Genomic DNA, 57224 nt, shown 5'->3' on the forward strand with positions numbered 1-57224 from the left:
GAATCACCGTCGGATTTGGATACGAAGAAAAGAAGATGAAGTTTGGTTAGCATCCCATACGAATAAGAATTGGTATGGATTAAAACGCGAACTCGAAACGATTACAGAACAATCGGATATCGAGATGCCTGAGGATCAATCGGAACAAAAATAGCACTTCTATTATGAAGGGAGGCATGATGAGATGGCACAACTTAGCAGTAACTTGCTTTATATTTCATTCTTTATCTATTTTGCAGCAAGTCTCGTTTTCGCCATTTCACTGCTTGGAAAGAAATGGAGAAAGTCAGATGAAGTAACCCATGCAAAAAAATGGGGACGTGGAGGGTTTATCCTTTCAGGCATCGGCTTTCTATTCCAACTTGGATATTTTATTACAAGGTGGATTGCGGCAGGTCATGCACCTGTCAGTAATTTGTTTGAATTCACCACCTTTTTTGGAATGGCGATGGTTTTTGCATTCCTACTGATTTATGCCATTTATAAAAGTAACGTCATCGGTGTGTTTGCGATGCCGGTTGCACTTATCGTTATTGCTTATGCGAGTGTATTCCCATCAGAGATTCAGCCGCTGATTCCAGCTTTGCAAAGTAATTGGCTCAAGATTCATGTTACGACAGCAGCTCTTGGAGAAGGGATTCTTGCAATTAGTTTTGCAGCAGGTCTCGTTTATCTAGTAAAGAAAGTAAATCAAGAAAAAGCGAGTAAATCGACATTCTGGCTTGAAGCTGTTATGTATACGTTGATCAGTACGATTGCTTTCGTAATTATTTCTCTTAGTTTCGAAGCTGCAGGGTATTCATCTACATATGAATTCGTAGATATTAATGAGCAACAAACAACTGTTGAATACACGATTCCTGCACTAATTGGCCCTAAGGATGCCACATATGTTAGCGGGAATGAATTTGGTCCTGTTGTTGATGCGCCATCTTGGATGAAGGGTGAAAAAGCAGCTCATAAACTAAATACATTAGTATTGTCTATGTTAGGTGGTCTCGTGTTGTATTGGATCATCCGTTTACTATTGAGAAAACGAATAGGTGCAGCATTGCAACCCGCTTTCAAAAATGTAAATGAAGAGCTTGTGGACGAAATTCAATATCGTGCTGTTGCGATAGGATTTCCGGTCTTCACGCTAGGAGCTCTCATATTCGCAATGATTTGGGCACAGGCAGCATGGACGCGTTTCTGGGGATGGGATCCAAAAGAAGTATGGGCTCTCATTACCTGGCTGTTTTATGCAGCCTATCTACATTTAAGACTATCGAGAGGCTGGCAGGGAGAAAAATCAGCTTGGCTAGCAGTAGTAGGGTTTATCATCATTATGCTAAATCTTGTTGTTGTTAACCTGGTGATCTCAGGTCTTCATTCTTATGCATAAACTGAAAACCTTCACGGAATGTGAAGGTTTTCTTTCATTAAAAAAGGAATAATGGTAACGATGAGTATACATACAATGATGTGCTGGAGAAGTGTATGCGGTTTCTTGATTGGTGGTATCAGGAGTTGTGAGCGTGGTAAAATAAGGGACAGTAGTACAAGTAGGAGGGAATCTTCTTGGAAAAAGACGCAAAAATATTAGTTGTAGATGATGAAGATCGCATTAGAAAATTGTTACGAATGTACTTAGAGAGAGAAAATTATGAAATTGAAGAAGCAGAGAACGGTGAAGCTGCTTTAGAAATAGCTACAGAAGATGATTTTGACCTTATTCTGTTAGATCTTATGCTACCAGGCATAGATGGGATAGAGGTGTGTGAACAACTTCGCGAACAAAAGGCTACGCCTGTCATAATGCTTACTGCAAAAGGTGAAGAAGCGAATCGTGTTCAAGGATTTGAAGTAGGGGCCGATGATTATATTACGAAACCTTTTAGTCCAAGGGAAGTTGTGTTACGAGTGAAGGCATTGTTAAGAAGGTCTTCAACAACCAAATTTCTACAAACAGAAACAACGACAAAAAATGTCATCGTTTTTCCTTATTTAACAATCGACCATGATGCACACCGCGTGCTTGCTGAGGACCAAATTATTAACCTCACACCAAAAGAATATGAACTCTTATATTATCTTGCAAAAGCACCTGACAAGGTTTTTTCACGAGAAGACCTTTTAAAAGATGTATGGAATTATGAATTCTTTGGAGATCTTAGAACTGTCGATACACACGTTAAGCGTTTGAGAGAGAAATTAAACAAAGTTTCGCCGAATGCAGCTGGAATGATCTCCACTGTATGGGGAGTAGGCTATAAATTTGAGGCTTCAAAAGAGTAATGATTTGGAGAAGTGTTGTAGGGAAGCTCTGGTTAACCATTATTCTTCTCGTTGCCTTCGTTCTTTTCATCTTAACTACACTTTTGCTCCAGTTTTTTGAAGATTTTCATGTGGAGAAAGAAGCGGAAGAGATGGAGAGGCTCGCCACGAAAGTAGCTTCCGTAATAGAAAAGTACGATGATCGAGATCAAGCTTTTGATACTGCTTGGGAAATTACTGATTTTTACCCAACAGGGGTCATGGTGATCGAGAATGTGGAGGATCCTTCTACGATTCAGTATTCTCCTAATAGCCATGGACTACCTAAGTTTCCCTTGAGTGTGTTCAAAGGTGATGAGAATCTAAAAGAAGTGTTTACTAGCCAACGAACCGTAGTGAAACAGGGGGAAGTGGCGGCCGACACTGCTTCGAGAAATGACTTGTTGATCGTTGGTGTTCCAATGCAGGTTGGAGGGGAAAGTGGTGCTGTCTTCCTTTATCAATCGCTTGATGTCATTGCGGAGACAACAAGACAAGCGAGGAATTTAATCTATATATCAGCCGGGATAGCGATTGTGCTAACAACGATATTCGCTTTTTTCTTATCTACTCGAATAACGGCACCTTTAAGGAAGATGAGAGAAGCTGCAACTCAGGTGGCTAAAGGAAAATTCGATACAAAAGTACCGATGGTTACACACGATGAAATCGGGGAACTATCCGTTGCATTTAATCGTATGGGTCGTCAATTAAATAATTATGTAACTGCTTTAAATCAAGAGAAAGAACAACTGTCTAGCATATTGAGCAGTATGGCAGATGGAGTCATTACGTTTGACAAAACTGGCGCAATCCTAAGTAAGAACCCACCAGCAGAAAGATTCTTAAAAGCTTGGTATTATGAGCAAGGGATGCAAGAAGAACCAGGAAAGGAAGTACCTGAAGATATCCATTCGTTATTCAGTTTAGTGGTTATGCAAGAAAGAGAACAGCTCACTGAGGTAGAAATGCAGGGACGAAGCTGGGTGATTGTCATGACGCCACTTTATAATAAATCTGCTATTCGAGGAGCGGTTGCGGTTCTTCGCGATATGACCGAAGAGCGTCGATTGGATAAGCTTAGAAAAGACTTTATTGCAAATGTTTCGCATGAGCTTAGAACGCCTATCGCGATGCTGCAGGGCTACAGTGAGGCAATTGTGGATGATATAGCAAGTAGTGACGAAGAGAAGAAAGAAGTTGCTCAGATTATCTATGATGAATCACTTCGAATGGGTAGGCTTGTAAATGAACTCTTAGACCTTGCTAGAATGGAAGCGGGACATACTGAGCTGTATTATACCGAGATTAATTTATACGATTTTGGTCAAAGGATTCTGAGAAAGTTCTCAGGCCCAGCACGTGATAGAGAGGTAGGATTACGCTATTATGTGTCTGATCATGACCAAAACCTCTCGATAGATGGAGATCGAATCGAGCAGGTATTAACCAATTTACTCGATAATGCAGTGAGACACACACCTAAAGGTGGCGAGGTCAGTTTAATTATTACGGTTTTGAGTAATGGAGTTCAATTTGATGTGAGAGATACGGGTTCAGGTATTCCAGAAGAAGACTTGCCCTTTGTATTTGAAAGATTCTACAAAGCCGATAAAGCCCGTACAAGAGGTCGATCAGGCACCGGCCTCGGACTTGCTATTGCACGTAATATTGTTGAAGCACACCATGGACACATTTCTGTTCATAGCAAAGACGGAGAAGGAACGACGTTTTCTTTCTTTATTCCGTAAGTAATTGTATTCAAGTTAAAAACATAGTCCTCCATAATTGGAGGACTATTCGTTTGTCTAGAAAGCCTTTAGAATCATCTGTCACGGATATGGTGGTGATTTCCACTCCAATCAACATACTAGGGTTTCCCGACAAACTAAAAGTTTGTGGGTTCATTTTATTATAAGCGAATCCAAAGGTATAGCCTCTTCTTTTTTGCTACACAATAGATAAGTAGGAACCGAGTGGACAGGAGGAGAGTGTGTTGAAGAAGTCTATGAAAAAAAGAATGGGATCTTTAGGTTTTTTGTCACTGATTGTACTTGTGTTATCTTTATCAAAACGAGGAAGAAGTCTAACACGTAAGGCAATTAAAAAAGGTGCTAAAGCTGCAAAGCAATATGGTCAGCATTCGAAATCTCTTGAGGAAGGGAGAACTAACTCCAATAACTTAAGTAATCAAGAGAACTACCCATCTTACATTGGCTATGGAAAGAGCAGGGAAGAACAGCATAAAAACGAGCAGGTTCGTAAGGTTAACCCTACTCGTAACAAGAATGCACAACATGTATTTAATGATGAGAAGATGCCTACGAAGATGGCCGAAATTGCTGAAGAATTTGATTTAAATGATAAAAAGTAACAATAATTGAAGCGCTAAACCTAGCGAAACTAGGATTAGCGCTTCTTTGTTTGGTTACCTGCTATCTTGCAAAGCTTTTGTGCGTTACAATAATAGTGAAAATGTCAAACTAGTTCGTTAAAGGGGATGAAGGTGTGTATACTGACTATCATAACCATTTGGAAAAAGGGACGCTTACACTTGATTATTTAACAAAATTCGTAGAAGAAGCGAGAAAGAAGAATATCGACCACTTTGGTATATCAGAGCATGCATATCATTTCCATGAGACGGAAGATATCTTACAAAATCCATGGGTGAATCAACGAAGATGGTATACCATGAAAGAATATGTACGATTATTTGAGGAAGCAAAGAACAAAGGTATGGATGTAAAAATGTCCATAGAAATGGATTATACGCCTGGGAAGCATGCTGAGATGAAGAAATTTATCTCATCTTATCAATTTGATTACGTGATCGGATCAATTCATTGGGTCGACGACTTTGGTATCGACCTTGCTGAATATCGACATCTATGGGATGAGAGAGATGTTGTAGAAACCTATAGAAAATATTTTGATCAAGTGGTTACACTTGCTGAATCAAACTTATTCGATATTGTAGGTCATTTAGACTTAGTAAAGATATTCAAGTATGTACCTGATGATAAGGATTTTCTTCTCGAACAATATGATCGAGCAACAAATGCACTTGCAAATTCGAAGACGTGTGTGGAGATTAGTACTGCTGGATTAAGAAAACCTGTTGGAGAACTTTATCCTGATTATGATTTATTAAAGATGTGCTATGAAAAGGATATCCCGATCGTATTATCTTCGGATGCTCATGTTCCTCGGGATGTTGGCGCTGATTATGACCAGGCGCTTACCTTAGCTAAATCAGTCGGTTATTCACAGCTTATGACCTTTAACAAGGGAGAACGTAAGTCGATCGAGATTTAAAACCCCTTGGTATAAGTCCTTTTCGGTTCCTCGGTCGCTGCTAGAGGTAGCAAGGCCTACTAGATTACACATGAACAAAAGAACAAGAGCCGAGTGCTCTTGTTCTTTTGGTTTACACGCTTTTAATTTGTTCTACTTTAACGATATCTTGAACGCTTCCGATTGTGCTCTCTATGTGGCTAGGGAGCGCCTCATCAAAAGAAAGCATCATAATTGCTTCTCCACCAGCAACTTTTCTTCCAACTTGCATAGTAGCGATATTCACTTCATGCTCTCCTAAGACTTTTCCTACGTTTCCGATCACGCCAGGACGATCATTGTGTTGAATATATAAGAGGTGCCCTTGTGGATGGAAGTCGATATCAAATCCATTTAATTGAGTAATTCTTTCCCCGTATTCTTTGATGAATGTTCCTTGCAAAGAAAATGAACCTTTGTCACCTTCTACAGTTACTGAAATGAGGTTCGAGTAACCTTGGGTTTCAGAAGTGTGTTTTTCACCATAAGTTATGCCGCGTTCTTTCGCAATGGACGGTGCATTCACTTCATTCACAGTAGTATCTAACCTGTACCTTAGGAAAGAAGCCATCATACTTCTAGTTAGGATTGCAGTATCAAGATCAGTCAATGTACCTGCATATGTAACATCAACAATGTTTACTGCGGTCTTCATGCATTGTGAGAGAATGCTTCCCATTTTACGAGTAAGTTCGTAGTATGGTTTAATCTTCTCATATTCTTCGTTTGAGAAGGCAGGTAGGTTGATCGTATTTCGGATAGGTTTGCCATTAAGATATAAGTATACTTCATCGGCAACTTGTGCTGCTACGTTCAATTGAGCTTCTTTTGTAGATGCTCCTAGGTGTGGAGTTACAATAACCTGGTCGTATTGAAGTAGAGGATGGTCATCATTTGGTGGTTCTGATTCAAAAACATCTAGTGCCACACCACCTATATGACCTGAATCAAGAAATGGAATGAGAGAGGCTTCGTCGATAATTCCACCTCTAGCGCAATTGATCAGAAAAACACCTTTTTTGGTTTTGGAAAGAGTTTCCTCATTGATCAATCCACGAGTATTTTCGGTAAGAGGCGTATGGACTGTAATGAAGTCAGAGCGCTCAAGCAATGCATCGATGTCAACTGACTCAACATCTAGTTTTTCGGCACGGTCATTCGTTAAAAATGGGTCAAAAACCATGACATTCATCCCGAAAGCTCTAGCTCTTCTTGATAATTCTGTCCCAATTCTTCCTAAACCAATAATACCTAGCGTTTTACGGTTCAGTTCTGTCCCTACGTATTGTTTTCTCATCCATTTTCCGTTTTTCAAACTAGCAGTACCCTGTGGGATGTTCCTTGCGAGAGAGGCCATCATAGCAAATGTATGCTCGGTCGTTGAGATTGTATTACCATCTGGAGCGTTAACGACAATAACGCCTCGCTTCGTTGCTTCATCTATGTCGATATTATCAATACCTACACCTGCCCTTGCAACTATTTTGAGGTTGGTCATTTTATCGAGAAGGTCAGATGTTACTTTTGTAGCGCTTCTAACTAGTAGCGCCTCGTAACGTGAAAGGTGCTGCTCGAATTCCTCAGTTGAGCCTATATCACAAGTAATAGAATCGTCATTAAGTAACGGTTGCAATCCATCTTCTTGAATAGAATCAGTAACTAGCACATGTGCCAACAATCTCCACTCCTTTTTTCTTTTCTTTTTTTGTTATAATATTTAGAAAAGATAATACATTACTTTTTACCACGAAAGCACTAAAGTGTCAATTTGATACGAAGGAAAAAACAATAAAAAAAATCTCCGATTTAAGAATCGGAGATTGGAGAGGTGTTATTCAAATTTCAATGGGTCACCATCAAAAGAGTCTTCAGAAATCTTAATAGAATCTGTTGGACATCCTTCAAATGCGTCCATCATGTCTTCGTGAAGTACGTCAGGAATTTCAACGATCCCTTCGTTATCATCAAGTGTTACGAAAGCGATACCTTCATCATCATAATCATAAATGTCAGGTGCAGCTGCGCCACATGCCCCACAAGCAATACAGGTATCTTTATCTACAATAGTATACTTAGCCATGTATTAACCTCCTATTCAATACTTCTATATGTCTTTCATCACCACAATATTCATTAAATGAAAGTTTTTGATAACTTTATTGTAAAGGTGATGCCTTGACTTTTCAATAGCTAAATCCTTTACTAACCTTATTAAAAGCTTACCCGATTTGAAAATCACTAAACAGAACAGAAATTTTGATACAATAGAAGTAGAAAGAAGCAGGGTGATACAATGGTACGATACATAGACGGACTCCTTTTATTTGTTTTAAATCAAATGAATGGTGAACGAACAATTTCAGGAGCATTACATTTACTAAAGGGTAAAAAGTCATCTCAAACAATTCAAGATGCTAAATTATTTCGACTGTCTTTTTTATTTGGGATGCAAAGAACATTGGATCGTAGCCATATTGAAGAATCCGTTTCAATTCTTTATAATAATGGCTTTCTAGAGAGAACTTCTCAAGATACTTACAAATTGAATGAGAAAGGAAAAGTAAGTCTTGAAGGTTTTCTAAAACAACATCCTTTTCCAGTATATCTAAACGGATGGAAGTATCATCAAATTACTGAAGATTTCTGGGCTCGTATTAGTTTATTCATGCAGACGCTATCACATTCGGTTAATAGCAATATGAATTTTTATCCAGTCATTCGAGATGAACTAACCCAAGAATGGGTTAGAAAACATTTTCCTGCTAAACCAGAGAAAAGGATGAAGGTTGCTAGAAACCTTTACAAAGAACTTACAAAGGTATTAGGCACTCTCCCTGAACCACATGCCCGTATCTTTGTACTACGCTTAAGTGGCTTTCATAGGACTGGTTTAACGTTACAACAGAGTTGCTCATCTCTTAATATTTCAAATGAAGAAGGATCGATGATGTTTTATGGGGTGATACATGCTTGTATCACACATACGCGAGATGATCCGAAAACATACCCAGTTTTTTCGTCCTTTGTTGAGAATAAGCGGTTACCTGTCCCGTTGACAGCGTCCACGCGCACGACATATTCGCTACTACAAAAGGGTATGACATTTCAACAGATTATGGAAATTAGAAAATTGAAGAAAAGTACGATTGAGGATCATGTTGTAGAAATCGCGATAAACGTTGCGGATTTTTCAATTGATGCCTTCGTTTCAAAAGAATCTCAGAAAGATATATTGAAGGCGAGCAATGAGACGAATAGCCAGAGATTAAAGACAATCCGAGATCATTTGAATGATAAATATGGGTATTTTGAAATTAGGTTAACACTGTGTAAAGAAGGGGTTTAATGAATTTAACAAAGGTCCTATATAAGAAGTTTGGGTATAAGGAATTTAGAATGGGTCAAGAGGAGATTATCCGTGACGTCTTAGAGGAAAAAGACGTGTTTGCTATGCTTCCGACAGGTGCTGGGAAATCGCTTTGTTATCAGCTTCCGGCATATTCAGGACATTATCCAGTCCTAATCGTTTCACCTCTAGTCTCACTTATGGAGGATCAAGTCCAGCAATTGAAAACGAATGGTGAAAAGCGTGTATTGGCACTGAATGGTTTTTTGGATTTCGATAAACGTGAGAACGCCCTTCAAACCTTAGCATCGTACACGTTTATATTCGCTTCACCTGAAATTCTTCAAAATAAAAGAATAAGACAAACTCTGAAGAGTATTCGTTTCTCATTGATGGTTGTGGATGAAGCGCATTGCGTTTCACAATGGGGGCATGACTTTAGAACCGATTATTTAAAGTTAGGTGACGTGAGAGAAGAGCTTGGGAAACCACCGCTTCTGGCGTTAACTGCTACGGCGACGGAAGATGTACGAAGAGATGTCGTTAAACAATTAAAGATGGAGCACCCAGCGTTACATATCAATACAGTGGACCGACCAAATATTGCGATTAAACTAGAAAAACATCATTCACTCGACGCAAAGTTACGTTCTGCTTTACAGTATGGCAAGACGCTTCAAGGACCTGGGATAATTTACTTCTCGAGTAGGTCTCTAGCAGAGCGGGTCAGTAACAAACTCGCTCAGTCTGGCGTGAAAGGTGTTGCGGCTTATCATGCAGGGCTTGATACTGAAACAAGGCTACTTATTCAACAGCAGTTTTTAAACGATGAGATTTCTATTATTTGTAGTACCAATGCTTTTGGAATGGGAATCAATAAAAGCAATGTAAGGTATGTTATCCATTTTCATCCACCATCGAATATTGAGAGCTATCTTCAAGAGATTGGCCGTGCGGGGAGAGATCAAAAACCAGCGATTGCGATCCATCTTTTTACAGAGGAAGATGAGCGTTTACCGATTGCGTTTATTGATACTGAATTACCTGAACGTCAACAAATTCAAGGTGTTTTAGCTGATCTACAAATGAGGATGGGTGAAGTGCTTTCAATTAATTATGAGAAGGAAGGCGTAAAACATAGACTTTCTGAAACAGCTTGGCGGTTCATCGTTTATCAACTACAACTGAACGGTGTTTTGCAAAATAGTTTAATACAGTCATTTCACTTTCATCACCTTTTAGAAAAACTTTCAAATGAAGTTGATAAGTTAAGAAGGCGCAAATTATCAAAATGGATAGGGTTTAAAAATTGGCTCTATGATGATGGATGTAGAAGAAAAGGGCTTTTGCAACGGTTTGATGAAACTATTACTCCGATTGAACAGTGCTGTGATCATTGTGGCCTTGAAGTGGATCAGTATATGAAACAAGAGGAATCAGCTCAAGAAGATATAATAATGGCTTGGGATCATGAATTACAATTAATGTTAAACGTTACTAAGGAGGAGCAGGGTGAAGAATAGACAGGCAGAAGCTGTGAAAACCCTCTCAGATCGAGAATTACTCTTGAATGTATATTTAACTCAAATTGTTTTATTAGTGATATCGTGTGTAGTAGGATTCTTTCTGTTTCAAGAAATTTGGTTTCTTCCTGATATCTTTGAGCTAAAGTGGATAGACATGATCGTATTTGGTGGTGGTGCTTCACTTGTCATCATTTCAATCGATTTAGTGTTGATGAGGGTTCTACCTGAATCTTCATTTGATGATGGAGGAATCAATGAACGGATATTTGGTAAGAGATCTATTTTTCATATTTTTATCCTATCTTTACTGATATCGATCAGTGAAGAGTTAATATTTCGAGGAGTTATACAAACACACTTCGGGTTGGTGGTTGCTAGTTTGTTGTTTGCGATTATTCATGTGAGATACTTGACTAAGCCAGTTTTGTTCAGTCTTGTAGTCGGGATATCCTTTTTGCTAGGGATTGTTTACAAAATAACTGGTAATATAGCAGTGACAATAACTGCACACTTCTTAATTGATTTCATTATGGGGTGTTTGATCAAATTTAAAGCCTCAAAGTGAGTCCATCATGAAAGGTGAGTTCAATGAAAAAAGAAAGTCCTTTGCCATCTAGAAAGGAATATCATAAGCATAAAAGTAAGAAAAAGAAGAGTGAGACAAATAAAAAAAGAGAAGAAACGACACCTTCTCTCACACTCGTGCGCATTTTAGCACTGCTATTTTTATCGATGGTTGCAGTTTTCCTACTGTACTCGATCTATTTCTAATGTAAAATCTAATAGTCGTGAGCATCACTGGTATTATCTTCTGAATCTGGAGCATAAACTAGTTTCAAAAAAGGAGGACAACCATGGATGCTCTAAAGCAGTGGAATCTCCCACAACCACAGTCTGATGTAACGCTCGTATTACTGAATGAACTCGTTGAGCGGAAACTGGAAGAAAAACAGTACAAAGCAAAATCACAGTATTATGGATACGCTTTTATGCTCTTATTAGTTGCTAGTGGAAGTCTCATGGTGTATCAGTTACAAGTGACTACTTCCGTATTATGGGAGGTGTTTTCTTTTTCAAAAGCACCTTTCATAGTTATATTGTTAATGCTTACTGGGTTCGTATATTATCTGTTAAGGAGAGTTACCAAAAAGTTAAAAAAAGCGGAAGATGAGCTTGATTCGCTGCGTCTAGAGGTTATCGATCGTAGTGAGGAATTATGGAAAAATGAATCGCAATGGGAAAAACGGCATGATGTGTTTTCTTACATGAAAGAGAACTATGACATAAATCTGTTTTACAAGTAAACGCTACCGGTGTTCGGGGCATCCAAAGAATAAATACTGTTCGATTTGAAAGCAATTACCATTAATCAGTAATTCGCTTTCGCCAAACATTTCAATCTTGCCAAATGCTACTGTATCATTGATCTTAGGACAGAAAACTTCGACCGGCATTCCTAGTCTACGGTTGAAATCAAGGTCATTGTTTCCCAACAAAGATTGTGTTTTAAGTTTGTTTATCATAGGTCCATCATCTCCGTTAGTTTAATATACGTCCTTTTTAGGGTCTGCTATGATAATATCTTACCTTAAAAAGACTGAATTTTCAAGAAACGATATCGCCCATTTATACGAAATTAAACCCATATTTGCATTATTGTTCTTTAGGGAGGACATTGTATTGATAATATGGTATTAATTATAGGGGGAAGTAACTTTTAGAAGAGGTGATGGACGTGTTTGTAAGAAGTGCAATGAAAACCATAAGAGAGACTGTTTATGTGAAGTATGACACAAGTCTTGAAGAAACCCTTGAAATTCTTAAAGAGCGTCAGATTGATGGAGTTCCAGTTATTCAAGAAGGAAAATATAAAGGGATCGTAACGTTTAACCGAATTTATAGAACCTTCTTTAAAAGTGAAATGACAGATAAAGCTCAGTTTTTAAAGGAAACGAAAGCTGGAGATATTGCTTATCAGAAGGATGTTACAGTTGATAAAGAGGCTGTATTCGAAACAACATTGTTAATAGTAAATGACGCTCCGTTAGTTGCAGTTGTCGATGAGAAAGATGAGTGTATAGGAATTATTACAAGAGCAGATATTCTTGATCAGTTCCAAAGTGCTTTTGGGATGCGTAAAACGGGTGTTAGGATTGCGTTCGCTTCTTCAGAAACGGAAGGTAGAATTGCTAGACTTGCCAAAATCGCAAAAAGTTTCCATGAGAACATCATTTCACTCTCTACATTTGATGAAACGAATCAGAATGTGAGAAGAATTGTTATGAAGATTGAGAAGAAGGAAAACATCGATCAATTCATAGCAAAACTTGAGCAAAATGGTTTTAAGGTTCTAGATATTAAAGAAATGTAGGAATCTAATTTATAAAACCTCCTTCTCTAACATAGATATAGAGGGGGAGGTTTTGCTATGCTGCTATCTTTTTTGCGTTTAATGTTAGCATTTGTTTTACTGTTTTTTGCACAGCAAACGCTTGTTTTAAAAAGTATAACGTTTACAGATTTAATGTTGAATAGTTTACGCTATGGTTTTGGTGCGCTCTGTTTTTTATTTGGGTTCTTAGCAGTTGCGAGTATCATTCGAAACCAACTTGAAACGGTCATCTCAAAAGGAGTCAAAGCAAGAATCGGAGCTATCCTTTTGGAATTTAGTTTATTAACTGCAATCTATTGGGTATTATTTGAAAGGAATGTTTGGTTATCGAGTGCTTCTCTTATCATGGCTGTGATATATGGCATGTTATCCGTGAACATTGAAGCAGCAAGAGCAGCTAAGAAATTTAGGAAGGGCGTTGAAGGATGATCATCGTATTAAGTTGGGGTGCAGCAGCCTTTGTGCTGCTGTTGATTTATATGTGGGTCGAGGCACATTTAAATAGGGTGGTAAAAAAGGAAATATTTATTGAAGGACTACCTGAGGGTTTTCAATCTTTCAATATTTTCTTTATTTCTGATTTACATAATCGTAGGATTTCTAATCGAATCATTAAGGAAATTCGTGATGTAGCTGATATTGTTGTAATAGGCGGAGATGTGATGGAGAAAGGGGTTTCGTTCGATAAGGTGAGCGAGAATATGAAGAAGCTAAGCCAGATTGCCCCATGTTATTTTGTTTGGGGAAATAATGATTATGAAGAAGATCCTGACCGATTAGAACACATTCTCATTAGCAAAAACGTACATGTCTTGAACAATACGGCAGTAACCCTTGAACGTAATGGAGAACAAATAAGTCTTCTTGGTATTGATGATCTCTCTACACATCATTATTCTCTTGATGAAGCCTTAGCAAGCGCGAGAGCAAAGACAAAGATTCTGATAAGTCATAACCCTGATATCAAACGCGAATTAAAAGATGATCACGGAATACAGTTATTACTATCTGGCCATACACACGGTGGTCAAATTAGGATTCTTGGCTTCGGAATTCGTGAAAAAGGTGGAATAAAACAAGTTGGTGAGACGGTTGTTGCCATAAGTAATGGATACGGTACAACAACTCTTCCATTAAGATTGATGGCGCCAGCAGAGTCGCACCTTTTTACATTAAAAAGGAAATAACTTGTACAAAGTTTACACAAACCTCATCCATCCCTTATACTATAGGGGATAATGGAATAGTAGAGGAGAAGAAGACGATGTCAGAAGGTAAATATAATATTAAAGCAGTCTCTAAAAAGCTGGGTATACAACCAGGTACGCTAAGAGCATGGGAGAGACGTTATAATATTATTTCTCCTATAAGAAATGATGCAGGTCATCGCCTCTATTCGGATGAGCATTTATCTGTTTTGAAATGGCTTGTACAGAAAACTGATCAGGGGTTTACGATAAGCCAAGCAGTGGAATTACTTGAGGACGGTAACACTGAGCCTCATTCAGATACGTCAGAGCTAAGCAGGGATCGGTCACACGTGCTGGCGGATGACATATTGGAAGCCTTGCTCTCCTTTGAGGAGAATAAAGCACAAGAGCTATTGAACCAAGCTTTTTCACTCTTTAGTATCGATAAAGTTGTACAAGATATCCTAGGACAGTTACAGGTCAGAATTGGAGAGCTTTGGGAGAATGAGAAGATAACAGTAGCGCACGAACATTTTGCTACGGCATTCCTTCGTTCAAGAATAGGTATGATATTCCACACTCTTCCAATTGATGGTTATCTACCAAAAGTAATGGCGGTTTGTTCAACTGATGAATACCATGAATTAGGTCTTCTCATCTTCACCCTATATCTTAGAAGGAAAGGTTTTGAAGTGATTTATCTAGGACAAAGCATTCCTGAAAAAGATATTGAAGTTGTGTTAGAAGATACCGTTCCCAGTATACTGTTTTTATCTTGTACACTTATGTCAAACCTACCAAAATGTTTGAGCTTGATCGATCGGCTAGATGATCGATTTCCAGAACTAACAATAGGAGTAGGTGGTGGTGCATTGTCGCATTTACACGGAGAGAAGAGACAAGCATATGAACAATTTTTTGTAGGAAAGAATAAAGAGGATTGGGATGGATGGATTAAAGATAAGCTTCATAAACTCTCAACTTAGTATAAGGGGTACAGGACTTGTCTAACATTCCCAAAACGGTGTAAACTATAAGAATATCGTCAGCCAAGAACCATCTATGTAATATCACATATATTATGTTAAAGGATATGCTGGTGACAGACGGTAGGGGGGAATTAGATGCGTCTTGAACGTTTAACATACGATAAAATTAAGATATTTCTCACTTATGACGATTTAAACGAGAGAGGAATTACTAAAGAAGAATTATGGCAGGACGTGCCAAAAGTCCATAAATTATTCAGAGAAATGATTATGGAAGCGGATGATGAACTTGGTTTTAAAGTAGATGGCCCTATCGCAGTTGAAGTGTTCTCATTGCCTGCACAAGGAATGGTCGTTATCGTAACGAAAGGTTCGAAAGAAAACGATTTTGAAGACGACTATAATGATGAGTACATCGAAATGCAGGTAACGCTTGATGAAAGCGATGAAGTATTCTATGAATTTAATACATTCGAAGATGTAATCGGTCTTTCAAAACGCTTGAAGGATGTAGGAATTGAAGGCGGGACTCTCTATTCCTTCCAACAACATTTTTATTTGAAGATGAGCGAAGAGGATTCTGGTGAAGTAGAGTTAAATACTCTCATCGCCTTATTAGCTGAGTTTGGAAATCCTTCTACGATTACGAGTTATCGTGTGGTCGAATACGGAAAAACTTTAATGGACGATACTGCTATAAAACAATTGAATCACTACTTTCAATAAGAATAAGCCTTCCGGTGAAATGAAACGGAAGGCTTTTCTTATGAGCTAGGAAAGAATCGGTACTGTTCTTGCGCCTCTCTCCCAAGCTTTTATGAAATATTCTTTGTTGTTAAACTTTGAGAACCCGTTGTTGTGATGGATGGTAGGGAAAACGCGCTCAACGGATAAATGCTGGGTTTTATGAGCAAGAAGAGCAAGTTGCACTGTTTTCATGTGGTCACCTGTAAATGATTTGATGAGAGTAATATTCTCATCAGGATCGGCGAAAGCAGGATTGCCAGTTTCAGTTGCAAGTGATTGAGGAAACGTTGTGTAATATAACTCTTTCACACTGCTTTCTTTTTCTTGAACAGCTTGTAGAGTAGCTTCTTGAATCGCTGTATGATCACTGTGTCCCGATAAGCCATGAGGCGGAAATGTTACAACTGCATCAGGTTTATAGTGATCGATTAGATTGATAAGCCTGTTTTTTAACGTGCTAGGTGAGAGCTCGCTTAATTTACCATCCTGGTAATCGTCTATAATGAGCTCGTTAATTCCTAAATGAGTAGCAGCTTCTGTTAATTCATCTCTTCGAACACTAGCAAGGTTTTCGCGGGTGCAAATAGGAGGTTCACCACATTTCCCTGCATCTCCTGCTGTTGCACTATAAAGAACGGTTTTGGTATCTTTTTGCTGAGAGAGTTCTACTAATGTGCCACCGCATGTGAATGATTCGTCATCAGGATGTGCAAACGCAAAAAGAATTGTCTTTGGCATATTGGCATTTCCTTTCTTCTTGAAGATAGTGCAAGTATACGGAAGAGATGGAGCGATTTCCAATATATTTGTTTGAGGTCATTAATCTCAGCAACAAATCAAGAAAAAAACGTGATATGATGAGAGAAGTTTTTAATTGTTCCAATTAGATCATTAACGAATATAATGATGTACATAAATGTAGCCCAGGAGGTATTTGAACATGAAAGTAGCAGTACTATATGGTGGAACATCTGCCGAGAGAGAAGTTTCCCTTTCCAGCGGTAAAGGAATTATTGCCGCACTTGAACATAATGGGCATGATGTTGTTGGAATTGACTTTCACCCAGAAAAAATCAGCGAAATCCTTAAATTAGATGTAGATATGGTTTTTATTGGCCTTCATGGTAGGTTCGGAGAAGACGGAAGAATTCAAGGTTTACTCGATATGTTAGAAATCCCGTATGTGGGTTCTGGTGTCCTAGGATCAGCAGTAGCGATGGATAAGGCTAAAAGTAAAAAAGTACTACAAGAAACAAACATTCGACTTGCAAAGGACCTCGTGCTAGAGCGAGGCGACAACTATAATGATCTCGACCTTCCATTTGGTTTCCCAGTTGTAGTGAAACCAAATAGTGAAGGATCTACCATTGGATTAACGATCGCACAAAATGAAGAAGAATTAGTACAAGGAATAGAAGAAGCATTTCGCTTTGATACAAGAGTAATTCTTGAAGAATTCATCTCTGGAACAGAGGTTACAGTTGCAGTTCTTGGTGAAAAAGGAAATGTGCGTTCTTTACCTGTTGTTGAGATCGTTCCCCGAAATGCATACTATGATTATGAATCGAAGTATGCAGAGGGCGGCAGTGAACACATCGTTCCTGCACGAATTTCAAAAGAGTATACAGACATGATTCAAGAAGAGTCCATTCTTGCTCATGAATTACTAGGATGTGAAACATATTCTAGAGTGGATTATATCATTCCTAAAGATGGGTCTAAGCCTGTTTTTCTGGAAGTGAATACACTTCCTGGTATGACACCTACAAGTTTATATCCAGATGCTGCTAAAGAAGTTGGGTATACTTATGAAGAAATGATTGAGGAATTACTTCAACTTGGATTAAAAAAATAAAAAATATGAAGCTTAACCTCACAACACTGTGAGGTTTTCTTTTCGAATAGCAAAAAGGGCCTAACTGGTAAGCGTTTGCAAGTTTGTGAAACAAATTGCATAAAATGTGGACGGAATACCTTCTCATAGGATAACTAAACGTGTATACTATGTTTTGAAAGCAAGACAATAGAGTATTCTATTTACTAATGAGATAGTGAAAAATGAAAAATGTTAAATGTGAATGAGTCTAAGGTCACCTTAATTGGCTCTTTTTATGAAAAACACCACAGTAAGGGCATAGTAATGGGAGGTTAAGAAATGGTCGACAAAAACGAAACAGACAATGGACAAAGCAACAAAAAGAAAAGGGATGTATTAGAGTCGACGCAATCGGTCATTAATGAAGCACTTGATAAGTTAGGCTATCCTAAAGAGGTATATGAACTTCTGAAAGAACCTATGAGGTTGATGACAGTCCGGATTCCGGTGAGAATGGATGACGGATCAATAAAAATCTTTACTGGATATCGTGCTCAGCACAACGACTCTGTTGGTCCTACAAAAGGTGGGGTTCGCTTCCATCCAGATGTAACAGAGACAGAAGTAAAAGCATTATCGGTATGGATGAGTCTTAAAGCTGGAATAGTCGATTTACCGTATGGTGGAGGAAAAGGTGGAATCATCTGTGACCCTCGTGAGATGTCATTTAGAGAGCTTGAGAGACTAAGCCGAGGATACGTTAGGGCAATTAGCCAAATCGTAGGCCCTACTAAAGATATTCCTGCTCCAGACGTGTTTACTAATTCTCAGATTATGGCCTGGATGATGGATGAATATAGCCGGATCCGCGAGTTTGATTCTCCTGGATTTATTACAGGTAAACCGCTTGTTCTCGGTGGATCACATGGTCGAGAGTCTGCAACAGCAAAAGGTGTAACCATCTGTATACGCGAAGCAGCTAAGAAAAAAGGCATCAAGATCGAAGGAGCTCGTGTTGTAATTCAAGGATTTGGTAACGCGGGTAGTTTCCTTGCCAAGTTTATGCATGATGCAGGAGCAAAAATCGTAGGGATTTCGGATGCTTACGGTGCCTTGCATGATCCAGAAGGCCTTGATGTGGATTATTTATTAGATCGTCGTGACAGTTTCGGTACAGTCACAAAGCTATTCAAAGAAACGATCAGTAATAAAGAACTTCTTGAACTTGATTGCGATATTCTTGTTCCGGCAGCAATTGAAAACCAAATTACAGAAGAGAATGCACATCAGATCAAAGCAAGTATCGTAGTAGAAGCTGCGAACGGTCCTACAACAATTGAAGCGACCAAAATACTTACTGAGAGAGGCATCCTTCTTGTGCCAGATGTTCTTGCTAGTTCTGGAGGAGTAACCGTGTCTTACTTCGAATGGGTTCAGAATAATCAGGGCTACTATTGGACGGAAGAAGAAGTAGAAGCGAAGCTTGAAAAGGTTATGGTAAATGCATTCAACTCCATTTATAGAACCTCAGAAACACGTCGTGTCGATATGAGGCTTTCAGCTTATATGGTTGGTGTACGAAAAATGGCTGAAGCATCACGTTTCCGTGGTTGGATTTAAATAGTTGATATTGTGAACGAAATTCCCTATCATTCAGGTAGGGAATTTTTTGTTTGTTATGAGTACAATAAAAATAAATCGTTTTTATATGGATTGTTGCAGGAGTGAGGGAATATGAGAGAAGAAAAGGTTGTTATTATTGGAGCTGGACCTTGTGGCATGTCCGCTGCAATTGAACTTCAAAATCATGGATTCGATCCATTGATTATTGAAAAAGGTAATATTGTAAATGCAATTTATCATTATCCAACGCACCAAACGTTCTTTAGTTCGAGTGAAAAGCTTGAAATAGGCGAAGTGCCGTTTATTATCGAAGAAAGAAAACCTAAACGGAACCAAGCACTAGCTTATTACAGAGATGTAGCGAAAAGAAAAAACCTTCGAATTCACTCGTTCGAAAAGGTAAATAAAATCGTAACGAATGAAGACGGATTTGTTATCGAGTCAGAAAAAATTCACGAGTCTAAAGAAATCACCTATCATGCAACGCATGTTGTTATTGCAACTGGGTATTACGATAGTCCGAACTTCATGGGCATCCCAGGTGAGGACCTTGATAAAGTGATGCATTATTTTAAGGAACCACATCCGTATTTTAATAAAGATATCGTGGTAGTTGGTGGGAAGAACTCAGCTGTTGATGCAGCTTTAGAGCTTGAAAAAGCCGGAGCGCGTACGACGGTACTTTATCGTCAGGGAGAGTACTCAAAAAGTATTAAACCGTGGATTTTACCTGAATTTGAAGCACTTGTAAGAAATGATAAAGTAAAAATGGAGTTTAATGCAGAATTAATTGAAGTTCGAGAAAAAGAAATCGTGTATACGGTGAATGGAGAACAAAAAACAATTCCAAATGATTTTGTTTTCGCTATGACGGGCTACCATCCTGATCATTCATTTTTAACAAAAATCGGAATTGATATCGATGTAGAGTCTGGTAGACCTACATTTGATCCAGAAACAATGGAAACAAATGTAGATAAGTGCTATATTGCGGGTGTAATAGCTGCAGGGAACAATGCGAATGAAATTTTTATTGAAAATGGTCGCCATCACGGAGCGCAAATAGCGAAGGATATCATCTCAAAAGAAAAAAAGCCTATCTAAGCGGTAGGCTTTTTTTACTTTGATTGTTATCTAAGGAAGAGCTGTTGTAATTCTTTTATGTCTTCCGTTGCTTCTAGAGCGACAAGCAGTTTCAATCTTGCTTTTTGTCCGTTCAAACCGTTTGAGAAAACGACTCCCAGCTCTTTAAGGTGCTTTCCACCACCTTCATACCCATACACATCTTGTACGATTCCATTAAAACAGCGGGAAACCATCACAACTGCGATTTCTTTTTGTCTTAACTGTTTAATGCCGTTTATCGTCTCAGGGGGGAGGTTCCCTTGTCCTAGGGCCTCAATTACGATGCCGTTAATGCCAAGCTCACCGGCAGCGTGAAGAAGCTGAGAATCCATCCCTGCATACGCTTTTAACAACATGACCTTTTTACTTAATTTTGAGATGTGATAACGGTCTCGGTTTGTTAACGTATGGTGAAAATGCACACGTTGTTTTGTAACGATTCCGATCGGTCCGTACTGAGGGCTCTGGAATGTAGATACGTTACTCGTGTGAGTTTTAGTGACGTTCTTTGCTGTGTGTATTTCGTCGTTCAGTACAACCAAAACACCTTTCCCTTTCGCTTCTTCGCAACATGCAACTTTCAAAGACGAGATCAAGTTATAAGGACCATCAGACCCAATTTCATTACTTGATCGCATAGCACCTGTCATCACGACCGGTAAATCAGTTTGTAAAATCAAATCGAGTAAGTATGCGGTCTCTTCTAGTGTATCGGTGCCATGTGTGACAACCACACCACTGATATGCTCTTTTTTTATTCTGTTTTCAATTCGTTCTGCAATGTTGAACATAAGCTCTGGGCTCATATGTGGAGAAGGGATGTTTATAAAGTCATCAACAATAATATCGACATCATGGATCAGGTCACTCAACGTTGCGTTAAGAGGGTTTCGTTCACCAGGGCTTACAGCTCCAGATTCTCCATTTTCCTTCATAGCGATCGTCCCGCCAGTATGTAACACAAGTATTTTACTCAAAATCTCACCTCGGCACATTTTTATTTAGTTTCCATAAATAAAGTAACATGGTACGATAAGAAAAGTATAGATATTGTAAGATTGCTTTTTCATCATCTACCTTGTAGAAATGGGGAAAGCCAATGTTAGCGGCTATAACTGCTGGAATTGCTCCAGGTATTGCACTTCTATGTTTTTTTTATTTAAAACACCATCAGTATGAATCTGAGCCCATAAAGCCAGTAGTGAGAAGCTTTGTGTTCGGTGCTATGCTTGTTTTTCCAGTAATGGTTATTCAGCATGGCTTTAAAGTGGAACATTTCTTGCAATCTCCTTTCAGTCAATCTTTTATTATGTCAGGATTGCTTGAGGAGTTTTTAAAGTGGTTTATTTTTTATTTTACTGTGTATATTCACTTAGAATTCAGTGATTTCTATGACGGAATTGTATATGGTGTAGCGATTTCGCTAGGTTTTGCTTCCGTAGAGAATGTCTTCTTCTTGTTCGCATATGGCATTCAAGAAGCATGGTGGCGTGCGCTGTTACCAGTTTCTAGTCACGCATTATTTGGAGTGATAATGGGGTCTTACTTAGGCCGTGGAAAGTTTTCTTTACAAAACAAGGTTGGAAAATGGATCGTGTTATCCCTTCTTATTCCTGTCTTGTTTCACGGTACGTACAATTACCTCGTTCTTCAATTCAATAATAATACGGTTTATATGATGATTCCGTTCATGTTGATATTATGGTCGATTGGTCTCAGAAAAATAAAAGTAGCAGATATAAATCAAGCCAAGCTGATGCAAACGAAAGAAGATGCGAGTATACACTGATTTATGAAGGTGCCTTTTTGGCACCTTTTTTGTTTATCTCGAAAAGAACGTTTGTATAAAATACCTTTCGATACAAAAACTACATACATGAATACACATTGATCAGGAGGTCCAGACGATGAGGAAGGTATTTAACATATTGAAAATCCCTCTGATAATCGGTTTGTTGTGCGTACCGCTTATTACAGTGCTCGATCATAACCAGCAAGTAGACGCGTTTTCAAATCAAGTTATCCAAAAAGGGGCAACAGGTGATGATGTGATTGAGCTTCAGGCGCGGTTGAACTATATCGGTTTTTACAAAGGCAAAATAGATGGTGTATTCGGTTGGGGCACGTATTGGGCAGTTCGAAACTTTCAACATGAATTTGGTTTAACGGTCGATGGACTAGTAGGATCTGAGATGAAAGCGAAGCTGAATAAAGCAACGAAATATGATCCATCTGTAAAGCAAAAGGTTGGTCAAGGGAAAGGCACAGGGAATACGGGTGGTGGCTCATCTTCAGGCGGAGAAGGAGCCTCTAAGGCGACTCAAGGAAAGAACACACCTGCGGGTTATTCACAGAACGATATCAAACTCATCGCTAACGCAGTATATGGAGAAGCTAGGGGAGAGCCATATGAAGGACAAGTTGCAGTGGCTGCTGTTATATTGAACCGTGTTCAGAGCTCTTCTTTTCCTAACACGGTGTCTGGAGTAATCTTTGAACCTCGCGCTTTTACAGCTGTATCAGATGGACAGATTTGGCTAACGCCGAATGACCGAGCAAAAGAGGCTGTCCTAGACGCGGTTAACGGTTGGGATCCTTCTGGGGAAGCGCTGTACTACTTTAATCCTAACACTGCAACATCAGGATGGATATGGAGCCGTCCTCAGATTAAACGAATCGGAAAACATATTTTCTGTGAATAGTGGAGGTGATTGAATCATGATTAGGTCGATCTTAATTGGAGCACTTGCCATTGGCGTTGTTTCGACTAGTTACTGGGGGTACAAGGAACATCAAGAGAAAAATGCCGTATTGATCAATGCCGAGAATAACTATCAGCGAGCATTCCATGAATTGAATTTCCATGTTGATGCACTTGAAGAGAAGATAGGATCCACTCTTGCTATGAGCTCACAAGCGCGTTTGTCACCGGCGCTCGCTGAGGTTTGGAGGTTGACTTCAGAAGCTCAAAATGATGTAGGGCAGCTACCGTTGACGCTAATGCCGTTTAACAAAACAGAAGAATTTCTATCAAATATAGGACAATTCAGTTATCGCGTAGCAATAAGAGATCTTGATGAGAAACCATTATCCAATGATGAATATGACACGCTCAAAAAATTGCATAAACACGCAACTGAAATTAAGGATGAGCTTAGAAAAGTTCAGGCGATGGTGATCAATCATAATTTGCGATGGATGGATGTTGAATTAGCACTAGCCTCTGAAAAGCAAGCTCAAGATAATACGATTATAGATGGTTTCAAGACGGTCGATAAACAAGTAGAAGGATACAGTGATGTGAACTGGGGGCCAGAGGTCACGCAATTGAATGAGAAGAAAGAGAATTTGGAGAAGAATATTGAAGGAAAGAAATTAAGTGAGGAAGAAGCAAAAAAAATCGTGATCGATTACCTAGATATTGAGAGTAATGCGAAGATCGATATTACCTCAACTGGTAAGAAAGCAGGATACCAGGCGTATAGTCTATCGATCGAAAATCCTAAAAACAAATCAAGTGTCAATCTAGATGTAACTAAAAGAGGAGCGCATCCGATCTGGATATTGATGGACCGAAAGATCGGTAAGCAGAAAATTAGTTTAAATGAAGCTGCGGCCAAAGCAGAGAAGTTCTTGCAAGAGCATGACATTACGAATATGGTCATCGTAGATAGCAGTCAATATGATAAGATGGGCGTTTTTACTTTCGTGTATAAACAGGATGATATCAACATATACCCTGATGCCGTTCATATAAAAGTAGCGCTTGACAATGGTGACATCGCTGGCTACGAATCATTAGAGTATTTAACAAACCATCACAGCAGAAAGCTTACAAAACCAGCGATATCGAGGGAAGAGGCATTAGGACAAATTAATGAGAGTGTTCAGATTATGGAGGAAGGCTTAGGTGTCATTCGAAATGATCTTGGTGAGGAAGTATTGTGCTATGAATTTATGGGTACGATTGATAATGAAACGTACAGAATCTTTATTAATGCTGACAACTTACGAGAAGAAAAAGTAGAAAAGATGGATGGTACAGAAACGAATTACGATGCTCTTTAGTGAGGTGATGGAATGAGAAATGTAGAGCGGCTGTTAATCAAGCTAGTTGTGATTCAGTTCGCGTTCCTGCTCATTGCTCAAGCTCTTTTAACTCAAGACAGTTTTCGCATATACTTGAGTAAAACACTCTACTACGAGGGGGTAGTTAACGGTCAGCAGATGCCTGCCAAACGGCAATAGTTAATAGACCGTACCCCCTGATTGTGTTATGATTAATTGGAAAGTTCGAGTACAAAAAAGCAGGATTTCCTGCTTTTTTGTACTTTGTAGAACCTTTTATAATAATGGTGACCAATGAACTATGGGGGAAAGATTACTATGAGAAAAAGCATTAATATTGCAATAGATGGTCCAGCAGGAGCTGGAAAGAGCACAGTTGCGAGAAGAGTAGCAGATAAGCTTTCTTTTCTATATATAGATACAGGAGCAATGTATCGTGCTCTAACTTATAAAGCAATTGAAAACAACGCCAACCTTGAAGATGGACCGGTTTTAAAGCAACTATTAGATAAGACAGAGATCGATCTTCAACTAGGAGAAAAAGATCAACACGTTCTAATCGACAACATCGATGTAACAGAAGATATTCGTTCTTCGGAAGTAACCAACAACGTCTCTTTTGTGGCAAGACAAAGTGAAGTACGTGTAGAGATGGTGAAGCGTCAACAGCTTTTAGCTGAAAAAGGCGGGGTTGTTATGGATGGAAGGGATATTGGCACACATGTGCTTCCTCAAGCAGAGTTGAAGGTTTTCTTAAGCGCATCCGTTGAAGAAAGAGCTGCACGCCGTTATAAAGAACTTATTGATAATGGTATACAAGCAAATTACGAACAAATCAAAGAAGAAATAGCTCTACGCGATAAACGAGATTCAGAACGTGAGGTAGCACCTCTTGTGAAGGCAAATGATGCAGTAGAGATCGATACTACGACAATGACGATTTCTGAAGTAGTCCATCATATCCTACTATTAGCGAAAGAGAGGGCTTGATTCAGTGAGTTTATATGATGTAGGTAGAGGATTGTTTCGAGTTTATTTTAAAATATTTAACAGAGTGACAGTAATTGGTGAAGAGAACATCCCAACAGACAAGGGCATTCTTCTCTGTTCAAATCATATTAACAACCTCGATCCACCTTTAGTAGGAGCGATGTGTTCACGACAGGTTCGTTTCATGGCGAAATCAGAACTATTCAACATTCCAGTGCTAGGTAAATTAATTTATAACGTTGGTGCTTTTCCAGTGAAAAGGGGAATGAGTGATAAACAAGCCCTTAGGAGTGGAATAGGCATATTAAAAAACGGTGAGGTTGTAGGTTTGTTTCCTGAAGGCACAAGAAGCAAGACTGGTCAGCTTGGGGATGGCCTTTCAGGAGCTGGATTCTTCGCACTCCGTCCCGAGGTTAGGGTTGTTCCATGTGCGATTATGGGTTCTTATAAACCGTTTGGCAAATTGAAAATCATTTACGGGAAACCTGTAGATCTATCGCCCCTTAGAGAAGAGCAAGGAGCAGCCAAGAAGGCGACCCAAGCAATCATGCAAGAAATACAGCAGCTTATTGACGCTAACCGTTAACATTCATTATTTTCAAAAAAAACAAATAAATGTTCCAGGATACTTGACAAATTCACTGATTTTAGTGAAAGTTAAAGGAAAGGGTGATTAACTTTTCATAAAATTCTTTCGCTGATAGTAAGTGGAAGGCTTTTATAAATATTATTGAAAAGTTCTATTTCTTTTGGATTGAAGGAGGAGTTTGTCAATGGTTGAAGAGATGAATCAGGAAATGACTGAGTTCAAATCGTTCGAAGTTGGAGATGTGGTAACTGGAAAGATCTCCAAAGTCGAGGAGAAACATGCATCGGTGGATGTGGGTTTTAAAATGGATGGAGTGCTGCCTATCAGCGAACTGTCAAGCCTTCACGTCGAAAAAGTCAGTGACGCACTCTCAGAAGGCGATGAAATAGAAGTGAAAGTAATCAAGGTATCTGAGGATGAGTTAGTGCTTTCTAAGAAAGCAGTAGAAGCTGACAAAGCATGGGACGAGCTCGAAGCAAAGTATCAAAAAAGCGAGGCATTTGAAGTGGAAATAGCTGACGTCGTTAAAGGTGGACTAGTAGTTGACCTTGGAGTACGTGGGTTTATTCCTGCATCTCTTGTTGAGCGCCATTATGTCGAAGACTTTGCTGATTATAAGGGCAAGAGTCTAAGTGTTAAGATTGTGGAATTTGATCCTGAAAAATCAAAAGTTATTCTTTCACATCGCGCTGTGTTAGAACAAGAAGCGGATGTTAAGAAGCAAGAAACTCTAGCTTCTCTTCAAGCAGGGCAGATCGTTGAAGGAACGGTTCAACGCCTGACTGATTTCGGTGCTTTTGTAGACATCGGTGGAGTAGATGGACTCGTACACATCTCTCAGATGGCGCATCACCGAGTTGAAACACCATCTGAAGTTGTAGCAGAAGGACAGAAGGTGAATGTCAAAATCCTTTCAGTCGACAGGGATAACGAACGTATCTCTTTATCTATTAAAGAAACGTTACCTGGACCTTGGGAAGAAATTGAAGGAAAAGTAAAAGCTGGCGATGAAATTGAAGGAACTGTTAAACGTCTTGTAAGCTTCGGTGCTTTTGTTGAAGTGGCACCAGGAGTAGAAGGACTCGTTCACATTTCTGAGATTTCAAACAAACATATCGGCACTCCTCATGAAGCACTATCTGAAGGAGAAACCGTTCGAGTGAAGGTACTTGATGTAAATCTAGACGAGAAACGCATCTCACTTAGTATTAAAGTACTAGAAGCTGAACAAGTATCTAGTCAGGTTGAAGAGTATCAAAAAGATGGAGACGGAAATTCTCCGTTTTCTCTTGGCGATATGATCGGTGATCAACTTAAAAAATATAAATAATGCTTTTATAAAGCTCTCTGCCCTTGGCAGAGAGCTTTTTTTATTTTCTGCTCACTTTTGTCCGTTTCTTTTCCTAGCTTGTTCAGGCCCCTCCATAGTAGAAGACCCTCGGTATTCGATCGACTGATCACGATCAGACTCAACCTGTTTCGATCTCTTTATTTTTTTCTCTTGCCTGTTTGTTCCCATAAAATAATCCCTCCTTTGCTTTATTATGATGAAATAAAACCGGAAACCTTATACATTTTTTAATTAATGGTCTAATCCCTTAGAAAATTTCCCATACTGAGCATAGTAGGGAGTGATCGGTGTGGATGGTGCATTGTTTGTTTGGTTCAGTTGGATCGGTGTTATCATCATAGGATTTTTCATGGAGCCATCTCAAAACAACAAAAAAGTGATTGTTCTCTGTCTAATGATGCTTTGTACAGCAAATGTGGAGATACCCTTGGAACAATTTAAAGTAAATGGAGCGTTAATGTTGTGTTGGCTATTAGGCTATTTTTTACTAATGAAAACGCTGCATATGAACATAGCCTACGCTGCTTTAGTCGTCTTAATGCTAACGGCAGCCTACGCATCAATTGAACTATTCTCGATCTATGATCCTGTTTTTAGCTATTTATACACACCCTGGGCTATAGGTCTAGCGTTGTTTACAATTGTCCATCTTACTGTTAATGGTCCAGGACAAAGGTGTGCTTTATTGATTCTTTCGATCGTTCAAGGAGAAATTATCCTGTCGATTATCTATCAGCAGATGGGAATTCACACCGTGATCGGAAGGTATGTTTCTTTAGATATTATGGCTATTGCTGTAATGGGAACTTTCGTGTGGGAAGGCTTTGTTCAGTTAACTAGCCACTTGGAAAATGTTTTGAAAAAACATCAAGAAAGACGTGGGTATTCATGAATGAATTTACAATTCCAATAGTCTTTAGCGTCGTTATCGGCACTTTGTCTCGTATTTATATGTTTAGGACTGATTACCGTCAGTACCCCACATTCCCCCATGGAATGATAATTCATCTTGCGCTTGGATTTATTGCTGCAGCGCTCGGTGCTTTAGTAGTACCATCGATCATGTCAGAAGAATTCACAGCGGTTACTTTTCTGACCTTAGCGGCTTCTCAATTCAGAGAGGTAAGAAACATGGAGAGGAAAACGCTAACTGAAATGGATACATTAGAACTAGTTCCTCGAGGTGCTTCTTATATTGAAGGAATCGCAGTTACATTTGAAGGACGAAATTATTTAGTTATATTCATTTCATTTGTAACTTCTCTTGCGTATTTGTCTTTAAATATATGGGCTTCTTTCGTTGCAGCCTTCCTTGCATTTTTAGTTGCAAAAAAATATATGACTGGAAGTAAGTTGGGGAAAATCGCTACGATCGAACATTCAAATCTGTCTTTTGAAGGTGCAGGATTATATGTAGACAATATTTATATTATGAACATAGGGATTCCAGAAAGGCAGGAAGAAATATTGAATCATGGTCTTGGGTTTATTATTAGCCCGAAGAATTTCGATGCAAGGATGACGATAGGGAACTTAGGACAACGCCAAGCGATTCTTCATGACCTTGCCATTTCCCTTGGGGTATATCGTGATTCTGGAACGCCGGCATTAGTTCCCTTAATTAAAAGAGATCTCGACGATGGTCGTATAGGAGTATTTATTCTTCCTCAGAACAAAAATGTCGAACTCGCGAAAAAAATCATATCGCAAGTTCCGACTCTTGAAAATGCTATTCGAATGCCGACAGAGACCAAGGAAAAAGGAAGTGATCAGTCGTGATATTAGAGAAAGCAATCCTGGCTGCTATTACCGATTCTGTTAATAAAGTCCCGGTTGGCGGAAATGTGTTCGTTTGTGAGACAAAGTCTGAAATGGACAAAGTAGCTGCAGAGTTGGAGGCGATTTTGGATGGTATTGCGCATAAATTAAGCAATGATGTGTACATTATCGTCAAACATTAGCTATATACTCTGTTGTTCATTGGTTGCTTTTTTGATAAGATATAAAAGCTATCAAGAGACTACACCCTTCTTAGTAAAGGAGGGTTTTTTACAATGAGCTACTGGAAAGTTTGTCCACGACTTTCTAGAGGTAAGCTTTAGATAGATACTTATTTTGAAAGGACGTGTACATATTGGCTAAGCCAGTTGTCGCAATCGTAGGTCGTCCAAACGTTGGGAAATCGACCATATTTAATCGTATAGTAGGAGAAAGAATTTCAATTGTTGAAGATACACCGGGAGTTACAAGAGATCGTATTTATAGTTCGGCAGAATGGCTGAATCGTGATTTTCATATTATTGATACAGGTGGTATCGAAATTGGAGACGCTCCATTTCTTTCTCAAATTCGATACCAGGCAGAAATAGCTATTGATGAAGCTGATGCAATCATCTTTATGGTTAATGGTAGAGATGGAATTTCTAATGCTGATGAAGAAGTAGCGAAAATCCTCTACCGCTCAAAGAAACCAGTCGTCTTAGCTGTTAATAAAATTGATAACCCTGAACAACAAGCTTTGATTCACGACTTTTATTCTCTTGGAGTAGGCGCGCCTTTCCCAATTTCAGGATCGCACGGACTTGGACTAGGAGATTTACTAGATGAAGTATTTAAATCATTCCCTGAAGAAGGCGAAGTTGAATACGACGAGAACACGATAAAATTCTCTGTGATTGGCCGACCGAACGTTGGAAAATCTTCTTTAGTAAATGCAATTCTAGGAGAAGAGAGAGTAATTGTAAGTGATGTAGCGGGTACGACTCGGGATGCGATCGATTCAACCTTCACAAAAGAAGGACAGGATTATGTAATCATCGACACCGCGGGTATGCGTAAACGTGGTAAAATATATGAAAATACAGAAAAATACAGTGTTCTAAGGGCAATGAGAGGTATTGAACGTTCAGACGTTGTTCTTGTTGTTATCGATGGCGAAGAAGGCATTATTGAACAGGACAAGAAAGTAGCGGGGTATGCTCATGAAGCAGGTAAAGCCGTTATCATCGTCGTGAACAAATGGGATGCGGTAGAGAAAGATGATAAGACGATGCGTAATTTTGAGCAAAAAATCCGTGATCATTTCTTATATCTAAGTTATGCACCAATCGTATTCCTTTCTGCAAAAACAAAGCAACGCCTTCACACTTTACTACCTGTTATTAATACCGTTGCAGAAAATCATACGCTACGGGTGAAAACGAACGTCTTAAACGAGTTGATTATGGATTCTGTAGCGATGAATCCAACTCCAACTGATAAGGGTAGAAGACTGAAAATAAACTACGCGACTCAAGTTGCAGTTAAGCCGCCTACCATCGTGTTGTTCGTGAATGACCCTGAAATGCTTCATTTTTCATATAAACGCTTTTTAGAAAACAGAATTCGAGAAACATTTGGCTTCCAGGGAACGCCACTTCGTATTCTTGCAAGAAAGAAGAGCGAATAAGTTTATAAGCGCTAAGCATCTCTTTTGAGGGGGGAATTTGATGGTCGCAATTCTGATTTGCGTTGCTGCTTATCTACTCGGATCTGTTAGCTTCAGCTATTTAATCGCTCGAATTGTGAAAAAGATAGATATTAGAGAACATGGAAGTGGAAATGCGGGTGCAACGAATACTCTTAGAGTTCTAGGAACAGCACCTGCAATCATTGTCCTCGCACTCGATGTCTTGAAAGGAGTTATTGCTGTCTGGTTAGGTTATTGGTTTGCAGCAGAACCTATTGTACCGTTTCTAGCAGGAATCGCTGCTATCATCGGTCATAATTGGCCAGTATTCTTCGGATTTAGAGGAGGAAAAGGAGTAGCGACTACGATCGGTGTGTTCGCTACACTTGCCTTCTTGCCAGCTCTATATGCTGGGATTCTCGCAATTATAGCTATATTCATTACGAGATATGTGTCACTCGGATCTCTTATTTTCGTTGTATTAACACCAGCATTTATTTTCTTATTAGGTGGTAATCCAGCATCGTATGTATTACTCGGGTTTATTGTAGCTATGTTATCGCTTTGGAGACATCGAACGAACGTTAAACGACTTCTATCAGGCACAGAAAGTAAGCTTGGACAAAAAGTAGAGCAGTGAGGAGTGAGATAGAATGGCAACTATTTCAGTAATTGGTGCAGGTAGCTGGGGAACAGCACTTGCTATAGTTCTTGCAGATAACGATCACCACGTCAAGGTATGGTCAAGGCGTGAGGATTTGGCAAAAGAAATAAATCACGATCACACGAATGAAAAATATTTGCCAGGAATAACCTTACCTACATCTTTACAGGCAACCACTTCTCTTTCTGAATGTGTAGAAGGTACAGATGCGATCCTACTCGTTACTCCTACAAAGGCATTAAGAGACGTTCTTCCTGAGCTTAAAGGGTTACTCGTGAATCCGGTATCGATCATCCATGCAAGCAAAGGGATCGAACCTGGATCTCTCATGCGTATTTCAGAAGTTATTGAAGAAGAGATTCCAGAACATCTTAGAAAATCAGTTGTCGTGCTTTCTGGCCCAAGCCATGCAGAAGAGGTCAGCCTCCGTCACCCTACGACGGTTACAGTCTCTTCTAAGGACATTAAAGATGCAGAATATGCTCAAGATCTCTTTATCAATTCGAATTTCAGAGTATATACAAATGATGATATTATTGGCGTCGAACTTGGTGGAGCCTTGAAAAACATCATTGCTTTAGGGGCAGGACTATCCGATGGATTAGGTTATGGAGATAATGCAAAAGCGGCTCTCATTACACGAGGTCTTGCTGAAATTGCCCGCCTTGGTGCAGCTATGGGAGCTAACCCCCTTACGTTCATGGGACTGACAGGCATAGGTGACTTAGTCGTTACATGTACGAGCGCGCACAGTCGTAATTGGCGTGCAGGGAATTTGCTCGGTAAAGGCAACAGTCTCGATGAAGTTCTAGAGAACATGGGGATGGTTGTTGAAGGAGTTCGTACCACAAAGGCAGCATACCATCTTGCTAAGGAACAAAACGTTGAAATGCCGATAACGTCAGTATTATATGAAGTGCTTTTCAATAATAAAGAACCAAAAGATGGTGTTGACCAACTTATGGGGAGATTGCGTACACATGAAACTGAGGACCTGACTTCACTATTAGCTGATAAGTTTGAATTGAATAGAAAACAATAGCACCCAATTTAATTAATTGGTAAAGCACGAAGTTTTTCTCCTTGCATACACTATGTTGAACCTTAATGGTAAGGAGGAAACAGTGTGAGCGATTTGTTTGATAACATTGAAAAGAAAACCAATGTTAAAAAAGAAGACATATTTAAATTGGCTGACTCGGTCCAGGGCGCAGATTTTTCAGATGAAAGAACGGTGCGCAGACTCATAGCTAACGTAGCACGTGTAGCAAATGTGAATGTAACGAAAGAAAAGGAAGACCGAATTGTAAAGGCCATTGTTAATAAAAACATACCTTTGGATTTCGCTTCCATTGCAAAATTATTCAGCCAGAAATAGGAAAAGTATTCGAAATTTAGGCGTTTAAACGATACCGTATGAATGAAACATCATATACTGATACAGAACGATTATTGAGCAGAAGCATACTTCAAATGAAATTCGTATAGTCAAAGCTGAGGAAAATGCCCCTTTCTTCAGCTTTTTATTTGTGGGTACATAAAGAATTCAAACTTTCATCATGCGTCATTAGGACGGACCGTTGAAATTTTGATATAATGATGGGCAGCAGTTAGATTAGACTGGGGGAAATTAAATGTCACCGGGATTAATAAAAATGTGGGTTGCGCTATCATCGATGGGATTGATGTTTATTGCTGTACTCGCAATCATGTTTAGTAGAGCCAAATTAAAGGGTGTAATGAAAGTTATCGTTTCAACCTTCGCTTATTTATGTATGTTCACATCAGGTGTTCTCATGCTTCTCGTCGTATTTACAGGTCCAACAGATTAAGGAATGCTCGAAATAATACTTATAAGGAATGAAAATCATGAAAAAATTTGGACTACAGTTCCTTTTATGGACAGGTGTCTTACTTATTCTTTCTGGTTGTTTGTATCCAGAAAGTAGAAAAGGAGAAAATAGAATACCATACACCGATCAAATCGACTCAGTTCAGACTGCTGTTGATCAATACCAGGAAAATAAATCTGTCTTACCAATCAAAACAAGGGACCAAGATACGCCGATCTATCAAAAATATCCAATCGATTTCAAAAAAATAGTCCCTTCATATTTACAAGAACCGCCTGGGAACTCTTTTGAAAATGGTGGGGTGTTTCAATATGTATTAATCAATGTAGAAGAAGAACCAATGGTTCGAATCTTGGATTTGATTATTGTAGAGGATGTGAAGGACCTACAATTAAGAATCAATGATTATAGAAGAAATCACAAGTACCCTCCTTTCAAAGACATTCTGGCCAAAGATCGGTATTCTATTGATTATGAAAAGCTAGGTATGGATACAGAACCAACAATTAAGAGTCCGTTTACAAACGATGACCTTCCTTTTTTTCTTGATGAAAAAGGAAATGTTCATGTAGATTATCGAAGTGATTTGAACAAAGCCATCACGAATAACCCTGAGCACTCCTATAAAGAAGGAGAGGATATTAGAGATCTATTAGCATTTAATTCCTTCTACGTTCCTGTATCTTCTGTACCGTACACAATTGATAATGGTAAAGCTGTTTTTTTAGTAAAATAGGTATTTTCCCTCCTCTTTAGCAATACATCTAATAAAAAGAGGAGGGACTTTTTTATCTGGAGGATGTATAGAGGGACGAAGGTTTTTCTCGTAAATCAAATGCTTTTACTTTGATTTGTCATATTTGTTGGACAACATCATAGAATGATAGTGTCCAAGTAAGTCTGCGGTCAGTATTGAATTATTCCATCCACAGAGGTGGAATTCAGGAGGCGATCACGTGGAGAGAGTGGATATCTTCAAAGATATCGCAGAGCGTACAGGAGGAGATATATACCTGGGGGTCGTAGGTTCTGTTAGAACAGGTAAATCAACATTCATCAAGAAGTTCATGGAATTAATCGTACTGCCGAATATGGAAAGCGATTCTGATCGTGCTAGAGCACAAGATGAGCTTCCACAAAGCGCTGCAGGACGAACGATTATGACGACTGAACCAAAGTTTGTTCCAAATCATGCGATTCAAATTCATGTTGAGGATGGACTAGATGTTAATGTGCGACTTGTAGACTGTGTTGGATATGCTGTACCAGGTGCGAAAGGGTATGAAGATGAAGATGGCCCAAGAATGATCAATACACCTTGGTACGAAGAGCCGATACCTTTCCAAGAAGCTGCTGAAATCGGTACACGAAAAGTGATACAGGAGCATTCCACTCTCGGTGTAGTGATTACAACAGATGGGTCGATTGGAGAAATTCCTCGACATGACTATCTTGAATCAGAAGAAAGAGTCGTTGAGGAGTTAAAGGAAGTCGGCAAACCGTTTATTATGATTGTGAATTCAGCTCACCCACACCACCCTCAAACGGAAGCGTTAAGGGGAGATCTATCCAATAAGTATGATATCCCAGTTATTTCGCTAAGTGTTGAAAGCATGACTGAGCATGATATCAATACTGTGATGAGAGAAGTACTATATGAGTTCCCAGTGCTCGAAGTAAACGTCAATTTACCAAGCTGGGTGATGGTGCTTCATCAAGATCATTGGCTTAGACAGAACTATGAAGATTCAGTTAGAGAAACGGTTAAGGACATCAAAAGGCTACGAGATGTTGACCGAGTAGTGGGTAACTTTGAAGAATTTGAGTTTATTCAAAATGCTCGCTTAGCAGGGATTGAAATGGGTCAGGGCATCGCAGAAATCGATTTATATGCTCCGGAAGACTTATATGACCAGATTTTAAAAGAAGTTGTAGGAGTCGAAATAAGAGGAAAAGATCATTTGCTGCAATTAATGCAAGAGTTCGCTTTTGCCAAAGCAGAGTATGATCAAGTGTCAGATGCACTCAGAATGGTTAGACAAACTGGATATGGAATTGCAGCCCCATCGATTGAGGATATGAGTCTGGATGAACCAGAAATTATCCGTCAGGGCTTGAGATTCGGAGTGAGATTAAAGGCCGTGGCCCCATCCATCCATATGATAAAAGTGGATGTGGAGTCTGAGTTTGCACCTATAATTGGAACTGAGAAACAAAGTGAAGAACTTGTGAGGTACTTGATGCAAGACTTTGAAGAGGATCCGCTTTCAATCTGGAATTCTGATATTTTCGGAAGATCTTTAAATTCTATCGTAAGAGAAGGCATTCAAGCAAAGCTTGGTCTCATGCCAGAGAACGCGAGATATAAGCTTAAAGAAACCTTAGAGCGAATTATTAATGAAGGTTCAGGCGGATTAATTGCGATCATATTATAAAAGAGCCGACTCCATTAGCTGGAGTCGGTTTTTCGTATTGTTTTTAGAGTGAAGCAAGATTTCACATGGCATAGTGCTCAATCTATATTTCAGCAAAATATTGAGCTAAAGCGTTTACAATTAGTAAAAATAGAGGATAATAGATAAAAATTCCCTTAAAAATCGCTTAAATCGGGACAAACATATTGAATTCTTTCGCGTCTTCGTATAATATAGGGCTTGCAAACGTACTAAACGTGCATTGCTCCGTATAAATATCGGATATTCTGTGAATGAATGTATGTATCCATCTCTCTTGAGAGGAGGTGAACGGAATGAACAAGACAGATCTTATCAATTCTGTTGCAGAATCTGCAGAGCTTTCTAAAAAAGAAGCTACAAAAGCTGTTGATGCAGTTTTTGATAACATTATGCAGTCCTTGCAAGAAGGTGACAAAGTTCAACTAATTGGTTTTGGTAACTTTGAAGTCCGTGAGCGTTCTGCTCGTAAAGGGCGTAACCCTCAAACTGGCGAAGAGATTGAAATCGCTGCAAGCAAGGTACCTGCTTTTAAACCTGGTAAAGCCCTTAAGGATGCAGTTAAGTAAATACATAGGGCAGAAGAAGAGTCGCACCTTATGCGACTCTTCTTTTTTGCTAACTGATCCTCCGTGTGCTAAAATTTTCATATGTATTGTAAGGTCGTGAATGGAGGAGTAAAGACGAATGTTCGAAGTTAATCATGGAAAAATAGAAGAAGCAGTTAAAATGATCCTAGAAGCGGTCGGCGAGGATCCAGAACGCGAAGGTCTAGAAGATACGCCTAAACGTGTAGCACGAATGTATGAAGAAATTTTCCAAGGGCTAAATCAAGATCCGAAAGAGCACTTCCAAACCATTTTTGGAGAAGATCATGAAGAGTTAGTCCTTGTTAAAGATATTCCTTTTTATTCAACATGTGAGCATCACCTCGTTCCTTTCTTTGGTAAAGCTCACGTTGCATATATTCCAAAAGGGGGCAAGGTTACCGGTCTTAGTAAGCTTGCAAGAGCAGTCGAAGCTGTCACAAAGCGCCCACAGCTCCAAGAACGCATTACTTCAACCATTGCTAATACAATGGTCGATACACTTGAACCTCACGGTGTAATGGTTGTGGTGGAAGCTGAACACATGTGTATGACGATGAGAGGTGTGAAGAAACCAGGTTCTTCAACAGTAACTTCTGCAGTCAGAGGAATATTCGAAACTGATACTGCGGCTAGAGCCGAAGTACTTGGCTTAATTAAGGGTTAATCCTGATTTAGGAGGGATATCATGAAATTAGAGAACAATGATTTCTTCGTAATAAAGGCACTTGAGAATGGTGTGAACGTGATTGGACTAACGCGTGGTTCTGATACGAGGTTTCATCATTCTGAGAAGCTAGACAAAGGTGAGGTAATGATTGCTCAGTTCACTGAGCATACTTCTGCCGTGAAAATAAGAGGGAAGGCTGTTATTCAAACCAGTCATGGGGAGATTAACAACGATGAGTAAAGCAGGGTATTAAAGCCTGCTTTTCTTCTTTTATCACCGCTTCAGTTTCGTTTTAGCATAAGCCTTCTTGTGCTATACTAAGTGTAAATACATACTCTACTGGATGATATGTTAGGGGTAAGGGATATGAACAATCCGATGGATCATAAACATAAACAACTAAACATCGTACGGGAAAAATTGCAGTCTCGTTTGGCACATTCCTACTTGCTTCGTTTCATCGATATCCCAGTTATTGATGAAGAGAGGCTGTATTTGTTCCACGAGATGTTAGAGCAGACTTCGCTCGAGAAGGAAAGAAAGCAGGATACGCTGCTGTCGATTATGCTTGTACAAATTGCGCTAGATACACATGAGCGTATCTCACTAGCGGATGTTCAGAATGAAGATGAGCGCAAAAACAGACAGCTAACTGTATTAGCGGGTGACTATTTCAGCAGCATGTATTACCACATACTTTCTAAATGGCAAGACAATGATCTGATTCGAACACTTTCAGGGGCTATTCAAGAAATCAATGAATCAAAAATGTCTTTTTATCATGCTGAAGAGCAATCTGTCGATCACATATTTAGCAACTTGAAAGATATCGAATCCATTCTCATACGAAAAGTCGCAGATCATTTCGACCTCGGTGAGTGGAAGTCGTTCGGTACACAATACTTTTACTTGAATCGATTGCTTTTTGAAAGAAAGCAAGAGCTCATTCAATCTGGTACCAATCTGCTTCACAAAATCGCATTCTCGTTTCTTTCGGTTAAGGAGTCTACATTGACCACCGAACAAACTGCTAAGGCACGATCGGTTCTAGATTCTTATGTGGATCACGCAAAGAAAGACATTGATTTTCTGTTCCAACAGTATTCGGATTTTCATCGTTGGTTTCATAACAGGCATGAATTTTACTGGGGACTGAATGGAGTTCAGGAAAAGAAAATGGCGGAAGAGGGATAAAGAGATGGCTACCACCAAAGAAGAACGAGTTCATCAAGTTTTCCAATCGATTTCAAAACGATACGACGTAATGAATTCGGTTATCAGCTTTCAGCGGCATAAAGCTTGGCGGAAAGATACGATGAAGCGAATGGAAGTAAAAGAAGGAGCAGAAGCACTAGATGTTTGCTGCGGTACCGCAGATTGGACACTTGCAATGGCTGAAGCAGTCGGTGAAAGTGGACGGGCGATCGGATTAGATTTTAGTGAGAACATGCTAGAAGTAGGCAAAGCCAAAGTTAAGAATCAAAACAAATCGAATGTCACTCTTATCCATGGTAATGCGATGGAGCTTCCTTTTGAGGACAATTCTTTTGATTACGTTACGATTGGCTTTGGGTTACGTAATGTACCTGATTACAATCAGGTTATTAAAGAAATGTACAGAGTTGTAAAGCCTGGGGGCCGTGTCGTATGCCTTGAGACTTCACAACCGACCTTACCTGTGTTTCGTCAGGTGTATTATGGTTACTTTAAGTTTGTAATGCCGGTACTTGGGAAAATGTTTGCTAAAAGCTATGATGAATATTCCTGGTTGCAGGAATCGGCTAGTTCATTTCCTGGCGCTGAAGAGTTAAGGAAATTATTTCTTTCAAATGGGTTCGATCGAGTAGATGTAAAACCATACTCAGGTGGAGCGGCTGCCATGCACATGGGCTTTAAACCAGAAAAGGAAATCACACACTAAAGATATTTGTGAAAATCAGTTAGGTGGATCTCATGAAACTAACAACGATATATGCCTCATTAAAAAAAGACTTAACGTTTATTGAATCAGAACTCGAACAAACAGTGAACGCTCACCATCCGGTTTTAAGAGATGCATCTAACCACCTTCTTAAAGCGGGAGGGAAGAGGATTCGTCCAGTTTTTGTGTTGCTATCTGGAAAGTTCGGAGATTATGATTTATTAAAGATGAAAAATGTTGCTGTTGCTCTAGAGCTTATTCATATGGCATCTCTCGTTCATGATGATGTAATCGATGATGCTGAAATGAGAAGAGGAGCAAAAACCATTAAGGCTCAATGGGACAATCGTGTAGCGATGTATACGGGAGATTATATATTTGCACGAGCATTAGAGTTGGTGACGGAGCTTGAAGATTCAGAAGCGAACAGTATCTTATCCAACGCGATCTTAGAAATGTGTATCGGTGAAATTGAACAAATTAAAGACCAGTTTAATTGGAATCAGAATGTAAGAGATTACTTCCGAAGAATTAAGAGGAAGACGGCATTATTGATCTCAATTTCCTGTGAACTTGGCGCCGTTGCAGCTGGTGCTTCTAAATCAGAGCAGTGGTATTTAAAGCAGTTTGGCTATTATGTTGGAATGGCCTATCAGATTACCGATGATATTCTAGATTACACAGGAACAGTTAAAGAGTTAGGGAAACCTGCTGGGGGTGACCTCCTACAGGGGAATATTACGTTGCCGGTCTTATATGCGATGAACAAGGGGAACTACAAGAGTGATATCATGAACGTATTCTCAGAAGATAAGCCAGTTTCTCAAGAGGAAGTGAACCAGGTTCTATCGATTGTTAAGTCTTCTGGAGGGATAGAATTTGCTCGTGAGATAAGCGATCGCTACCTTCAAAAGGCGTTTCATGCTCTTGAACATTTACCATCTACTTCATCAAGAACCTCACTTAAACAAATCGCAGAATACATAGGAAAGAGAAAACATTAAAAAGTAATGTTGTTATTTTTTCGAAAATTTGATAGAATTTGGAGGGCAGAAAACGCTTTCTGCCCAATACATATAACTTGTTGAAAGTGAGGAGATTTACATGGAGAAAACGTTTTTGATGGTAAAGCCTGATGGCGTACAAAGAAACCTCATCGGTGAAATCGTTTCCCGTTTTGAGAAGAAGGGTTTTAATTTGGTAGGAGCTAAATTGATGACGGTTTCAAAAGATCTCGCAGAAAACCATTATGGTGAACATAAAGAGCGTCCTTTCTTTGGCGAACTTGTTGACTTCATTACTTCTGGTCCAGTTTTCGCAATGGTATGGGAAGGCGAGAATGTCATCTCGACTGCTCGTACAATGATGGGAGCAACAAATCCTAAGGATGCAGCTCCAGGAACAATCCGCGGAGACTACGGTGTACAGGTTAGCATGAACGTAATCCATGGTTCAGATTCTCCAGAAAGCGCTGAGCGTGAAGTATCATTATTCTTCAATGAAAATGAAGTGAATGAGTATTCAAAAACCATTTCTAAATGGGTTTGATTTTTTCAGTAATATGAAAGCGCTTATATATAACCGACCGGACACATGTCCGGTCGGTTATTTTTATAGAGTTGGGGAGCGAACCCCGAGCTCATCTTCTAACACCTTCGCAATACGAAGCAAGATTGTATCATTAAATTTATTTGCAGAAGCTTGTAGTCCAACAGGCATCCCTTTCGCTGTAAATCCTCCTGGAATAGATGCTGCTGGATGTCCTGTGCAATTATAGAGTTGTGTCATCATCCAGTCTGAGATAGGAGAGGAGGCTTTTCCATTAATCCATTCAGGACCTTCTATGTCGTGATTGAAAGCGGCAACCCCAAGAACTGGAGACAATAAGCAATCGAATTCACTGTAGATGTGCTGTAACTTATTCCAGATTACAGTGCGGAGCTCTTCTGTTTTCCGAAGTTCAACTGCGCTAATCTTTCTTCCTTCTTCTATCATTGCAGCTACCGATGGGCTAAAATCGCTAGGCTTACTATCATATAAACTACCGTAAGCACTTGCGAGTCCTGCAAACCACATCTTATTAAAAAATGAGATCAACTCGGTTAACTCTAAATCGAAATCAATTGGAACCTCTACTAGTTTAGCACCATGCTTTTCCAATATCGGGAGTACCTTCTCGATGACTTCACTCACCTCGGGTTCACATTCGTACATACCATAATCCCTTGTATAAGCAAATGTCATTCCTTCAATCCCTTTGCAAGCAGCTAGTGTTAAATCTTCTTTTTCGAGCGGCATAGAATACGGATCGCCTGGTTCATACCCTTCCATTATTGAGAGGAGGGTGGCAGAGTCTTCTACTGTTCTGCTCAAAGGTCCGTAGTGAACATAGGGGTGTGTTGTTCCGAATCTATTGAAAGGCGAACTATCAAATGGGACTCGACCAAACGTAGGTTTAAGGCCTAAGATGCCGTTGAAACTCGCTGGAATTCGTATTGAACCACCGCCATCGCTACCTTCAGCGAGAGGGACGCATTTACTAGCAACAGCTGCACCTGAACCACCACTTGAGCCCCCAGCTGTCATATCCTTATTCCAGGGGTTCTTAGTTGGTCCTATGATTTGATTATTAGTCGTTCCTTTATGACCAAACTCTGGTGTGTTTGTTTTCCCTATAATAATTGCGCCAGATTTTCTAATTCGCTTAACAATCGTTGGTTCATGATCAGGCACATGATCCTTAAATAGTACAGAGCCAAAAGTAGTTTTCTTTCCTATGACGGGGGTGAGGTCCTTCAGAGCGATTGGAACTCCATGAAGTGGTCCTAATTTTTGGCCTTTCATAATATCGTTTTCCGCTAATCTCGCTTCTTTTAGAACTTCTTCTTCAAACACAGATACAAACATGTTTAGCTCTTTGTTCAAACTGTTAATTCGGTCGAGATGTGCTGAAATAACATCAACCGGAGAAATCTCTTTGTGGGCTATTAGCGTAGCCATCTCTACTGCACTTAAGTCTATAATTTCCAATCCATCACTTCCTAACAATTTCTATAGTGTTAACTTTAGCGAAAAAAACCAATTGGGGCAATTTGAAAAAATGAAGGGATTCTTATCGAGGTGCTAAAATCGTTAGTGAAGCATCTATTCCAATGTGTTGATTTCAATTGGGCGGTCATAATAGTCATAAGAGTTAAAAAGATTGTTTTAACAGCTAGAAAAGTAGGAAATGAGTATCAATAGGATGATGTCTTTGTAATTTTAATAGGAATTTATGATGTTTGAATAGAAAAAATCATTACATGGATGTTTTTCATTATGATATAGTAGTACATAAAAGCGCCAAAGTGTATTGGAGGAGATAGGATGAGATACTTAACAGCAGGAGAATCACACGGTCCACAACTAACAACTATTATAGAAGGTGTTCCTGCAGGATTAGAACTTCTTGCAGAGGATATAGATAATGAACTAGCTAGAAGACAGTTAGGTTATGGTCGAGGACGAAGAATGCAAATTGAAAAAGATCGCGCACAAATTTTGAGTGGTGTGCGACATGGAAAAACGACGGGTGCACCAATTACACTTGTCGTTGAAAATAAAGACTGGACACATTGGAAGAACTATATGGGTGCTGAGCCACTTACAGAATCTCAAGAAAAGAATATGAAGCGTCAAATATCACGTCCAAGACCGGGGCATGCCGATCTTAATGGTGCAATTAAATATGGACACAGAGATATGCGAAATGTTCTTGAACGATCATCTGCTCGTGAAACGACAGTTCGAGTTGCTGCAGGTGCAGTAGCAAAAAAACTATTGAAAACCCTTGGAATTAACGTGGCAGGACATGTTCGTATGATCGGCGGTATCGAAAGTAATTACACCGGCGGATTGTCGTTAGAGGAAATGCAGCGGGTTTCAGAGGAGTCACCTGTTCGAAGCCTTGATGAGCAAGCAGGCGAAAAAATGATGAAAGCCATCGACGATGCGAAGAGTAATGGAGATTCCATCGGCGGAATCGTTGAAGTGGTTGTTGAAGGAGTTCCTATCGGACTCGGTAGTCACGTCCAGTTCGATCGGAAACTCGATTCAAAAATAGCAGCGGCGATTGTCGGCATCAATGCTTTTAAAGGTGTTGAATTTGGAATCGGATTTGAAGCTGCTAAAATTCCAGGTAGTGAAGTTCATGATGAAATAGCATGGTCGAAAGAAGAAGGTTACACTCGTAAAACAAACCGCTTAGGTGGTTTTGAGGGCGGGATGACAACAGGCATGCCAATTGTTGTCAAAGGCGTTATGAAGCCGATCCCTACATTGTACAAACCCCTACAAAGTGTTGATATCGATACAAAAGAACCTTTCTCTGCGAGTATCGAACGGTCAGATAGCTGTGCAGTTCCTGCAGCTAGTGTTGTTGCTGAGAGCGTTGTTTCGTGGGAAATCGCTTCATCATTACTTGATAAGTTTGGGCATGATCGTATTGAAGAGATTGCAAGTAACCTCAGCCAATACAAATCATATAGTCAGGAGTTTTAATGCATGGAATCAATGATGATCGATACGACTGACAGGAGCTACCCGGTTTATATCGGGGTAGGAATAAGTAAACGTTGGCGAAAGCTTATCGATCAGTTTCAAGCCTATTCCAAGTATTTCTTAATTACTGATGAAACTGTATCTGAACACTACCTTTCTTCTTTTTTGGAAGGTGAAAAAGAGATATCAGTATATGTCATCCCTACAGGCGAGAAATCAAAGTCTATGGAAGAGTATGGGAAGTGTTTAACAGCGATGCTTGAAGCAGAACTCGATCGAAAATCTTGTGTGATCGCTCTTGGAGGAGGGGTTGTAGGAGATTTAGCGGGTTTTGCAGCAGCTACTTATATGAGAGGGATCGACTTCATCCAGGTTCCTACTACCCTCCTTGCACACGATTCTAGTGTAGGAGGGAAAACAGGGATAAATCACGAATATGGCAAAAATCTTATCGGAGCTTTTCACCAACCAGCAGCGGTAATTTATGATGTGAACTTTCTTCGGACATTACCTAAAAAAGAGTGGCGTTCTGGATTCAGTGAAGTTATCAAACACGCATTCATACACGATGAAGATTTTTTGCGCTGGCTTATGAGTCGGGAAAAGCGAGTTGAATCTTATACAGATGCCGAGCTTCAATACATTATTAAAAAAGGTATCAGTATTAAAGGAAAAATCGTTAAAGAAGATGAAAGAGAAAAGGGCATTAGGGCCTATCTCAACTTTGGTCATACGCTCGGTCATGCAATCGAGGCTGAGCTTGGTTATGGCGTAATCACGCATGGCGAAGCAGTTGCGATTGGAATGATCTATGCGATGAAAATTAGTGAAGCATATTATTCTTCGGATTTTCGTATTCATGAAATAGAGAAGTGGTTTTCACAGGTCGAGCTTCCGACCGTCATACCGCAGACATTACAGTCTGAGCGATTGATTATGCGTATGAAGAAGGACAAAAAAGCAGAAAATCAAAATTTGTCATTTGTTCTTCTGAAAAAAATCGGTGATCCACAAAGAGTAACCATCGATGAGAGCTTAGCTCTTAGGCTGCTTGAATCATGTGCAGAAGGGGGAGACTAAAGGGTGCTTAGAGGAATTAGAGGTGCGACAACAGTTGCAAACAATGATAAAGAAGAGATCCTTCAAGCAACTGAGGAGTTATTACATCAAGTGATCGAACAAAATAACGTCATACCAGAGCATGTGGCTTCAATTCAATTTACGATGACGAATGATCTAAATGCTGTATTTCCTGCAGAAGCTGTGCGTGCCTTAAAAGGATGGATGCATGTCCCTTTACTCTGTTCTTCTGAAATTGCAGTCGAAGGAGCATTGCCTTTATGTATTCGTGTCTTGATGACGGTCAACACCGAGGTTAATCAAAATGAGATTCAACATGTCTATTTAGAGAAGGCGATAGCATTACGACCAGACCTCGTTAGTTGACAAATAATTATGACCATACTAGTATGTATGTAAGTTTAGAAGAGATGAACAAATTAGAATTAATGAGCTGAGATAGTAGAGAATAGGATAGTTGAGTCGAGGAGAGCTTAGAGGGATACGTCTATTCACCCCCTGAGACAATCAGGGGGTTTTCTATACCCTTTTTCGGTATGTAAGTATTCAGACAATTCGTCTGTTATTTGGCATACCTCCATTATAAATCCTCATAACACTCAGCTTTTCCATTCTCCATTTCATCTAATGGAGGAGTGAGAAAGTTGACCACAGATTTTTCTTCTTTTAAAAAGGATGCCGCAACTTATCGGACCATCCCATTAATGAGATCGTATTTTATGGATACGACAACCCCTATACAAATTTTTCAAAACCTAGGCGACCGCGCAAGTTTCTTGTTAGAAAGTAGTGACCAGGAATCGAAATGGTCCAGATATTCATTTATTGGAACAGATCCAATCTATTCATTGGTCGAACAGGAGGGCGTTTTTTCTGTTATCGATATCGAAGGGAAAACCGTATTAACTAGACGGGAATTTCAATCAGGCGTTGAGGCACTGTTTCAATTGATGAATCCTAAAACAATCGATACGGATTTCCCATTCTATGGTGGTGCCGTTGGATATATTGGCTACGATTCAATCAGTCAATTCGAAAAGGTTCCTGAACATCCGAATCGAGATAAAGATTTCCCTCTCTATCATTTGCATGTATGTGAAAATCTTTTGATCTATGATCATCACCTTAAACGCTTGACCGTCAGTCATAACGCGAGGATCAATGAGGGGGATCAGCTCGAGGGAATTTATCATCACGGAATGAATGTAATAGATGAACTCACGAAGCTAGCAGCGCTTCCTGTTCAAAATAATGCGATCCACATTCCTGATAATATGGACGACGAAGTGGATTTCTCTCAAGTAAAATCTAATTATCCTAAAGAGAAATTTTTATCAGATGTAGAAAAAATAAAACAATATATCCTTGAGGGCGACGTGTTTCAAACGGTCCTTTCTCAACGATTTGAAAAAGATGTTTCTGTCGAAGGGTTAGACCTTTACCGTGTATTAAGAATCATTAATCCTTCTCCTTACATGTTTTATCTAAAGATGGACGATGTAGAGATAATCGGAAGTTCACCAGAAAAACTCGTACAAGTGCGAAATGGAACGGTTGAAATCGATCCGATCGCGGGTACTCGAAAACGAGGGAGAACGGAATCCGAAGATATGTCGCTTGAAAAAGAACTTCTTGAAGATGAGAAAGAACGCGCAGAGCATTATATGCTTGTAGACCTTGCAAGAAATGATGTCGGAAGAGTTTCAGAATATGGGAGCATCTCAATACCACAATTGATGGAAATCGGTCGATTCTCGCATGTTATGCATATTGTTTCTAGGGTCACTGGGGTGTTATCTCCGTCAGTTACAAGCCTAGATGCTGTCATCGCTTCTTTCCCTGCTGGAACCGTTTCAGGAGCTCCGAAGATAAGAGCAATGCAAATTCTTAGGGACCTTGAGCCAACCCCGCGCTCGATTTACTCTGGAGCGATTGGTTACATCGGGTTTGATGGCAACATTGACTCTTGCATTGCGATACGTACGATGGTCGTGAGGGATGGAAAAGCATATATACAAGCAGGAGCAGGAGTTGTAGCAGATTCAATCCCTGAGAAAGAATGGGAAGAGACACGAAATAAGGCGAGTGCATTAATTAAAGCGATTCAGGTAGCGGAAGCCATTTTTTATAGAAGGGAAGAGCAGCTCAATGTTTAAACAACAACTAAAAAGTATGGTAAGTGGGTCAACACTATCTGAAGAAAAAGCAGAGAAAATGATGGATTTCATTATGGAAGGTCAAGTGGAAGATGCCCAAATTGCAAGCTTCCTAACGTTACTAGAAGTAAGGGGAGAGACTGTAGACGAGCTAACAGGTTTTGTTCGTTCTCTAAGGAACCATGTTCTACAGCTTGATCACGGAGGTCTCCCATTAATCGATACATGCGGAACTGGTGGAGATGGACAGTCAACGTTCAATATATCGACAGCAGCGGCGATATTAGTATCAAGCCAGGGAGTGAAAGTTGCTAAGCACGGAAATCGAGCAGTTTCATCAAAAAGTGGAAGTGCGGATGTACTAGATGAATTAGGAATCCCAACACAGTCCTCAAGGAACTTAGCAGTCGAAGTATTAAGAGAGAAAAACATGTGTTTTCTTTTTGCTCCCAACTACCACGTAGCTATGAAGCATGCGGTGAATGCTAGGAAAGCGGTTGGCTTTCGAACTGTGTTTAACAGTCTAGGACCGTTAGCTAATCCTGCAGGTAGTCAATCACAGTTGATTGGTGTTTACTCTCATGAGAAAGCACTAAAGATGGCTGAAGCATTGAAGCGACTTGGTACGAAGAGGGCTCTTCTTGTAACTGGCGGAGAGGGAATGGATGAATGCTCGATTAGCACATATACCGATTTTGTGGAATTAAGAGATGGGGAAATCGACACGTATCGGTTAACACCTGAAGAAGTTGGTTTAGAATCTCATCATTCAAATGAACTTAGAGTCGAAACGGCGAGAGAAAGTGCCAAGATCATTTCGGATATATTTGAAAATAAAGCGAATAAAGCGAGTAGTGGAATCGTTTATTTTAATGCGGGTGCCGCACTATATCTTGCAGGAGTATGTGAGTCGGTTGCAGAAGGCGTTCGTATTGCAAGAAAAGCCGTTGAGGCAGGAGATGCAAGTAAACAACTAGCGTCGCTAAATGGGAAGGAGTTGAACGTACATGCTTGATAAAATTGTCGAAGTAAAAAAAGACGAATTAAAAAACTTTACGATACCTGGTCCCATCGAAGTGGATCACGTATCCCTCAAGAATAGTCTAGAAAATGCTAATCATGATATTGGGTTGATTGCTGAGGTGAAAAAAGCATCACCTTCAAAAGGAATCATAAATGAAAACTTCAATCCTGTAGAAGTAGCGCTTGCTTATGAGCGTGCAGGGGCTGATGCTATTTCGGTTCTAACCGACGAAACCTTTTTTAAAGGGAAAAACTCATTTCTGACTGAGGTTAAAAAGCATGTTAGCCTTCCTGTTCTCCGGAAAGATTTCATCATTGATAAAAGACAAATTGAAGAGAGTAAGCTAATTGGGGCAGATGCAATATTATTGATCGTTAAAGTTCTAGGAGCTGAGAAAACGAAAGAATTTTATAACTTAGCAAAAGACTTTAACCTAGAATGTCTTGTAGAAGTTCATTCTAAAGAGGAGCTCCAAGCGCTTACGGAGATAATTGAGCCAGAGATTATCGGGATAAATAACCGAAACTTAGATACGTTTGATACATCAACAAAAAACACGAGAGATTTGAGTCCTTTTGTACCTTCTCACTCATTGATGATCAGCGAGAGTGGAATTTCAGATTATAATGATATAAAAGACGTGATGAAGGTAGGCGCTTCAGGTGTTCTAGTTGGAGAAGCACTAATGAGGGACGGTATGTATGAAGAAAGGATAAGCCGCCTGTTTGGGGGAGCTATATATGAAGCCTAAATTAAAGCTTTGTGGAAATCGATCATGCGATGATTGGAAACTCGTAAGAGAAAGTGATGCGAACTATGCAGGATTTATTTTTGCAAACAGCCCTCGGAGAGTGGAAAACAATCAAGTAGCGAAATGGTTAGCCGAATATCCATCGAACGGGATGAAAATTGTTGCGGTTTTCGTAAACCCTGATTTAGAAGAGATAGCTGACACAGTCAGTACCGTACCAATTGACATTATTCAACTTCATGGAAATGAAAATGCTCCATTCGCTACTAAAATAAAGCAAATGACCGGAAAAGAAATATGGAAAGTCATCCACCATTGTAATGCAGCAAAAGAGGAAATGATAGCTTTTGCTGGTATAGCTGATGGGTATGTGATTGATACGAAGCTCCCAGGACAATGGGGAGGTACAGGGAAAAAATTTGATTGGGAATCAATTCCTTCATACAAAGAAGTAGCTAATGAACAGGGTGTTCCTCTGTTTGTTGCTGGCGGAATCAACGATAGCAATGTTACAGAACTACTTTCGTATCAGCCAGACGGAATTGATCTATCTAGTGGAATAGAACTTAACGGTGGGAAAAATCGCGACAAAATCGAAAAACTCCAGGAAAGGCTGTGTTAATCGTGGCAACAATGGTACCTGATCAACGTGGAAGATACGGACAATTCGGCGGGAAATATGTTCCCGAGACTGTGATGTATGCACTTGAGGAATTAGAAAGCTCATTAAATAAAGCGATGGAATCAGATGAATTCATCGCGCAGTATCATGAAGAACTGAAAAAATACTCTGGTAGACCAACACCAATCACTCATGCAGAGAATCTATCTACTCGTCTAGGTGGTGCTCAAATATATCTTAAACGTGAAGACCTTAATCATACAGGTGCTCACAAATTGAATAATGCGATCGGACAAGCTTTGCTTGCAGTTCGCATGGGAAAAGAAAAGATTGTAGCTGAGACGGGTGCTGGACAACATGGGGTGGCTGCAGCAACAGTCGCTGCTAGATATGGCCTGGAATGCAAAGTCTTCATGGGCGAGGAGGACATTAGACGACAAGAGTTGAATGTATTCAGAATGAAACTATTAGGTGCGGAAGTTGTGCCTGTATCATCAGGAAGTAAGACATTAAAAGATGCTACGAACGAAGCGATTCGTTACTGGGTATCGAATGTTGAAGATACATTCTATTTAATTGGATCAGTTGTCGGACCGCACCCTTATCCGAAAATGGTTCGAGACTTCCAACGTGTAATCGGTGATGAGTCACGTACTCAGTTGGAAGAGACTCCAAACAAAATCATCGCATGTGTTGGAGGCGGAAGTAATGCAATGGGAATGTTCTACCCTTATTTAGAAGATGATGTTGATTTAATCGGCGTAGAAGCAGCTGGGAAAGGTATTCATACAGGCAAACATGCCGCGACATTATCCGAAGGGCGCCTTGGAGTTATCCATGGGTCGATCACATACCTCCTTCAAAATGAAACGGGACAAATTCAGGAGCCTTATTCGATTTCAGCTGGTCTAGATTATCCTGGTATAGGACCAGAGCATGCCTATTTATCAGAATCAGGTCGAGTCACGTATAAAGGTATTACAGATCAGGAAGCGTTAGAAGCCCTAAAGATTCTTTCAGAGGAAGAGGGAATCATCCCAGCGATCGAGAGTGCTCATGCACTAGCAGAAGCGATAAAACAAGCACCTGAATTACCAACAACTGATGTGATTCTTGTTTGTTTATCAGGTCGAGGAGATAAAGACGTTCACACGATTATGGAACATCTTGGAGGTGAGGTAGATGAATAAACGATTCAAAGAACATGTAGAAGATAAAAAGGACCTATTTATTCCATTTATAACAGCGGGAGACCCTAATCCTGAGTCAACGGTCGATCTGGCGATTATGCTCCAAGAAGAGGGAGCAAATGCAATTGAGCTCGGAATTCCTTATTCTGATCCTCTTGCAGATGGTCCTGTTATTCAACGTGCATCTGAACGAGCATTAAAGAACGGGATGAGTCTGGAAAAAGCGATGGACTTAGTCCCGAAAATGCGAGAAAAAGGACTTGAAATACCAGTAATCATATTTACTTATTATAATCTTTTGTTACAATTAGGAGAAGAACGCTTCTTCGCTTTAGTGCGTAAAAATCACGTTGATGGACTTTTAGTTCCAGATCTTCCTTATGAAGAGAGTGGTGAATGGAGAGAGAGCTGTGAGAAAAACCAAACTGCCCTTATTTCACTTGTCGCACCTACTACTTCGGAAGAACGCTTAAAGAAAATTGCTCATGATGCTTCTGGTTTTCTCTACTGTGTTTCATCCCTTGGTGTAACAGGAACAAGATCGCATTTCGGGAGTTCGGTTTTCACTTTCTTAGAACGAGTAAAAAAACAGAGTAACGTGCCAGTAGCAGTGGGCTTTGGAGTTTCTCAGCCAGAGCATGTGAAGGAGCTTAAAGGATATTGTGACGGTGTTATCGTGGGAAGCGCAATAATTAGGCAAGTCGAATCACAAGTAGAAGCTTTGCAAAATACAGATTCACAAAAGGAAGCGATCGAACAAATCCGAGCTTATGTAAGGGATTTGGTTGCTCCCTTTGAGAAAACGAAAATTCATTCGTGAGGTGCAGTTATGATTCCAAAACGTCAACTTAAGGGCCTAACCCCTTACAAACCAGGCAAGCCGATTGAAGAAGTGAAAAAAGAGCTTGGTTTAAAAGAAGTGATCAAGCTCGCTTCTAATGAGAATCCGTATGGTTCATCCAAGTCTGTGAAGGATGCAATAAAGAAAGAGCTCTCAGAGCTTCATATTTATCCTGATGGATACGCAGCATCTTTGAGAGACGCTGTTGCGACTCATCTTAATGTCGATCAAAAGCAGTTAGTTTTTGGGAATGGGTCTGATGAAGTAGTACAAATGATTTGTAGAACTTACCTTGAAAAAGGAACGAATACAGTGATGGCAACTCCAACCTTTCCGCAATATCGTCACAATGCCGTTATTGAAGATGCAGAAGTGAGAGAAATTCCTCTACATGCAGGAAAGCATCAGTTGGAAAAAATGCTTGATGCGATCGATGAAGAGACACGTGTCGTTTGGGTATGTTCACCAAATAACCCAACGGGTGAGCATGTTACCGAAATGGAACTAATAGAATTTCTAAACCGAGTTCCTGAAGATGTTCTCGTGGTTTTAGATGAAGCGTATAAAGAGTATGTCACTGCGAGTGATTTCCATGATTCTTTAAAAGCTTTACCAAACTACAGAAATCTTATCATTCTTAGAACGTTCTCAAAGGCATATGGTATCGCAGCTCTTAGAGTCGGTTATGGCGTTGCGAGTCCAGAGGTCATCGAGACGATCGAGCCTTCTAGAGAGCCGTTTAATACTTCTAGGGTTGCTCAAGCAGCAGCAATTGCTGCACTTGACGATCAGCAGTTTATTGATACATGCCGTGAAGAAAATGAAAAAGGTAGAGAGCTCTATTACGAATTTTGTCGTGAATTTGACCTCACCGTTTATCCCTCACAGGGTAACTTTGTCCTAATTGATTTTGATATCCCTTCTGATGAGGTTTTTGAGCATTTGTTGAAAAAAGGCTATATCGTCCGTTCGGGTAGTGCTCTAGGCTTGCCTACTTCTCTTCGAATTACGGTTGGCTCTCAAAAACAAAATCAAGAAATCATTTCTCACCTAACACAGTTTGTTGAAGAACGGAGAAACTTGAACTCATGAAAAAAGAAGTAGCAGTAGTGGGGCTTGGGTTGATAGGTGGTTCTATCGCACTTGCGATAAAGAAGGCACATGAAGATGTCGTTATAAAAGGGTTTGATGTTAACGATAATCAACTCGAGCTCGCAAAAGCATTACGAGTAGTGGATGAAACAGCTTCTTCTCTTGAAGAAGCTGTTAAAACAGCTGATGTGATCATTATTTCTACACCTGTCGTGCAAACGGAAATGATCCTCGATCAGCTGAGTGAACTAGTATTAAAGAAAGAGGTTATTGTTACAGATGTTGGGAGTACAAAGCACTCTATCGTTGAGCACGCAAAAAATAGATTGCCAACAAACGTAACATTCATCGGGGGACATCCGATGGCAGGTTCTCATAAAACAGGCGTTTCTGCTGCAAAGCCTCATTTGTTTGAAAATGCATTTTATATCCTCACACCTGAAAAGGGTGTTGGTGGGGATAAACTAACTGAATTGAAGGATCTTCTAAAAGGGGCGAAGGCAACTTTTGTAGAACTAGGTGCAGAAGAACATGATTACCTTGTAGGGTTGATCAGTCATTTTCCTCACGTACTTGCTGCAAGCCTTGTAAACTATGTTAGTTCGAACAATCAGAACGAAGGTTTGAATGTGGCCAGGTTCGCGGCAGGTGGTTTTCGTGATATTACAAGAATCGCTTCGGCAAGTCCTGTTATGTGGCGTGACATCTTATTAAGAAATAAACGGGTGCTTCTTGAGATGATTGATGATTTAAAAGAAGAACTTGGGCGTATTCGTACGCACATTGAATGTGAAGATGGGGATGAAATTTACAGCTACTTTGCTGATGCGAAAGACTTTAGGGACGGTTTGCCTGTTCGTTCTAGAGGCGCAATCCCAGCATTTTATGATTTGTTTTTAGATGTTGAAGATGAGCCAGGTGTTATAGCTGCTGTTACACAAAACCTAGCAAGTGAGGATATATCGATAACAAACATTAGAATCATCGAAACACGTGAGGATATTATGGGCGTATTGCGAGTTAGCTTCAGGTCTGAAAGCGATCGTGACCGAGCAAAACTTGTTCTCGATACTTATTTTAAAACGTATATAGATGACTAGTAAGGAGAGGCAGAACAATATGGAAACGATCATGAGAGCCAAAAGTTTGCAAGGTAGCATCACTATTCCTGGAGATAAATCGATTTCGCATAGAGCGGTTATGTTCGGTGCTATGGCGAATGGGACAAGTAAGATTTCGAATTTTTTGCCAGGCGATGACTGTTTGAGTACGATTTCCTGCTTCACAAAAATGGGTGTGCAAATCGAACAAGTAGGAACGTCGGTTATAGTACATGGAAGAGGGATCGATGGCCTACAAGAACCAAGTGAACTATTAGATGTTGGAAACTCAGGGACGACTTTCCGATTGATGATGGGTGTTCTTGCTGGTAGACCGTTTCACTCTGTATTAGCTGGTGATAACTCGATTGCAAAGCGCCCAATGAATAGGGTTTCCATCCCACTTCTTGAAATGGGGGCTAAGATTGATGGTCGTGAAAATGGTACATATGCGCCGATCACCATTCGTGGCGGACAAATCAAAGGTATTCATTATTCTTCGCCTGTTGCAAGTGCACAGGTGAAATCCGCAATTCTCCTTGCTGGGCTTCAGGCATCAGGTACAACTTCAGTAACGGAAACTCATCGTTCAAGAAATCATACAGAAAACATGCTGGAGAGTTTCGGTGTCAACGTCGTTAGAGATGGACTGACTGTGAGCGTTGAAGGAGGTCAGAGGCTCCTTGCAACAGATGTTGAGGTTCCAGGTGACATTTCTTCGGCTGCGTTCTTCCTTGTTGCAGGGGCGATTGTGCCCGAAAGTACCATAACGCTTCTAAACGTTGGAATCAATCATACACGTTCAGGGATTATTGATGTTTTAGAGCAGATGGGTGCAGACCTTACTATTAAGAATAGGCGAGTAATCAATCAAGAAAAAGTTGCAGATCTTACGATTAAGACGAGTGATCTCTCAGGCATTACGATTGAAGGAGAAATGATACCACGCCTCATCGATGAGATTCCAGTTATTGCTCTTTTAGCTACAAAAGCTAAAGGTAAAACGGTTATTAGAAATGCAGAAGAGCTTAAGGTTAAAGAAACAAATCGAATTGATGCAGTCGTACATGCATTGAATCAGCTAGGGGCCAACATCGTAGGAACAGAAGATGGTATGGTTATTGAAGAAACTGAGCGATTAACAGGTAGCACGCTTTCTAGTCTTGGCGATCATAGGATTGGGATGATGTTAGCGGTAGCTGGTTGTATCACAGAAAGTGAACTTAAGCTAGAGAACCCTGAAGCCATCAAAGTTTCATACCCTGGTTTCTTTGAGCACATGAAACAATTGAGAGTAAATTCTTAAGAATTTACTCTCGGTTTTATAGAGATGAAAAATATTACTAATTTTTCGAAATAATCTGTTGATTTAATCAATTTCCCTGTTATACTAAGGATAGTAATGGTTTCTCTCCACTCCTATCCATATTTATTTTTGTCCCTGTGTTTTGAAAGCGCTGTCAAGTGCTTTCTGCACAGGGAATTTTTTTTATTAAGGCGTGTATCATAAACGTGAATAATTTCTCATAGCCTGTCATTATACGAATGACAGGGGAGGCTTCCTTTTGAAGCACTTATATAATAAGGTTTCCATTAATAGGTTGAGGGATGAGTACAATCTTGTTGCTGGAGAGAAAGTAACGTATAAGACGAATGCTGGTCGGTTGGAGAAAGGAATCTGTTGCTCACTTAGTGGTTTTATGATGCAACCTGGCAAAGTAGGATTTGATGAAAAGATGTATACCTTATCAAATGATAATTTTTCAAGTGAAATCGAAAGATATGTGGAATGTGGGGTCACGACACTAATGACAATTGTTCCTATTACATCTGAGAGGAACCTTGAAGAAGAATTGCAGAAGGCATTAAAACCCTTTAACGACTCACCAATTGATTATGTTCCAGGCATACGAATGAACGCTGAGCGTGTTACACCTGAAGTGATGCGGAAATGTGCCCGTAATCGTTTACCATTTATCCTACTTGATTTTGAGAATGAATCGACTTGGAATAACTTTGTGTTTGAATGGATTCATCAAGCTAATTTCCCATATCGAGCAGCGATGATGGTGAACCTGGCATTTCTGTCAGATGTTCCGGAGGTAATACGTGGTAGAGAAAAGAACAATTGCTATGATCTGATTAAAAGTAAGGGACTTGACCCTTTTGATTATGATAGCATTGAAACTTATGGGGTATCTAGTTCCTTTCTAAAACGTACAGGGCTTTTTCCTATGAAAGGGACGTTAACTCAAGGGTCTCATTTCGATTATAATCTTTATCCTATTCATTTAGGCAATCGAGTTGATGAACAACCCATTCTTGATTATCATGGAGAAGAACCAGCTATTATCGGACTACGCGGTGAAATCATCAAAGTCAATCAACAATTTATGTTGAAACGAGGATTTGGAGAACGGTTAGCTATCAATAAGCCGGGATTCTTCACTGCAAGTCATGAAAATAAAAAAAGAAGAGTTAGAAGGAGTTTTGGATCGTGGAGCGTCTTAAACAAGCTATCTCCCTCATTGAGGCAGGTAATTTCGAAGAAGGATTAAAAGAATTAACGAAAGTACGCGAAACAGCGGACCATGAGGGGTTGTATGATTTATCTAATATCTATTACAGCCTGGGACTAATCGAAGATGCTCAAGACGTGGTTGAAGAGCTCTTGATGCATTATCCAAATGAAGGTGAACTTCTTGTACAAGCGGCAGAGTGCTATGTAGACCTTGAACAGGAGCAAGAAGCCATCGCTGCCCTTAGTAAAATCGATGAAAATGACGCTGCCTATCCGCCAGCATTACTGTTGCTTGCAGATCTTTACCAAACAGAAGGCCTAGAAGAAGTTGCTGAACAAAAAATGCTTGAAGCGAAACGTATATCACCTGATGAGCCGATCATTGATTTTGGGCTTGGTGAATTTTATTTAACTCAAGGACATCATAGTAAAGCAGTTCCGTATTACGAAGCAGTAATAAATACAAAAAGTGAACTTGCTAATGAAAATATAGAGCTTAGACTTGCTGAAGCTTTAAGTGGAAGTGGGGAGTTTGAACATGCTCTCACATTTTACGAAAAAGGTCTTGAAAATGCCCGTGAGATTAATGCTTTGTTTGGATATGGATTTACAGCTATCCAAATAAATGAATATAAAAAGGCAATTCATGCCTTTAAAGAACTTAAGGATCTAGACCCACAATATAGTACGCTATACCCTTACTTAGCCAAAGCTTATGAAGAAGAAGGTGGCCTCACTGAGGCATTAGAAACATTAGCTCAAGGGATTAAAGTGGATGAGTTTAATGAAGAACTTTACTTGCAAGCGAGCAGACTAAGTTTTAAATCGCATGACGAAGAAAGTGGAGAGAAGTATTTGAGAGAACTACTTGCCATTAACCCTTCTCATGTTGAAGCGGCTAAGACCCTTGCTACTTTCTTTAGAACAAAAGAGAGATATGATGATATTCTTGATCTCATCGAGAACATTGAAGAAGGCGAACAGAGCGATCCATATCTAGACTGGTCGGCTGCAACAGCCCTTGCGAATGAAGAGAAATATAAAGAGGCAATAAAACGGTATGAGAATGCATATACTTATTTCAAAAACGATCCATTGTTCCTTGAAGAGTATGGCTTATTCTTAATTGAAGAAGGACGAAGAAATGAAGCGATCGAATTATTTAAACAAGCCTTGAAGCAAGATCCAACATTAACTCACCTTGAAGAAGACATTATGCGTTTTGAGGAAGAAACAATTCAAGAGGATTAAGGTCCGATTGGAAGGATATTCAACTTCAATGACGAATTCTTAATTTAGGAAAATCTCAGGGAGGAATCGCTATGAGCA

Annotated in this window: 65 protein-coding genes (2 of these 65 cut by a window edge); 58 read left to right on the top strand and 7 right to left on the bottom strand. The window is 39.7% G+C overall.

Translation table 11 applies throughout. The annotated features are described in order from the left end of the window. The 6 genes from resB to SJY16_RS08570 form a co-directional block, all read left to right on the top strand. On the top strand, positions 1 to 154 hold the 3' portion of the coding sequence (gene resB, locus SJY16_RS08545; protein WP_377888746.1) for a cytochrome c biogenesis protein ResB. The gene continues 1469 nt to the left of window position 1, outside the view; 154 of the gene's 1623 nt are visible here — the last part of the coding sequence; its start codon lies off the left edge, out of view; the stop codon is at positions 152 to 154. A gap of 30 nt (positions 155 to 184) precedes the next feature. Beyond that, positions 185 to 1384: a c-type cytochrome biogenesis protein CcsB gene (ccsB, locus tag SJY16_RS08550; protein ID WP_377888747.1), complete on the top strand. Its 1200-nt coding sequence runs from the start codon at positions 185 to 187 to the stop codon at positions 1382 to 1384. A gap of 176 nt (positions 1385 to 1560) precedes the next feature. Continuing rightward, on the top strand, positions 1561 to 2277 hold the full coding sequence (locus SJY16_RS08555; protein ID WP_377888748.1) for a response regulator: 717 nt from the start codon (positions 1561 to 1563) through the stop codon (positions 2275 to 2277). Beyond that, the gene (locus tag SJY16_RS08560; protein ID WP_377888749.1) at positions 2277 to 4046 is read left to right on the top strand and encodes an ATP-binding protein; all 1770 of its coding nucleotides are present in this window, start codon (positions 2277 to 2279) and stop codon (positions 4044 to 4046) included. Before SJY16_RS08555 ends, SJY16_RS08560 begins: the two co-directional genes overlap by 1 nt. A 245-nt stretch (positions 4047 to 4291) precedes the next feature. Beyond that, entirely contained in the window at positions 4292 to 4669 is a 378-nt protein-coding gene (locus SJY16_RS08565) for a hypothetical protein (protein WP_377888750.1), read from the top strand. A 134-nt stretch (positions 4670 to 4803) separates the two neighbouring features. Next, positions 4804 to 5613: a histidinol-phosphatase gene (locus tag SJY16_RS08570; RefSeq protein WP_377888751.1), complete on the top strand. Its 810-nt coding sequence runs from the start codon at positions 4804 to 4806 to the stop codon at positions 5611 to 5613. Between the two features lie 112 nt (positions 5614 to 5725). On the opposite strand, the gene serA is transcribed toward SJY16_RS08570, so the two are convergent. Both serA and SJY16_RS08580 read right to left on the bottom strand, forming a co-directional pair. Beyond that, complete coding sequence (gene serA, locus SJY16_RS08575) at positions 5726 to 7306, bottom strand: phosphoglycerate dehydrogenase (protein ID WP_377888752.1); 1581 nt, start codon at positions 7304 to 7306, stop codon at positions 5726 to 5728. Positions 7307 to 7462: 156 nt separating this feature from the next. Beyond that, on the bottom strand, positions 7463 to 7711 hold the full coding sequence (locus tag SJY16_RS08580; protein ID WP_377888753.1) for a ferredoxin: 249 nt from the start codon (positions 7709 to 7711) through the stop codon (positions 7463 to 7465). 213 nt (positions 7712 to 7924) lie between these two features. Here SJY16_RS08580 and SJY16_RS08585 point away from each other — a divergent pair, with 213 nt between their 5' ends. From SJY16_RS08585 to SJY16_RS08605, 5 genes are all read left to right on the top strand, one after another. Beyond that, entirely contained in the window at positions 7925 to 8977 is a 1053-nt protein-coding gene (locus SJY16_RS08585) for a YpbB family protein (protein WP_377888754.1), read from the top strand. After that, positions 8977 to 10500 carry a RecQ family ATP-dependent DNA helicase gene (locus SJY16_RS08590; RefSeq protein ID WP_377888755.1) on the top strand — a complete coding sequence of 508 codons (1524 nt, stop codon included), beginning with the start codon at positions 8977 to 8979 and terminating at the stop codon, positions 10498 to 10500. Before SJY16_RS08585 ends, SJY16_RS08590 begins: the two co-directional genes overlap by 1 nt. Then, positions 10490 to 11068, top strand: coding sequence for a CPBP family intramembrane glutamic endopeptidase (locus SJY16_RS08595; protein ID WP_377888756.1), 579 nt, complete (start codon positions 10490 to 10492; stop codon positions 11066 to 11068). Before SJY16_RS08590 ends, SJY16_RS08595 begins: the two co-directional genes overlap by 11 nt. A 23-nt stretch (positions 11069 to 11091) precedes the next feature. Then, complete coding sequence (locus SJY16_RS08600; RefSeq protein WP_377888757.1) at positions 11092 to 11274, top strand: hypothetical protein; 183 nt, start codon at positions 11092 to 11094, stop codon at positions 11272 to 11274. A gap of 83 nt (positions 11275 to 11357) precedes the next feature. Beyond that, on the top strand, positions 11358 to 11807 hold the full coding sequence (locus tag SJY16_RS08605) for a DUF2663 family protein (RefSeq protein ID WP_377888758.1): 450 nt from the start codon (positions 11358 to 11360) through the stop codon (positions 11805 to 11807). 3 nt (positions 11808 to 11810) lie between these two features. Here SJY16_RS08605 and SJY16_RS08610 read toward each other — a convergent pair whose 3' ends face one another. Further along, entirely contained in the window at positions 11811 to 12026 is a 216-nt protein-coding gene (locus tag SJY16_RS08610; protein WP_377888759.1) for a hypothetical protein, read from the bottom strand. Between the two features lie 206 nt (positions 12027 to 12232). Between SJY16_RS08610 and SJY16_RS08615 the strand changes: the two genes are divergently transcribed. The 5 genes from SJY16_RS08615 (at position 12233) to SJY16_RS08635 (ending at position 15800) form a co-directional block, all read left to right on the top strand. Then, positions 12233 to 12874, top strand: coding sequence for a CBS domain-containing protein (locus SJY16_RS08615; protein ID WP_377888760.1), 642 nt, complete (start codon positions 12233 to 12235; stop codon positions 12872 to 12874). Positions 12875 to 12931: 57 nt separating this feature from the next. Continuing rightward, complete coding sequence (locus SJY16_RS08620) at positions 12932 to 13324, top strand: hypothetical protein (RefSeq protein ID WP_377888761.1); 393 nt, start codon at positions 12932 to 12934, stop codon at positions 13322 to 13324. Continuing rightward, on the top strand, positions 13321 to 14082 hold the full coding sequence (locus SJY16_RS08625) for a metallophosphoesterase (protein WP_377888762.1): 762 nt from the start codon (positions 13321 to 13323) through the stop codon (positions 14080 to 14082). Before SJY16_RS08620 ends, SJY16_RS08625 begins: the two co-directional genes overlap by 4 nt. Positions 14083 to 14159: 77 nt before the next feature. Then, positions 14160 to 15071, top strand: a complete 912-nt coding sequence (locus SJY16_RS08630) for a MerR family transcriptional regulator (protein WP_377888763.1) — start codon at positions 14160 to 14162, stop codon at positions 15069 to 15071. A gap of 138 nt (positions 15072 to 15209) precedes the next feature. After that, positions 15210 to 15800, top strand: a complete 591-nt coding sequence (locus SJY16_RS08635; protein ID WP_377888764.1) for a genetic competence negative regulator — start codon at positions 15210 to 15212, stop codon at positions 15798 to 15800. A 45-nt stretch (positions 15801 to 15845) separates the two neighbouring features. On the opposite strand, the gene SJY16_RS08640 is transcribed toward SJY16_RS08635, so the two are convergent. After that, on the bottom strand, positions 15846 to 16559 hold the full coding sequence (locus SJY16_RS08640; protein WP_377888765.1) for a PIG-L deacetylase family protein: 714 nt from the start codon (positions 16557 to 16559) through the stop codon (positions 15846 to 15848). A gap of 202 nt (positions 16560 to 16761) precedes the next feature. On the opposite strand from SJY16_RS08640, the gene SJY16_RS08645 reads away from it, so the two are divergent. The 3 genes from SJY16_RS08645 (at position 16762) to SJY16_RS08655 (ending at position 20364) form a co-directional block, all read left to right on the top strand. Beyond that, positions 16762 to 17676: a D-alanine--D-alanine ligase gene (locus SJY16_RS08645; protein ID WP_377888766.1), complete on the top strand. Its 915-nt coding sequence runs from the start codon at positions 16762 to 16764 to the stop codon at positions 17674 to 17676. 300 nt (positions 17677 to 17976) lie between these two features. Beyond that, positions 17977 to 19257, top strand: coding sequence for a Glu/Leu/Phe/Val family dehydrogenase (locus SJY16_RS08650; protein ID WP_377888767.1), 1281 nt, complete (start codon positions 17977 to 17979; stop codon positions 19255 to 19257). Between the two features lie 114 nt (positions 19258 to 19371). Continuing rightward, on the top strand, positions 19372 to 20364 hold the full coding sequence (locus SJY16_RS08655) for a YpdA family putative bacillithiol disulfide reductase (protein ID WP_377888768.1): 993 nt from the start codon (positions 19372 to 19374) through the stop codon (positions 20362 to 20364). A 26-nt stretch (positions 20365 to 20390) separates the two neighbouring features. Here SJY16_RS08655 and SJY16_RS08660 read toward each other — a convergent pair whose 3' ends face one another. Next, positions 20391 to 21362 (bottom strand): asparaginase, encoded by a 972-nt coding sequence (locus tag SJY16_RS08660; RefSeq protein ID WP_377888769.1) that lies wholly within the window; start codon positions 21360 to 21362, stop codon positions 20391 to 20393. A 122-nt stretch (positions 21363 to 21484) separates the two neighbouring features. Here SJY16_RS08660 and prsW point away from each other — a divergent pair, with 122 nt between their 5' ends. From prsW to rpsA, 7 genes are all read left to right on the top strand, one after another. Beyond that, the gene (prsW, locus tag SJY16_RS08665) at positions 21485 to 22174 is read left to right on the top strand and encodes a glutamic-type intramembrane protease PrsW (protein ID WP_377888770.1); all 690 of its coding nucleotides are present in this window, start codon (positions 21485 to 21487) and stop codon (positions 22172 to 22174) included. A gap of 118 nt (positions 22175 to 22292) precedes the next feature. After that, the gene (gene sleB, locus SJY16_RS08670; RefSeq protein WP_377888771.1) at positions 22293 to 23087 is read left to right on the top strand and encodes a spore cortex-lytic enzyme; all 795 of its coding nucleotides are present in this window, start codon (positions 22293 to 22295) and stop codon (positions 23085 to 23087) included. 16 nt (positions 23088 to 23103) lie between these two features. Further along, on the top strand, positions 23104 to 24453 hold the full coding sequence (ypeB, locus tag SJY16_RS08675) for a germination protein YpeB (protein WP_377888772.1): 1350 nt from the start codon (positions 23104 to 23106) through the stop codon (positions 24451 to 24453). Positions 24454 to 24465: 12 nt separating this feature from the next. Then, a complete protein-coding gene (locus SJY16_RS08680; protein ID WP_377888773.1) occupies positions 24466 to 24633 on the top strand; it encodes a DUF5359 family protein in 168 nt (55 codons plus the stop codon). Between the two features lie 138 nt (positions 24634 to 24771). Then, positions 24772 to 25443 carry a (d)CMP kinase gene (gene cmk / locus SJY16_RS08685; protein ID WP_377888774.1) on the top strand — a complete coding sequence of 224 codons (672 nt, stop codon included), beginning with the start codon at positions 24772 to 24774 and terminating at the stop codon, positions 25441 to 25443. A gap of 4 nt (positions 25444 to 25447) precedes the next feature. Next, positions 25448 to 26029: a lysophospholipid acyltransferase family protein gene (locus SJY16_RS08690; protein ID WP_377888775.1), complete on the top strand. Its 582-nt coding sequence runs from the start codon at positions 25448 to 25450 to the stop codon at positions 26027 to 26029. 187 nt (positions 26030 to 26216) lie between these two features. Continuing rightward, positions 26217 to 27362, top strand: coding sequence for a 30S ribosomal protein S1 (gene rpsA, locus SJY16_RS08695; RefSeq protein ID WP_377888776.1), 1146 nt, complete (start codon positions 26217 to 26219; stop codon positions 27360 to 27362). A gap of 51 nt (positions 27363 to 27413) precedes the next feature. Here rpsA and SJY16_RS08700 read toward each other — a convergent pair whose 3' ends face one another. Then, positions 27414 to 27551, bottom strand: coding sequence for a YpzI family protein (locus tag SJY16_RS08700; protein WP_377888777.1), 138 nt, complete (start codon positions 27549 to 27551; stop codon positions 27414 to 27416). A gap of 121 nt (positions 27552 to 27672) precedes the next feature. Between SJY16_RS08700 and SJY16_RS08705 the strand changes: the two genes are divergently transcribed. The 17 genes from SJY16_RS08705 to ndk all read left to right on the top strand — a co-directional run bounded on the left by SJY16_RS08705 (position 27673) and on the right by ndk (position 40527). Further along, complete coding sequence (locus SJY16_RS08705) at positions 27673 to 28275, top strand: YphA family membrane protein (protein ID WP_377888778.1); 603 nt, start codon at positions 27673 to 27675, stop codon at positions 28273 to 28275. Further along, the gene (locus SJY16_RS08710; protein ID WP_377888779.1) at positions 28272 to 29162 is read left to right on the top strand and encodes a YIEGIA family protein; all 891 of its coding nucleotides are present in this window, start codon (positions 28272 to 28274) and stop codon (positions 29160 to 29162) included. Before SJY16_RS08705 ends, SJY16_RS08710 begins: the two co-directional genes overlap by 4 nt. Continuing rightward, positions 29159 to 29344, top strand: a complete 186-nt coding sequence (locus SJY16_RS08715; RefSeq protein ID WP_377888780.1) for a capping complex subunit for YIEGIA — start codon at positions 29159 to 29161, stop codon at positions 29342 to 29344. Before SJY16_RS08710 ends, SJY16_RS08715 begins: the two co-directional genes overlap by 4 nt. Positions 29345 to 29517: 173 nt before the next feature. After that, positions 29518 to 30831 (top strand): ribosome biogenesis GTPase Der, encoded by a 1314-nt coding sequence (gene der, locus SJY16_RS08720; protein ID WP_377888781.1) that lies wholly within the window; start codon positions 29518 to 29520, stop codon positions 30829 to 30831. A gap of 40 nt (positions 30832 to 30871) precedes the next feature. Further along, positions 30872 to 31471 carry a glycerol-3-phosphate 1-O-acyltransferase PlsY gene (gene plsY / locus SJY16_RS08725; RefSeq protein WP_377888782.1) on the top strand — a complete coding sequence of 200 codons (600 nt, stop codon included), beginning with the start codon at positions 30872 to 30874 and terminating at the stop codon, positions 31469 to 31471. Between the two features lie 13 nt (positions 31472 to 31484). Beyond that, complete coding sequence (locus SJY16_RS08730; protein ID WP_377888783.1) at positions 31485 to 32537, top strand: NAD(P)H-dependent glycerol-3-phosphate dehydrogenase; 1053 nt, start codon at positions 31485 to 31487, stop codon at positions 32535 to 32537. A gap of 84 nt (positions 32538 to 32621) precedes the next feature. Beyond that, positions 32622 to 32873, top strand: a complete 252-nt coding sequence (locus SJY16_RS08735) for a stage VI sporulation protein F (RefSeq protein ID WP_377888784.1) — start codon at positions 32622 to 32624, stop codon at positions 32871 to 32873. 256 nt (positions 32874 to 33129) lie between these two features. Beyond that, complete coding sequence (locus tag SJY16_RS08740; RefSeq protein WP_377888785.1) at positions 33130 to 33327, top strand: DUF2768 domain-containing protein; 198 nt, start codon at positions 33130 to 33132, stop codon at positions 33325 to 33327. 37 nt (positions 33328 to 33364) lie between these two features. Next, the gene (locus SJY16_RS08745) at positions 33365 to 34084 is read left to right on the top strand and encodes a hypothetical protein (RefSeq protein WP_377888786.1); all 720 of its coding nucleotides are present in this window, start codon (positions 33365 to 33367) and stop codon (positions 34082 to 34084) included. Between the two features lie 220 nt (positions 34085 to 34304). Beyond that, a complete protein-coding gene (spoIVA, locus tag SJY16_RS08750; RefSeq protein ID WP_377888787.1) occupies positions 34305 to 35783 on the top strand; it encodes a stage IV sporulation protein A in 1479 nt (492 codons plus the stop codon). A 314-nt stretch (positions 35784 to 36097) separates the two neighbouring features. Beyond that, the gene (locus SJY16_RS08755; protein WP_224877993.1) at positions 36098 to 36370 is read left to right on the top strand and encodes an HU family DNA-binding protein; all 273 of its coding nucleotides are present in this window, start codon (positions 36098 to 36100) and stop codon (positions 36368 to 36370) included. Between the two features lie 118 nt (positions 36371 to 36488). Then, on the top strand, positions 36489 to 37055 hold the full coding sequence (gene folE, locus SJY16_RS08760; protein WP_377888788.1) for a GTP cyclohydrolase I FolE: 567 nt from the start codon (positions 36489 to 36491) through the stop codon (positions 37053 to 37055). A gap of 21 nt (positions 37056 to 37076) precedes the next feature. Then, positions 37077 to 37298 carry a trp RNA-binding attenuation protein MtrB gene (gene mtrB, locus SJY16_RS08765; protein WP_224877989.1) on the top strand — a complete coding sequence of 74 codons (222 nt, stop codon included), beginning with the start codon at positions 37077 to 37079 and terminating at the stop codon, positions 37296 to 37298. A gap of 126 nt (positions 37299 to 37424) precedes the next feature. After that, positions 37425 to 38252, top strand: a complete 828-nt coding sequence (locus tag SJY16_RS08770) for a heptaprenyl diphosphate synthase component 1 (protein ID WP_377888789.1) — start codon at positions 37425 to 37427, stop codon at positions 38250 to 38252. A gap of 4 nt (positions 38253 to 38256) precedes the next feature. Continuing rightward, a complete protein-coding gene (locus SJY16_RS08775) occupies positions 38257 to 38979 on the top strand; it encodes a demethylmenaquinone methyltransferase (RefSeq protein ID WP_377888790.1) in 723 nt (240 codons plus the stop codon). 32 nt (positions 38980 to 39011) lie between these two features. Beyond that, positions 39012 to 39983 (top strand): heptaprenyl diphosphate synthase component II, encoded by a 972-nt coding sequence (hepT, locus tag SJY16_RS08780; protein WP_377888791.1) that lies wholly within the window; start codon positions 39012 to 39014, stop codon positions 39981 to 39983. A 100-nt stretch (positions 39984 to 40083) separates the two neighbouring features. Further along, positions 40084 to 40527: a nucleoside-diphosphate kinase gene (ndk, locus tag SJY16_RS08785; protein ID WP_377888792.1), complete on the top strand. Its 444-nt coding sequence runs from the start codon at positions 40084 to 40086 to the stop codon at positions 40525 to 40527. Positions 40528 to 40590: 63 nt separating this feature from the next. Here the strand turns inward: ndk and SJY16_RS08790 are convergent, their stop codons facing one another. Then, a complete protein-coding gene (locus SJY16_RS08790; RefSeq protein WP_377888793.1) occupies positions 40591 to 42009 on the bottom strand; it encodes an amidase in 1419 nt (472 codons plus the stop codon). A gap of 336 nt (positions 42010 to 42345) precedes the next feature. Here SJY16_RS08790 and aroC point away from each other — a divergent pair, with 336 nt between their 5' ends. The 15 genes from aroC to SJY16_RS08865 form a co-directional block, all read left to right on the top strand. Beyond that, positions 42346 to 43518 carry a chorismate synthase gene (gene aroC / locus SJY16_RS08795; RefSeq protein WP_377888794.1) on the top strand — a complete coding sequence of 391 codons (1173 nt, stop codon included), beginning with the start codon at positions 42346 to 42348 and terminating at the stop codon, positions 43516 to 43518. A 3-nt stretch (positions 43519 to 43521) separates the two neighbouring features. After that, positions 43522 to 44598, top strand: coding sequence for a 3-dehydroquinate synthase (gene aroB, locus SJY16_RS08800; protein ID WP_377888795.1), 1077 nt, complete (start codon positions 43522 to 43524; stop codon positions 44596 to 44598). 3 nt (positions 44599 to 44601) lie between these two features. Next, complete coding sequence (aroH, locus tag SJY16_RS08805; RefSeq protein ID WP_377888796.1) at positions 44602 to 44964, top strand: chorismate mutase; 363 nt, start codon at positions 44602 to 44604, stop codon at positions 44962 to 44964. 269 nt (positions 44965 to 45233) lie between these two features. After that, entirely contained in the window at positions 45234 to 46754 is a 1521-nt protein-coding gene (gene trpE / locus SJY16_RS08810) for an anthranilate synthase component I (protein ID WP_377888797.1), read from the top strand. Beyond that, entirely contained in the window at positions 46747 to 47769 is a 1023-nt protein-coding gene (trpD, locus tag SJY16_RS08815) for an anthranilate phosphoribosyltransferase (RefSeq protein WP_377888798.1), read from the top strand. Before trpE ends, trpD begins: the two co-directional genes overlap by 8 nt. Then, on the top strand, positions 47762 to 48529 hold the full coding sequence (gene trpC, locus SJY16_RS08820; protein WP_377888799.1) for an indole-3-glycerol phosphate synthase TrpC: 768 nt from the start codon (positions 47762 to 47764) through the stop codon (positions 48527 to 48529). The genes trpD and trpC overlap by 8 nt, the downstream gene beginning before the upstream one ends. After that, positions 48519 to 49151 (top strand): phosphoribosylanthranilate isomerase, encoded by a 633-nt coding sequence (locus tag SJY16_RS08825; RefSeq protein WP_377888800.1) that lies wholly within the window; start codon positions 48519 to 48521, stop codon positions 49149 to 49151. Before trpC ends, SJY16_RS08825 begins: the two co-directional genes overlap by 11 nt. Before the next feature lie 2 nt (positions 49152 to 49153). Next, positions 49154 to 50341, top strand: a complete 1188-nt coding sequence (trpB, locus tag SJY16_RS08830) for a tryptophan synthase subunit beta (RefSeq protein WP_377888801.1) — start codon at positions 49154 to 49156, stop codon at positions 50339 to 50341. Beyond that, positions 50334 to 51161 carry a tryptophan synthase subunit alpha gene (gene trpA, locus SJY16_RS08835; RefSeq protein ID WP_377888802.1) on the top strand — a complete coding sequence of 276 codons (828 nt, stop codon included), beginning with the start codon at positions 50334 to 50336 and terminating at the stop codon, positions 51159 to 51161. Before trpB ends, trpA begins: the two co-directional genes overlap by 8 nt. Before the next feature lie 9 nt (positions 51162 to 51170). Beyond that, on the top strand, positions 51171 to 52274 hold the full coding sequence (hisC, locus tag SJY16_RS08840; RefSeq protein ID WP_377888803.1) for a histidinol-phosphate transaminase: 1104 nt from the start codon (positions 51171 to 51173) through the stop codon (positions 52272 to 52274). After that, positions 52271 to 53374, top strand: a complete 1104-nt coding sequence (locus tag SJY16_RS08845; RefSeq protein ID WP_377888804.1) for a prephenate dehydrogenase — start codon at positions 52271 to 52273, stop codon at positions 53372 to 53374. Before hisC ends, SJY16_RS08845 begins: the two co-directional genes overlap by 4 nt. Continuing rightward, on the top strand, positions 53367 to 54680 hold the full coding sequence (gene aroA, locus SJY16_RS08850) for a 3-phosphoshikimate 1-carboxyvinyltransferase (protein ID WP_377888805.1): 1314 nt from the start codon (positions 53367 to 53369) through the stop codon (positions 54678 to 54680). The genes SJY16_RS08845 and aroA overlap by 8 nt, the downstream gene beginning before the upstream one ends. A 259-nt stretch (positions 54681 to 54939) precedes the next feature. Beyond that, positions 54940 to 55932 (top strand): hypothetical protein, encoded by a 993-nt coding sequence (locus SJY16_RS08855; RefSeq protein WP_377888806.1) that lies wholly within the window; start codon positions 54940 to 54942, stop codon positions 55930 to 55932. Next, a complete protein-coding gene (locus tag SJY16_RS08860; protein WP_377888807.1) occupies positions 55872 to 57146 on the top strand; it encodes a tetratricopeptide repeat protein in 1275 nt (424 codons plus the stop codon). Before SJY16_RS08855 ends, SJY16_RS08860 begins: the two co-directional genes overlap by 61 nt. A gap of 71 nt (positions 57147 to 57217) precedes the next feature. Continuing rightward, positions 57218 to 57224, top strand: partial view of a ReoY family proteolytic degradation factor gene (locus SJY16_RS08865; protein ID WP_377888808.1) — the start only. The gene runs 530 nt beyond the window's last position; 7 of the gene's 537 nt are visible here — the first part of the coding sequence; its start codon is at positions 57218 to 57220; its stop codon lies off the right edge, out of view.

It is taken from the genome of Alkalihalobacillus sp. R86527, assembly GCF_042466185.1.
GTDB lineage: Bacteria > Bacillota > Bacilli > Bacillales > Guptibacillaceae > Guptibacillus.

What these genes read in the sequence shown, in the direction of transcription:
- ccsB (WP_377888747.1), top strand. Translation starts at nt 185, where the DNA reads ATGGCACAACTTAGCAGTAACTTGCTTTATATTTCATTCTTTATCTAT.
- SJY16_RS08560 (WP_377888749.1), top strand. Translation starts at nt 2,277, where the DNA reads ATGATTTGGAGAAGTGTTGTAGGGAAGCTCTGGTTAACCATTATTCTT.
- SJY16_RS08580 (WP_377888753.1), bottom strand. Translation starts at nt 7,711, where the DNA reads ATGGCTAAGTATACTATTGTAGATAAAGATACCTGTATTGCTTGTGGG.
- SJY16_RS08585 (WP_377888754.1), top strand. Translation starts at nt 7,925, where the DNA reads ATGGTACGATACATAGACGGACTCCTTTTATTTGTTTTAAATCAAATG.
- SJY16_RS08590 (WP_377888755.1), top strand. Translation starts at nt 8,977, where the DNA reads ATGAATTTAACAAAGGTCCTATATAAGAAGTTTGGGTATAAGGAATTT.
- SJY16_RS08600 (WP_377888757.1), top strand. Translation starts at nt 11,092, where the DNA reads ATGAAAAAAGAAAGTCCTTTGCCATCTAGAAAGGAATATCATAAGCAT.
- SJY16_RS08605 (WP_377888758.1), top strand. Translation starts at nt 11,358, where the DNA reads ATGGATGCTCTAAAGCAGTGGAATCTCCCACAACCACAGTCTGATGTA.
- SJY16_RS08610 (WP_377888759.1), bottom strand. Translation starts at nt 12,026, where the DNA reads ATGATAAACAAACTTAAAACACAATCTTTGTTGGGAAACAATGACCTT.
- SJY16_RS08615 (WP_377888760.1), top strand. Translation starts at nt 12,233, where the DNA reads ATGGACGTGTTTGTAAGAAGTGCAATGAAAACCATAAGAGAGACTGTT.
- SJY16_RS08620 (WP_377888761.1), top strand. Translation starts at nt 12,932, where the DNA reads ATGCTGCTATCTTTTTTGCGTTTAATGTTAGCATTTGTTTTACTGTTT.
- SJY16_RS08625 (WP_377888762.1), top strand. Translation starts at nt 13,321, where the DNA reads ATGATCATCGTATTAAGTTGGGGTGCAGCAGCCTTTGTGCTGCTGTTG.
- SJY16_RS08630 (WP_377888763.1), top strand. Translation starts at nt 14,160, where the DNA reads ATGTCAGAAGGTAAATATAATATTAAAGCAGTCTCTAAAAAGCTGGGT.
- SJY16_RS08635 (WP_377888764.1), top strand. Translation starts at nt 15,210, where the DNA reads ATGCGTCTTGAACGTTTAACATACGATAAAATTAAGATATTTCTCACT.
- SJY16_RS08640 (WP_377888765.1), bottom strand. Translation starts at nt 16,559, where the DNA reads ATGCCAAAGACAATTCTTTTTGCGTTTGCACATCCTGATGACGAATCA.
- SJY16_RS08645 (WP_377888766.1), top strand. Translation starts at nt 16,762, where the DNA reads ATGAAAGTAGCAGTACTATATGGTGGAACATCTGCCGAGAGAGAAGTT.
- SJY16_RS08650 (WP_377888767.1), top strand. Translation starts at nt 17,977, where the DNA reads ATGGTCGACAAAAACGAAACAGACAATGGACAAAGCAACAAAAAGAAA.
- SJY16_RS08655 (WP_377888768.1), top strand. Translation starts at nt 19,372, where the DNA reads ATGAGAGAAGAAAAGGTTGTTATTATTGGAGCTGGACCTTGTGGCATG.
- prsW (WP_377888770.1), top strand. Translation starts at nt 21,485, where the DNA reads ATGTTAGCGGCTATAACTGCTGGAATTGCTCCAGGTATTGCACTTCTA.
- sleB (WP_377888771.1), top strand. Translation starts at nt 22,293, where the DNA reads ATGAGGAAGGTATTTAACATATTGAAAATCCCTCTGATAATCGGTTTG.
- ypeB (WP_377888772.1), top strand. Translation starts at nt 23,104, where the DNA reads ATGATTAGGTCGATCTTAATTGGAGCACTTGCCATTGGCGTTGTTTCG.
- SJY16_RS08680 (WP_377888773.1), top strand. Translation starts at nt 24,466, where the DNA reads ATGAGAAATGTAGAGCGGCTGTTAATCAAGCTAGTTGTGATTCAGTTC.
- cmk (WP_377888774.1), top strand. Translation starts at nt 24,772, where the DNA reads ATGAGAAAAAGCATTAATATTGCAATAGATGGTCCAGCAGGAGCTGGA.
- rpsA (WP_377888776.1), top strand. Translation starts at nt 26,217, where the DNA reads ATGGTTGAAGAGATGAATCAGGAAATGACTGAGTTCAAATCGTTCGAA.
- SJY16_RS08700 (WP_377888777.1), bottom strand. Translation starts at nt 27,551, where the DNA reads ATGGGAACAAACAGGCAAGAGAAAAAAATAAAGAGATCGAAACAGGTT.
- SJY16_RS08710 (WP_377888779.1), top strand. Translation starts at nt 28,272, where the DNA reads ATGAATGAATTTACAATTCCAATAGTCTTTAGCGTCGTTATCGGCACT.
- plsY (WP_377888782.1), top strand. Translation starts at nt 30,872, where the DNA reads ATGGTCGCAATTCTGATTTGCGTTGCTGCTTATCTACTCGGATCTGTT.
- SJY16_RS08730 (WP_377888783.1), top strand. Translation starts at nt 31,485, where the DNA reads ATGGCAACTATTTCAGTAATTGGTGCAGGTAGCTGGGGAACAGCACTT.
- SJY16_RS08740 (WP_377888785.1), top strand. Translation starts at nt 33,130, where the DNA reads ATGTCACCGGGATTAATAAAAATGTGGGTTGCGCTATCATCGATGGGA.
- SJY16_RS08745 (WP_377888786.1), top strand. Translation starts at nt 33,365, where the DNA reads ATGAAAAAATTTGGACTACAGTTCCTTTTATGGACAGGTGTCTTACTT.
- SJY16_RS08755 (WP_224877993.1), top strand. Translation starts at nt 36,098, where the DNA reads ATGAACAAGACAGATCTTATCAATTCTGTTGCAGAATCTGCAGAGCTT.
- folE (WP_377888788.1), top strand. Translation starts at nt 36,489, where the DNA reads ATGTTCGAAGTTAATCATGGAAAAATAGAAGAAGCAGTTAAAATGATC.
- mtrB (WP_224877989.1), top strand. Translation starts at nt 37,077, where the DNA reads ATGAAATTAGAGAACAATGATTTCTTCGTAATAAAGGCACTTGAGAAT.
- SJY16_RS08770 (WP_377888789.1), top strand. Translation starts at nt 37,425, where the DNA reads ATGAACAATCCGATGGATCATAAACATAAACAACTAAACATCGTACGG.
- SJY16_RS08775 (WP_377888790.1), top strand. Translation starts at nt 38,257, where the DNA reads ATGGCTACCACCAAAGAAGAACGAGTTCATCAAGTTTTCCAATCGATT.
- hepT (WP_377888791.1), top strand. Translation starts at nt 39,012, where the DNA reads ATGAAACTAACAACGATATATGCCTCATTAAAAAAAGACTTAACGTTT.
- ndk (WP_377888792.1), top strand. Translation starts at nt 40,084, where the DNA reads ATGGAGAAAACGTTTTTGATGGTAAAGCCTGATGGCGTACAAAGAAAC.
- aroC (WP_377888794.1), top strand. Translation starts at nt 42,346, where the DNA reads ATGAGATACTTAACAGCAGGAGAATCACACGGTCCACAACTAACAACT.
- aroB (WP_377888795.1), top strand. Translation starts at nt 43,522, where the DNA reads ATGGAATCAATGATGATCGATACGACTGACAGGAGCTACCCGGTTTAT.
- trpD (WP_377888798.1), top strand. Translation starts at nt 46,747, where the DNA reads ATGTTTAAACAACAACTAAAAAGTATGGTAAGTGGGTCAACACTATCT.
- trpC (WP_377888799.1), top strand. Translation starts at nt 47,762, where the DNA reads ATGCTTGATAAAATTGTCGAAGTAAAAAAAGACGAATTAAAAAACTTT.
- SJY16_RS08825 (WP_377888800.1), top strand. Translation starts at nt 48,519, where the DNA reads ATGAAGCCTAAATTAAAGCTTTGTGGAAATCGATCATGCGATGATTGG.
- trpA (WP_377888802.1), top strand. Translation starts at nt 50,334, where the DNA reads ATGAATAAACGATTCAAAGAACATGTAGAAGATAAAAAGGACCTATTT.
- hisC (WP_377888803.1), top strand. Translation starts at nt 51,171, where the DNA reads ATGATTCCAAAACGTCAACTTAAGGGCCTAACCCCTTACAAACCAGGC.
- SJY16_RS08845 (WP_377888804.1), top strand. Translation starts at nt 52,271, where the DNA reads ATGAAAAAAGAAGTAGCAGTAGTGGGGCTTGGGTTGATAGGTGGTTCT.
- aroA (WP_377888805.1), top strand. Translation starts at nt 53,367, where the DNA reads ATGACTAGTAAGGAGAGGCAGAACAATATGGAAACGATCATGAGAGCC.